Origin of the sequence: Streptomonospora alba (assembly GCF_000826685.1) — a bacterium.
GTDB lineage: Bacteria > Actinomycetota > Actinomycetes > Streptosporangiales > Streptosporangiaceae > Streptomonospora > Streptomonospora alba.
This window is the reverse complement of record NZ_JROO01000037.1, coordinates 1-56,172: the sequence shown is the minus strand read 5'-3', so window position 1 is coordinate 56,172 and position 56,172 is coordinate 1. Positions and strand designations below refer to the sequence as shown.

Genomic DNA, 56,172 nt, shown 5'->3' with positions numbered 1-56,172 from the left:
CGGCGGACGAGTTCGGCGGTGTGCTCGGCGTCGGAGTCCTCGCTGAGGTAGCCGATCGCCACGTCGGCGCCCTCCTTGGCGAACGCGGCGCACACCGCCCGTCCGATGCCGGAGTCGCCCCCGCTGACGAGGGCCTTCTTGTCCGCGAGCAGGTCGCGGCCGGTGTAGTCGGCCATCTCGTCGCGGGGCCGGGGCTGCATCTGCCCGGTCTCGCCGGGATGGGACTGCTGCTGTGCGGGTGGCTGCTGGCTCATACTCGGCTCCCTGCGAGTTCGGTCGGCTGCCTGCGCGGCCCTTCCGGCCGGCGCGGCGCGGGCGGTCGTGCGTGCGGGGCCGGATCCGCGGCGGGTGCGCCGCGTCCGGTCCCGCACGCACTCACCCTTCGGATTCCCCTGTGACGCCGGCGATGTCGCCGCTGACCTCGTCGGGCCCGCCGTACTGCCGGTGTGGCAGGCGCTGCAGCGCGTCGACGACGCCTTCGTCGGCGTTCTTGGCCTTGGCGTGCTGGACGAGTTCGTCGCGCGAGGACGGATAGTCCGCGCCGGACAGCGCCTTCTGCACCTCGATGAACGTCGGCTGTGCCACTGCCGCCTCCTTCCCGTTGCGGATAGGGGGCGCGCTACCCCTGTTCAGCGGGTCCATGCCAGGGCACCGTGCGCAGCTGCAGCGGTCGCGGGACCCTCGTTCCGGCGCCGCCGCCGGACGCGCGGCGCATCCGCGCGGTCGCTCAGCGCTGCTGTTGCGGGGCTCACACCGCGATCGGCGACGAGCCGGGAACACCGCGGCGGTCGGGGGTGCTGAAGCTCAGGCGTTCACCGGAAGACCGGCTCGGGTCGCCGAGGGAACGCGTGCTAGCCGACCCCTTCGGTTCCGCACGAACCGATGCGGCACGTTGATCGACCTACGGGAAGGCCGGAACGAGACAGTGGCGGTATCCAGCTCCTCCTCCACCCAGACCGACGAAGGCTCAGGCCGGGCGCCCGCGGCGCCGCCCTCGGAGCCCACCGGCTGGCAGCGGCTCCGCGTGATCCTCGTCTTGGGCGCGCTCGTCGCGCTCGCCCCCTTGACCATCGACATGTACCTCCCCGCACTGCCCGAAATCGGCCGCGACCTCGGCGCGTCGTCTTCGGCGGTGCAGCTGACCCTCACCGGCACGCTCCTGGGCCTGGGCCTGGGACAGCTGTTCATCGGCCCGCTCGCCGACACGGTGGGCCGGCGGACTCCGCTCATCGCGGGGACCGTGCTGCACATCTCCGCCTCGCTGCTGTGCCTGGTGGCGCCCAACATCGCGGTGCTGGGCGGGCTGCGCGTCGTGCAAGGCGTGGGCGCGGCCGCGACGATGGTCGTGGCCCTGGCCGTGGTGCGCGACCTGTTCAGCGGCCGTGCCGCGGCGACGACGCTGTCGCGGCTGATGCTGGTCATGGGCGCGGCGCCGGTGCTCGCGCCGAGCCTGGGCAGCGCCGTCCTGATCGCCGGCTCCTGGCGGTGGGTGTTCGGCGCCCTGGCCGTCCTCGGCGCGGTGCTGCTCGTCGTGGCCGTGCTGGCGCTGCGCGAGACCCTGCCGCCCGAGCGCCGGCGCACCGGCGAGGTGCTGCCGGTGCTGCGCACCTACGGTTCGCTGCTGGCCGACCGCGACTTCGTGGTGATGGTGCTGGTGGCGGCGCTGGCGATGTCGGCCCTGTTCTCCTACGTCTCGGGCGCGTCCTTCGTGCTTCAGGAGCAGTACGGGCTCGACCAGCAGGAGTTCGGGATCGTCTTCGGCGCCGGAGCGATCGCGGTCATCGGCGCCTCCCAGCTCAACGTGCTGGTGCTGGGCCGCCTCAGCGCCCGCCGGATCGTGCTGTACGCGCTGATCACCGCCGTGGTCGCCGGCGCGGTGCTGATGGCCGTGGCCTTCACCGGGGCCGGCGGCATCGTCGGTTTCATGATTCCGCTGTGGTGCATGCTGGGCGCGGTCGGGTTCGTGATGCCCAACGCCCCGGCGATGGCGCTCTCGCGGCACGGCGAGGCGGCGGGGACCGCGGCGGCGCTGCTGGGCGCCGGGCAGTTCGGGCTGGGTGCGCTCATCGCGCCGCTGGTGGGGGTGCTCGGCAACGACGCGCCGGCGATGGCCACGATCATGACCGGCGGCTCCGTCGTGGCCTTGGTGCTGCTGTCGGTGCTGATGGCGGGGGCGCGCCGCGCGGAGCGCGCGGCCGCCGCGAGCACCTGATCGGGCACGGACCGCCGGGGTATGAGGCGGTCCGCGGCTGGTGCCGGTGCGGTTGACAGGGGCGCGTACCGGCAGGGCGGCCGGGCGGCGGTGTCCGAAGGGCCACCGCCGCCCGGCCCTTTCGTGTGCGCCGTCGCGTGCGACTGTGGAACGGAATGCTTCGTTCCACTGATATGCTGCCCGTATGCCGAATCCCGCGAAGGCCTCCGGCAGCTCCGGGCGCCGCGCGCAGGCGGCCCGCAACGACTCCGCGATCGTCGACGCCGCCCGGGCGGTGTTCCTCGACGACCCCAAGGCCCCCGTGTCGGCGGTCGCCTCGCGCGCGGGCGTGGGGATCAGCGCCCTCTACCGCCGCTACGGCGGCAAGGAGGATCTGCTGCGTCAGGTCTGCCACGACGGGCTGCGCCGCTACCTCACCGAGGCCCAGGAGTCGCTGGCCGAGGAGGACGGCTGGCAGGCCTTCACCTCGTTCCTGCGCCGGCTCGTCGACGCCGACCTGCACTCGCTGACCGTGCACCTGGCGGGCTCGTTCGCCCCCACCCCCGAGATGGCCGCCGACGCCGCCCGCGCCTCGGAGCTGGCCGCGCTCGTGACTCGGCGCGCACACGAATCGGGGCGGCTGCGCGCCGACTTCGCCGCGGCCGACATCGTGCTGATCCTGGAAGGCTGCGCGGCCGTGCGGTTCCCCGACCCGGAGCGTGCCCGCCTGCTGCGCCGGCGCTACCTGGCGCTGCAGCTCGACGGTCTGGACACCGCGGGCCCCGCGGCGGACGGGCCCGAGCTGCCCGGCCGTCCCGCGAGCGAGGAGGAGCTGAGCCGGCGCTGGCGGAGCTGACCGCCCGCCGGCGGGTCCGGGGAACCGGGCACCGGGGGACGCCGCGGCGCGCCGCGCGCACGTGCGCGCGGCGAGGAGACTGGGGACACACTGCAGCAGAGCAGCGGCGCCGCGGCCGGCGGCCGGCACGAACAGAGAGGGCAGGACCCATGACCGACACCACCGAGATCCTCGTCGAACCTGGCCGGCAGGACATCGTCGTCTCCCGCGTCTTCGACGCCCCGCGCGAGAAGGTGTTCGCCGCGCTGACCGACCCCAAGCTGGTCGCCCAGTGGTGGGGCGCCGGCGGCCCCGGCGAACTGGAGATCGCGGAGTTCGAGGCCCGGCGCGGCGGCACCTACCGCCACATCAACCGCGACGAGACGGGTGCCGAGTACGTGTTCAGCGGTGTCTTCCACGATGTCGAGGCGCCCGAGCGGGTGGTGCAGACCTTCGAGTTCGAAGGCGTGCCGGGCCACGTCGCCCTGGAGAGCACCGCTCTTGAGGAGCTCGACGACGGCAGGACCGCCTACACGGCCCTTTCGGTGTACCAGTCGGTCGAGGACCGCGACGGCATCGTCGCCGCCGGAATGGAGCAGGGCGTCCGCGCGGGCCTGCAGAAGCTGGCAGAGCTGGTGGAGTCCTGAGCCGAACCGGTCGTCGGAGACACGGGCTCCTCAGGAGGTGAACAGGGACTCGGTGTCGGCGCCGATCGCCTCCAGGACCAGGCCGGTGAAGTACACGGTGCCCAGCACCAGGACGCGCCTGCCCAGGCCGGCCAGCAGCGGCGGAGTCACCTCCTCCGCGCGTATCCGCCCCCACTCCTCGGGCAGGGCGGAGGTGAACGACAGGTGGGCGTCGGGCAGCGCTGCGGCGGTGACCTGCCGCCCGCGCAGCTCGGCGACCGCACCCGCCACGTCCTTGTGGTCGGGCAGGCACACCAGCACATGGTCGACGCCGCCCCAGTACCGGCGCGCGTACTCCAGTGCGGCGGCCGCGCCGGTGCTGTCCACGGCGGAGTCGACGATGAGCTCGGTGCCGTTGCCGGCGAGCGCATGATGGGAGAGCCGACCGGGCAGCCGCACGCTCGCCAGTACCCTGCGCAGGCGACCGGGCTCGGGTTCGGCCCGTGCGGTGGCGGAGAGCAGGCGCCGGGCGGCCGTGCATCCGACCTCTGCCGCGGGGCGCCCGAGCCCTTCGGGCAGCAGGCGGTCGGGGATGCCGCCCGCGCCCGGTTCCGGGCGTTCGGGGCGCACCCGCCCGCTCGTGCGCGCGGCGAGCGTCGTGTTCGCGGCCTCCTGGGCCACGTCCTCCAGCGGGCCGTGCACGAAGACGCGCGTGTCCGGTCCGGCGACCCCGGCTTTCTCCGCCGCGATCTCCCCGATGGTGTCGCCGAGGACACCCAGGTGCTCGCCGAAGACCGTCGTGAGCGCGACCGCCGCCGGATCGAAGAGGCGCAGCTCGTCGCTGTCACCGCCCATGCCCGCCTCCAGGACGAGCAGGTCCGCGCCGCACCGGCGCCCGTAGAGCGCGCCCGCGGCCAGGAACAGCCCGCTGGGGGAGAGGTAGCCGGTCTCGGGAGGCGGCAGGCGCTCCACCGCGGCTTCCAGCTCGGCTGCGAGGCCGGCGAGGTCCGCGGCGCCGACGGCCGTCCCGTCGAGCCGGATGCGGTCGCGCGCGCCGCGGACTCCCGGGCTGGTCACCGTCACGACGCGGGCGCCGGCCGCCGCCAGCGTCGCCGAGGCGTAGGTGGCGCAGGTGCCTTTGCCTTTGGAGCCGACCACCGCGAGCACGGGCGTGTCCGGCGTCGGCAGGCCCAGCTCGGCCAGCAGACCCGAGGCGCGCTCGACGTCGCGGCGCGCGCCCGCCCTGCGCTCCCGCCACTCCGCGAAGAACACCTCGGGCGCGTGCCCCGCGGGTCGGGCCACACGTACCACTCCTTCTCGGCGCCGCAGTGCCCCGGCCACGACGGCGTCGACCGGGTACAGGCCATTATGGCCGCCCGCACCGGCGCCGCTGTAGGCGGCGGTCGCCTTCGGCCCTGCCGTGGCCCCTAAGCCGGTTTCACGGCGCTCACCCGTTCGACGGCGCCGGCCTTGGAGCGTTCGTCGGCCTCGACGGTGAAGCCCTGCTCGCGCACCTGCACCAGCGGGCGGCGCAGGAAGCGCTCGCCGCTGCCGGGCTGGGTGCGGGCGGTGATCCACTCCAGGCCGCGCAGCGCCCAGCGCAGCGGTGCCACGGTCGGACGCACGTGGTCGAGCAGCAGCAGGCGGCCGCCCGGCCGCAGGACCCGGCGCATCTCGGCCACCGACGCGCCGACGTCGGGCACCGAGCACAGCGAGAGTGTGGCCACGACCGTGTCGAAGTGGGCGTCGGCGAAGGGCAGGTGCTCGGCGTCGGCCTCGCGCAGCGCCGCCACGTGCTCCATGCCTCTGGCGCGCCGCCGGGCGATGTCCAGCATCCGCGGGCTCAGGTCGATACCCGTCAGTTCCACGTCCTCGCCGTAGAGCTCCAGGTTGCGCCCGGTGCCGATGGCCACTTCCAGGGTCCGTCCGCGGGCCTGCCCGCACACCCATGAGCGGCCGTCGCCGACGAACAGCCGCTCCACGCGGTCCATGGCCCGGTCGTAGGAGGGGGCCTGGCTGTCCCAGTGGGCGCGCATCGCGTCGAGGACGGGATCGGAATCGCCGGGTCGGCGGTCGGGTCGGGAGTTGGATTGTGACATGGCCGAATCCGTTCCGGTGGATTGCCGGCGGCTGCTGCCGGCGGCAGCAGCGATGAACCGCCCTTGCGGGGACAACGCCCGTCCAGGACGACGCGTTCCGGGGGAGCGGTCGGCCGGTGGCCGGAGCCGGACATGCGCCGGCCTCGCGAGATCGCGGCGGCGGGAGAACGCCCGGCGGGTGCGATCGACCGCTGCAGTGCCGATACCCGGTGTGCCGGACTGCCCGCCAGGAACCCGCGGGTACGGAAAACCCGCTCGGTCGAGGGCTGAACAAGCACGATCGCCGTTATCGACAGCCGTTTCACGAACCGAACCGCCCCGCCGCTGCGGACGTGTCCGCCCTACGCCGGTGCGCACGCCGCCTCCGGGCGGGGACGGCCTCCGCGGCCCCGCCCGGAGGCGGGACCGCGGTACCGGCGTGTCAGGACGGGGTGTGCGAGCCCGGTGGCATCCGGGTGGTCACGGCGATGCGGTTCCAGGCGTTGATGGTCGAGATGGCCACGACCAGCGCAGCGAGGGTCGGCTCGTCGTAGTGGCGCGCCGCCTCCTGCCACACGGCGTCGGGAACGGACTCGCCGGGATCGGCCAGGCGGGTGGCCTCCTCGGTCAGCGCCAGCGCCGCCCGCTCGGCGTCGGTGAACAGCGGCGACTCGCGCCACACAGCCACGGCGAACAGGCGGTCCGTGCTTTCACCGGACTTCTGGGCGCTCTTGGTGTGCATGTCGACGCAGAAGGCGCAGCCGTTGATCTGGCTGGCGCACAGCTTGACCAGTTCGAGGGTGGAGTGCGGCAGCGGGCTCTGCGCCAGGAACCGCTCCAGGCCCACCATGGCCTCGTAGGCGGCCGGTGCCTGCTCGAATACGTTCGTACGTGCTGTCATGGAAGCTCCTCTGCTTCTCGGGGGCTGTCGCCGTCCAGGGGGCGCGTGCTCGTGGACGTGTGATCGGGCGGGGACCGGACGGCTCCGAGCCCCGCCCCGCGGCCGCCACCGGCCTCTTCCGCCCATTTCAGCTTTCGCGGGTTCAGCACGACGTCGATTTCGCTGATCCGGCCGCCCGAGACGGCGAAGGCGAAGACCCCCTCGGTACGTCCCTCGTGCCGGTCGATCAGTCCCGGCCGCCCGTTGACCGGGGCCACGCGCAGCTCCCGCCCGGCGCCGAAGCGGGAGCGGACCCCCAGCACGAACCGCGCCACCTTCCCGGCCCCCAGGATCGGCCGCCGCGCACTGCGCACCACCCCGCCGCCGTCGGAGCGCAGCACCACGCCGGGGTCGAGCAGCGCTACCAGGGCGTCGAGGTCGCCGCCCTGCACGGCGGCCAGGAACGCGTCGACGACCCTGCGGTGCTCGGCGTCGTCGACGTCGAAGCGCGGCGCACGAGCGACGACGTGCTTGCGAGCGCGTGCGGCGAGCTGGCGGCAGGCCGCGGGAGTGCGTCCCACGGCCCGTCCCACCTCGTCGAAGGCCAGGCCGAACACGTCATGCAGCACGAAGGCGGTGCGTTCGGCGGGGGAGAGGGACTCGAGGACGACGAGCATCGCCATGCTCATGGACTCGTCCAGGGTGACGCGGTCGGCCGGGTCGCCGCCCCTCTCGCCGTGCGCCGCGGGCGGACCCGTCACCACGGGTTCGGGCAGCCATTCGCCGACGTACTCCTCCCTGCGCCGGCGCGCCGAGCGCAGGATGTCCAGGGCCAGCCGGGAGACGGCGGTCACCAGCCAGGCGGCGGTGTCACCGATCTCGGCGTGCTCTCCGCAATGCCGGGTCCGGTCCAGCCGCAGCCAGGCCTCCTGCACCACGTCCTCGGCCTCATCCACGCTGCCCAGCAGCGAGTAGGCGACCGAGAGCAGGCGCGGCCGCAGGGCGCGGAACTCGGCGGCGGTTTCCGTTTCGCTGTCCACGCCGTGAGGACGAGAGAGCGGGCGCTTGTGTGACATCGGCCTGGTGCCTCCTGCGGCGTGCCGAGCGGCGGTCGGTGCGGAGGGCTTCCGCGGGTTCCTCTCCCGGGGTCCGTTGACGCGGCGTCACCGAAGGGCGAAGCTGGTATAGACCGGACCGTACCGCCGACCCCAGCCGGGACCGCATCGGCGGCACGAGGCCTCCGGCTGCGCCGCCCGCCGCGGGCGTGCCAACAGACCCATGCGAAAGGATCCCATGACCCAGGAAGCGGACTTCGGTGAGCTTATGCGCGATCGGCTCGCGCTGGTCCAGGAGCGCAACACGGCAGCGCTGTCCGAGGTCGCCGACGTGCTGATGGAGCGGGTGGTCGAGGGCGGCGGGTTGGTCCTCGCCGCCGGGGCCGGCCACTCCTTCAACGCCGTGACCGAGGCCTTCCACCGCGCCGGCGGGCTGGCCACCGTCAAACCGCTGCACGAGCCTCAGCTGCTGCTGGTCAACGGCGCGTCCTCCAGCACCGCCGCCGAACGCCGGCAAGGGCTGGCCGCCGAGGTGCTGGACCGCGCCAAGCCCGATCCGGGAGACGTGCTGTTCGTCTTCTCCACCTCGGGCGTCAACTTCTACCCCGTTGAGATGGCGCGCGCGGCCGCCGACCGCAGGATCCCCGTCGTCGCCGTCACCTCGCGCGAGTGCAACGCCGCGGCGCCGGCGCGCGCCGGCACCACCCTCGGCGAGGAAGCCGACCACGTCCTCGACACCTGCGTGAGCCCCGGCGACGTCGCCTACCCGCCCCAGCACCCCGAGACGGGCGCGCTGTCCAGCCTGGCCAACACCTTCCTGTGGAACCTGCTGCTCGCCGAACTGCACGCGCGTGCCGCGGCGAGCGGCCGCCGACTGCCGCTGTGGCGCTCCTCCAACATGCACGGCGGCGACGAGGCCAACGCCGGGCTGCTGGAGCACTACGGCTCGCGCATCCCCGAACTGGGCTGATCGCCGCACCGCTCCGCCGCCCCTACGCGCTTCGCGCACGTCCGGAGCGGCGGGGCGGTCGCGCCGACGGGGTTCGCGAGGGCACCGCCCCCGCCCGCCCCTTGCTGCTAGAAATGGACGCGGCGGCGGTGCTCCCTCAGCACCGCGCACCGCCGCGTACGTGCAGCCCTCCACCCTCCCCAGGGGTTATGCGATGAACAGTCCAGGCGACGACGACACACGGCCCCGGCCCGACAGCGCTTCGTCCTCCGGCCCAGACGTGATACCCGACGTCGACACCACGGTCCCCCACACCGGTCGCGTGTGGAACTACTGGCTCGGCGGCACCGACAACTTCGCCGCCGACCGCGAACTGGGCGACAGGATCCGCGAGTTCCTGCCGACGGTCGTCGAACTCGCCCGCGCCGATCGCGCCTTCCTCGGCCGGGCCGTCACCCACCTTGTGCGCGATGCGGGCATCCGCCAGTTCCTCGACGTCGGCAGCGGCCTGCCCACCGCCGACAACACCCACGAGGTGGCGCAGGCGGCCGCGCCCGAGGCGCGGATCGTCTACGTCGACAACGACCCGCTGATCCACGCCCACGCCCGCGCGCTGCTGGCGAGCACCCCCGAGGGTGGCACCGACTACATCCACGGCGACCTGCTCGACGCCGACGCCGTCCTGCAGGCCGCAGCGCGCACGCTGGACCTGAACCGCCCGATCGCGCTGACCATGCTCGGGGTCGTCGAGCACATCCCCGACTCCGGCGACCCCTATGCGGTCGTCGGCCGCCTGGTCGACGCGCTGCCCTCCGGCAGCTACCTGGTGCTCGCCCACGACACCAACGTCGTGCACGGCGAGGTCTCCGACGAGGCCGTGCGCCGGTGGAACGAGAGCGCCACGCCGCCGATCACCCTGCGCAGCCCGGAACAGATCGCCCGGTTCTTCACCGGCTTGGAGGTGCTGGAGCCCGGCGTCGTCTCGACCTCGCGCTGGCGCCCGGAACCCGGGCCCGACGGCGCCGCTCCGCCGGAGGTCGACGCGTTCTGCGCCGTGGGGCGCAAGCCCTGACCGGTTCTCCGACGCCGCCGACCCCCTGTCCGAGTCGCGGGATCGGGGCGTGCCGAACAGGAGGAGGCACCACGGGCTGAGCAGGCTGTTACAACTTCCCCTGAACGATCAAGCAGGTCTGCCCGCGTTCCGCGCGGGCGGACCGTTTTCTCTTTACGCCGCGCATACAAACCTCAGACCAGGGGCAGAAGCGATTAGGGAAGCCGCGTCGCCCCGCACTGCGCCGGGTCGCAGACGGACTCTGACACTGGGTTCGCCCGAGGAACCGACGCACCAACCAGCCGCCGGGCGGCCGCGGTTGGCGCGTGGTCTGGAAACGTACGGGTGCGCGCCGAGACTTTACCAACGCGCGCGGGAGTCTTTCCCGGGCCCGTCCGCGCATCGCGCGGGCGGGCCCGCGCCGCGAGCCGCAGCCGCCGGTCGTCCGGCCGCCGCTGCGGCTCGCGCTGGGCGCGACTCCGTCGCGTGCTCGCACGGTGCCCTCCCCGCGCCTTTGCGGCCTCCCGCCCGCTACGGCCGGGCCGGGTGCGCCGCCCGCGCAGCCACCGGCCACGTGAAGGCACCGAACGGCACCCGCCGGCGCCGGGCCGCCCGGTAGCATCGGGCCATGGCCGACGAGGTTCGCCCGATCGACTCCGCGCCCAGCGTCCGCGCAGCCAAGCGCCGCCACGAGGCCCACGAACGCGCCCAAGCCCAAGAGCACGAGGAGCGCGCCCGGATCATCGCCGAGGAGCTGAAGGCCGCCGGAGCCGCCGTCATCGCCTGTTCCACCGACCAACAGCGCACCCTGGCCCGCAAAGCCGGGCGCCGCGCCGGACGCCTCCTGTCCTGTTCCGTGCGCACCAAGGTCATGCAAGACGGGCGCGTCGCCGTCTGGCAACCGAACCGCCACGCCAACCCCTTGCAAGCCGAGGTAGACGAGAAGCGCACCAACCGGCGCATCGCCGCCTACCTCGACCAGGCCGAGCGCCGCCGGTAGGGCCGGGAGTCCGGAACCGTCCACGTCCGCGCGTCACGGCGGGTCCCGAAGGCGCGGGGGAGCGATGCGGAGAAGACGCGGGCAGGCCAAGGGCCGGCCCAGCGCTCCCGCCACGCGAAACCACCGGCCCGCACCGGGATTCCCGCCGAGGTCAGGACCCCAGCGCGGCCCGCATGCCGTCGAGGGCGAGGTCCCCTCTGCGTCCCTACGGCGGCCGTGAATTCGGATTTCCATTCGATTTATTCGCGAACCTCCAGGCAGGCGCGCAGAAAAGGCCGGAAACCGAGGTTCCGCCCTCTGCTGTAGAGGTTTTGTTTTCGCAGGTCACAGCAAACATGAACACCACGTTCACGTTTGCCTCCACCGCGTCCTCGGATTGAGAATCGATTCGTTCCTCGACCCCCCCATACCGGGGTCTGCTCACTATGCCCGGATTCGCGGGCGCAGAAATCAACGGAGGGCCGATGATCAACGCCCGGGGGCTGACCCGGAGCTTCAAGATCAAACGCAAGACCGTCGAGGCCGTGCGCGGTTTGGACATCGACGTCGAACCGGGGCAGCTCGTCGCGTTCCTCGGCCCCAACGGCGCCGGGAAATCCACCAGCCTGCGGATGCTCACCACGCTGCTGCCTCCCACGTCCGGTACGGCGACGGTGGCCGGATGCGACATCGCGACCGATCCCGAGGGCGTGCGCGCTCGGATCGGCTATGTCGGCCAGCGCAGCGGCGCCGGCGAGAACCTCCGGGTGCGCGACGAGCTCGCCAACCAGGGCCGCTGCTACGGCATGGCCGGTGCACCGGCCCGCCGGCGCGCCGACGAGGTGCTGGAGTCGCTCGACCTGGCACCGCTGGCCCAGCGCAAGCCCGGAACCCTTTCCGGCGGCCAGCGGCGCCGCCTCGACATCGCGCTGGGACTGGTGCACCGTCCGCCGCTGCTGTTCCTCGACGAGCCCACCACCGGACTCGACCCGCACAGCCGGGCGAGCGTGTGGGAGCACATCCTGCGGCTGCGCGAGCGCCACGGCACCACCCTCTTTCTGACCACCCACTATCTGGAGGAGGCCGACACGATGGCCGAGCGCGTGGTCGTCATCGACGAAGGCCGCGTCATCGCCGACGGCACCGCCGACCGGCTCAAGAGCGATCTGGCCGGCGACCGGATCTCCCTCGTCCCGCGCGACGGTGCCGACATCACGGCGGTCGCCGACACCGCGGCACGCATGTTCGGCGCCCACGAGGTCACGGCGGGCTCCGGCGGCCGGATCGAGGCGCGGGTGCCGCGCGCCGAGACGGCCCTGCCCGAGCTGCTGCGCGTGCTGGAAGCGGACGGAGTCGAGACCGCCGCCGCGACGACCTCGCGGCCCACTCTCGACGACGTCTTCCTGGCCTTGACCGGCCGCAGCCTGGTCGAGGGCGAGCCGGCGGAGGGGGCCGCCCTGTGAACGGATCCCCGAACGGCGGGGCGGCTCCCGCCGAACCCCGGCCGACCACGGGCGGCTCCTTCCTGCACGACACCTGGACGGTGTTCCTGCGGGAGGTCACCCCGGTCGTGCGCGAGCCGCTGGGCCTCGCCTTCTCGATGGTGCAGCCGCTGCTGTTCCTGTTCCTGTTCGGTCCGCTGCTCGGCGGCGCGGGCGGATTCGCCGGCGGGCAGTCGCCCTGGCAGTGGTTCGTACCCGGCATCCTGGTGATGCTGTGCCTGTTCGGCCCGATGATGTCCGGCTACACCCTGCTGGTCGAACTGCTCGGCGGTTCCCTGGAGCGGATGCTGGTCAGCCCGCTCAACCGCACGGCCATGCTGATCGGGCGGACGTTGAAGGAGTCGGCGGTGCTGGCGGTGCAGGCCGTGCTGATCGTGGCGCTGGCGGTGCCGCTGGGCTTCGAACCGCACTGGCTGGGGGCGCTGGCGGGCACGGCGCTGCTGACCGTCTTCGGCGTGGGGCTGGGTGCGCTGTCGTTCGTGCTGGCGATGGCCTCCCAGCCCGACGGCGAGCTGTTCTACGGTGTCACCCAGATGCTGCTGTTCCCGCTGCTTCTGCTGTCAGGCGTGCTGCTGCCGCTGGACCACGGCCCGGTCTGGCTGCAGGCGGCCGCGGCGGTCAACCCCGTCTCCTACGTGGCCGAGGCCGCACGGGCGCTGTTCGCCGGCAGCTTCACCGAGGCCGCCGTCCTGCACGGCGCCTCGGCCGCCGCCGCGGTGGCGCTGGCGGGGCTGGTTCTGGGCACGCGGCGCATGCGGCGCGGGGCCCGGTAGGGACCGGAGCCGCCGGCCCCCGGCCCCGGCCCCGGTGCCGGCGGTCAGTCGGCGCGCTCCTCGCCGCGGTCGCCGCCCCAGCGGGTGTGGAAGACGCCTTCGCGGTCGACGCGGCGGTAGGTGTGGGCGCCGAAGAAGTCGCGCTGGGCCTGGGTGAGGGCGGCCGGGAGCCGGCCCGCGCGCAGCGTGTCGTAGTAGGACAGCGCCGCCGAGAAGCCCGGCACGGGAACCCCGTGGCGGGTGGCCGTGGCCACGACGGCACGCCAGTCGCCCTGGGCACGGCCCAGCTCCCGGGAGAAGCCCTCGTCGGCGAGCAGTGTGGTCAGGCCCGGGTCGGCGGCGTAGGCGGCGCGGACCCGGTCCAGGAAGGCCGCCCGGATGATGCACCCGCCGCGCCAGATCGCGGCGACCGCCCCCAGGTCGATGTCCCAGTCGTACTCCTGGGCGCCGGCCCGCATCATGTGCCAACCCTGGGCGTAGGAGACGAGTTTCGAGGCGTAGAGCGCCTGCTCGATCTGGTCGGCGAAGCGCCCCGCAGCGTCGCTCTCCATCGCCTCGGCCCGCGGCCCCGGCAGTCCCGAGGACGCGGCGCGCAGGACTCCGTGGCCGGACAGGGAGCGGGCGAACACGGCTTCGGCGATGCCCGAGACCGGTACTCCCAGCTCAAGGGCCGTCTGCACCGTCCAGCGGCCGGTGCCCTTCTGCTCGGCGCTGTCGGCGACCGCGTCGACGAAGGGTGCGCCGGTCTCGGCGTCGGTGTGGGTCAGCACCTGAGCGGAGATCTCCATCAGGTAGGAGTCCAGCCGCCCGCGGTTCCAGGTGCCGAACACGTCGGCGATCTGCTCGGGCGTGTAGCCGGCGACGTCGCGCAGCAGGTGGAAGGCCTCGCCGATGAGCTGCATGTCGGCGTACTCGATGCCGTTGTGCACCATCTTGACGAAGTGGCCGGCGCCGTCGGTGCCCACGTGGGTGGTGCAGGGCGCGCCGTCGGGGGCCTCGGCCGCGATGCTTTCCAGCATCGGCGCGAGCGAGGCGTAGGCCTCGGCCGAGCCTCCGGGCATGATGCTGGGGCCGCGCAGCGCCCCCTCCTCGCCGCCGGAGATTCCCGCGCCCACGAAGTGGATTCCGCGCTCGCGCAGTTCGCGCTCGCGGCGGCGGGTGTCGGCGAAGTGGGCGTTGCCGCCGTCGACGACGACGTCACCCTCCTCCAGCAGCGGGGCGAACTCGCCGATGACGGCGTCGGTGGCCTCACCGGCCTTGACCATGGTGATCAGGCGCCGCGGCCGTTTCAGTGAGGCGACCAACTCCTGCGGCGACTCGGCGGGCACGAAGGCGCCCTCGTCCCCGAAGTCCTCGACCAGGGACCGGGTCTTGGCGGGAGTGCGGTTGTGGACAGCCACGGTATTGCCGTTCCGGGCCAGATTGCGGGCGAGGTTGCTGCCCATCACGGCCAGGCCGGTGACACCGATGTCGGCTGATGTGCTCATGCTGCTGCTCCCCGGTGGAGGTCTGCGCCGGTCTCCGGCGCCCCCGGAGACCGAGCCGTCCGATGCGTGCACCGTAGGCGCTGCCCGCACGCGGGCGTGGGATGCGCGCGGTGCTCGCCCCGGATCGCCGGCGTGCCGCAGCGGGCGGGTGGGACGGCACTGTCGGCGCGCAGGAGCAGGAGCAGGAGCCATGCCGTGGATGGGTTTCACACCCGGCCCGGGATGCCGTGGGCGAGCGGATTAACCGGCAGTTTGCCGAAACTTGTGATTTGAGCTACTTTCGCCCGATTCCCCCGAAAACGTACTTAGCGAAGGAAGCGCGATGTCTTCAGGCATGGGAGGCCTTCCAAGCGACACCCGGTTCTTGCACATCGGTCCGCACAAGACCGGCACGACCGCGATCCAGGGCGCCTTCAACATGGCCCGCACCCGCTTGGCGGAGCATCGGCTGACCTACATCGGCAAGGGCCGCCAGCCTGGGAAGGCCGCTCAAGAGGCAGCGGGGCGCCCGCCCATGTTCGGCGCCGAGCACGGGAGCAGCTCCCACTGGAAGCGCATGCTCGGCGAGGTCGAGGCGACGGGCGACGAGCGGGCGATGATCAGCAGCGAGTTCTTCTGCGAGGCCGACGACGACGCGGCCCGCCGGATCGTCGCGGACCTCGGCGGTTCCCGAGTGCACCTCATCGTGACCCTGCGTCCGCTCACCAAGATCCTCTCCGCCCAGTGGCAGCAGTACGTGCAGAGCGGACTGCGGGTCGGCTACGAGGAGTGGCTGGACGCCGTATTCAACAAGCCGCCGGAGGAGCGGCCCAACCCCACCTTCTGGCGCCGCCACGACCAGGGAGAGCTCGTCGCCCGGTGGGCCGAGATCATCGGCCCGGAGAACATGACGGTGATCGCCGTCGACGACTCCGACCGGAACATGCTGCTGCGCAGCTTCGAGGAGATCACGGACCTGCCGGAAGGGTTCCTGGTCCACGACGACACCCAGGCCAACCGGTCGCTGTCCTACGGCGAGGCCGAGTTCCTGCGTAACTTCAACCTGGAGTTCCGCGACCAGGACTGGGACGAGCTGCTGTACGGGCGCTACATCCGCCGCGGTGCGGTGCGGCACATGAAGGTCGAGTACCGGCCTTCGCGCGACGAGGCCGTCATCCCCACACCGGAGTGGGCCATGGAGCGCGCCGCGAAGATCGGCGCGGAATCGGCGGGGACGATCTCCATGCTCGACACGCGGATCATGGGCGACCTCGGAGTGCTCAGCGAACTCCCCGAGAACCGGGTGGGCACGCCCGGCACCGCGGTCGTCCCTCCCGAGGCCGCGGGCCATGCCGTTTTCGGCGCCGTCGCAGCGGGACGGGACGCGGAGGCCGCCGTGAAGCAGGCCGGCGAGGCCGCGGCCGAGAAGGCCGCCCAAGCCGCCGCGAAGGAGGCGGCCGAGGCCGCCGAGAGGTTCCGGGCCCGCGACCCCGAGCGGTTGCCCAACGTGACGGCTCGGCGGTTGGCGCGCGAACTCGCCAACCGCGGTGTCCGCAAGCTCCGCCGGGTCCGCAGGCGTGTGCTGCCCCGCACCAAGGGCCGCAGCTCCGCCTGACCGGTCGGTCGGCGCCGCGTATGCGCCGACGCCGTGCCAACAGAGCGCAGCGCTTGCGCCCCGCCCCGCACCGCCCGATGACCGGCGGTGCGGGGCGTTCGCTGAGCGGTGCCCCGCACCCGGCACCGCGCGAAGAGCGGATCCCGACGGTGTGTAGTGTTCCGGCGCGGCCTTCGCATGCGCGCCGTGCAGGGCGCCGATCCCGCCCTGCACGGCGATCGCACCGCCGGGGCCGCCGCGCCGGTCATCGCAGCACGTCCAGAAGGGTCCGAATGTCCGACGAATCAGCCCGCACCCTCCCGCCACGGCTCCGCGAGCCGGAGCGGATCGCGCGGGAGCACGGCGAGTCGCGGCTCGCACTGCTGGCCGAGGGCCTGCACACCGGCGATCCGGTCGCCGACGCCGCCTTCGCCGACCTCGCCGGCGGTGGCGGGGCCGCGCGCCGCACCCTCGCGGCCGGCCTGAGCGACGGCCTCGCGTCGCTGGAGGACGTCCCGCCGGGGATCGCCCGGCTGCTGCGGGAGTCGGAGGAGGCGGTCGCCGCCGCCGACCCCGAGTTGCTGGAGCGCGGCGACGTCGCCAGCATCGCGGTCGACCCCTTCTGGAGCCGCATCGCCCTTGCGCTGGGATCGCTGGTGCACACCTACAGCGCCCCCGGTATCGCCCGGGTCCTCCTCGGCACCGGCAAGCTCACCGAGTCAGCCGGGCGGCGGCTCGCCGAGACCGCGCTGTGGCGCACCAACGCCATCCTGCCCGGCGGACTGCTGCGCGGCGCGCCGGGCTACGCCGACACGGTCCAGGTCCGCCTGCTGCACGCGCGCGTGCGCGCGGCCACGCAGCGGCGCGGCTGGGACGCCGAGCGCTGGGGCGTGCCCATCAACCAGGTCGACGCCGTCCGCACCTGGCTGGACTTCACCATCGTGCCCTTCCGGGCCCTGGAGAAGGTCGGCATCGTGCTGAGCGAGGAGGAGGAGCGCGACCTCCACCGCTACTGGCGCACCGTCGCCGCGCTGCTGGGCGTGGATCCGCGCTTCAGCGCCGACGTGGTCGACCACGCCTCGGCCGACCGGCTGCTCGCGCTGGTGGAGACCGCCAACGACAGCCCCGACGAGACGGCGAGCGCGCTGGTGCACGCCCTGCTGGATGCGCTGGCGGACGGCCCGCTGGGTCAGGTCCTGCCCCTGCAGGGCGCGTCGGTCCGGCGGCTGCTGGACGCGCTGACCCGGCTGATCCAGGGCGACGATCTCGCCGACGCGCTGGGTCTCGGCGCCGAGGACCCCGCGCCCTATGCTCCGCTGCTGGCCATGGCCAACGCCCAGGTGCGCCGCTGGGAGCGGGCCAACGAGGAGACCTGGCGGCAGGCGCTCCACGCGCACACCGAGTTCCGGCGCGGCGAGTTCGCCCACCTGCCGGGCACCGAGTACCGCGACGCGGTGGCCGAGGAGGCCTGAGACCCGTGCTGGCCGCCTCCGGCCAGCAGGGGACGGCGCTCGTCGCGGTCATCTAGCGTTGCGCTGCAAGGCCGTTCTGCCCGTTCGGGCGTAGCGGGCAGGACGCGGGGGCGCGCCGCCGGATTCCGTCCGTCCGGCGGCGCGCCCTCCACTGCCCGGCCCGTCCGCACGGGCGGCCGCGTGCAGCGGGTCCCGTCCGCTTCGGTGCCCTGAGCGCCCCTTCTCCGGAACCTCCCGCACCGCTCCGCCCCGGCGTGTGCCTCGCCGCAGGCGGAGTGTGCCTCGCGAAACGGCGGCCCCCGCGTTCCCGAAACCACTCGCAACCGCCGTCCCGCCCCGGCGCTTCCGGCGGGTGCCTGGCATTCGGGTCTTCCCGCCCCGATCGCGAGAAGGTGCCTCCCACCCGTTTTCCGTCATGGAAAGTCGTGCTACTTTCTAATATGGAAAGTGGAAGTGGTCGCGGTAAGGGGCACGTGATGGAACACGAGCAGGAGGCACGCGCCGCGCTGGACGGCGTCCGGCGCATGCAGACGTCGGTGGAGGGGGAGCTCAACCGCAACCGGCCGCGGTGGTGGATGGACATCCTCTACGCGGCGGGCTTCTACACCGTCCTGGCCAGTCTCGAACTCGGTACGTGGATATCGCCGGCGGTCGCCGGGCTGGGCTTTGCGATGCTCTTCCTCGCGGTCGGGCTGGGTATCCTGCGGGCCGCACGCGGCGGTGTGCGCGGCCCGCGCCGCGTCTGGACGCCGGCCCGCGCGGTGGGAGCGGCCGCCTGGCTGGCGGCCATGTTCGCGGTGTTCTGGGCCGTGAGAACGCTGGCCGAGGGATTCCTGCCGGAGTGGGCCGCTCCCGTGGTGGCCGCGGTTCCGGCAGCGGTGCTGTCGTGGTTCTTCGTGCACTGGTTGGGCCGGCTCGGCTTCGGTCCGGGCCGCCCTGCCGCGAGGGCCGAGTAGTGGCCGCACCGCGGTTCGACGAGCTCATCCACGCCTCCACCCGGCTGTCGATCATGGCGATGGCCTCGGCGGGGAAGGGGGTCGAGTTCCGGTTCATCCGCGACGAACTCGGCGTGAGCGACTCCGTCCTGTCCAAGCACCTGGGCGCGCTGGAAGCAGTCGGCTACATCACGGTGCACAAGGAGAGCATCGGCCGCGGCTGGCGGCGCACCCTGGTCGACATCACCGAGGAGGGCGAGGCGGCGTTCCAGGGGCACGTCGCCGCCCTGGACGCCATCATCGGCCGTACGGAGCGACACGGCCCCGAGACGGGCGGTCAGGCGCCGGGAGGCGTGCGCGGCGGCGGTTCCGAGCATGCCGGATCCGATCCCGGGACGGTGCCGCGGGAGTCGTGAGCCCGCCCGGTACCCGCCGCACGGGCCGCGGCCGCTCCGGCGGGCGGTCAGATGGACACGAGGAACACCACGCCGATGATGTAGGCGACGAAAATCGCGATGCCCTCGAACCCGATGCCGTGCTCTTGACGGCGGATCAGCCCGGCCGCCACCAGGAGGTTGAGCACGATGCCCAGCCCGATGAGCAGCACCACCTGCGGTGTCATCGCGCCGTAGATGGGGCCGCCGCGGTAGGCCACGTCGCTGGCGGAGAGGAAGAGGACGTCGAAGGCGTTGCCGCCGATGATGTCGCCCAGCGCCAGGTGCAGCGCGCGGATCCGCACCGCGTACAGCACGGTGACGAGCTCGGGCAGCGAGGTGACGACACCGGTGACCACGGCGCCGATCACACCGCCCGACATGCCGGTCTGCTCGATCAGCCCCAGCCCCGTCTCGCCGACGACGTAGCCGGTGGCCGCGACGAGCGCCGCCAGCGCCGCGAACTTCAGCCACATCGCCGCCATGGACTCGCCCGGGCGCTGGGAATCGGGGTCGGGTTCGTCGTGGCGGGTGTTGTGTGTGGGGGTCACGCGCCACATCGGCCGGGCGCCCACCCTGCGCGACATGGCCAGCCAGTACAGGTACAGGAAGACCAGCAGCGCCGACGCCGGGTGCACGTTCAGCACGCTGAATTGCGGTCCCACACCCGATACCAGGACCGTGCCGAGCATGATGGACAGGCCGATGGGCGCCAGGAGATTGGGCAGCGAGGCGGCGGCGTGCTCGAGGTTGGCCCGCCGGTAGAACAGGTCGGCCAGGGCGATGAAGGCGGTCTGCACCGCGATGCCGCCCATCGCGTTGTTCATCGCGAAGGCCGGGTCGCCGCGGGCGGCACCGAGGATGCTGGTGATCAGACCGGGCAGCGAGGTCACCGCGCCGACGAACACGATGCCGGCCACCGTCTCGCCTATACCGGTGCGATCGGCGAGCCGGTCCACCAGCCGGGTGAACGGCCCGCCCACGGCCAGCAGCACGATCGCGGCGACGGCCAGTACGAGTGCGCCGCCCCATACGGGCACGCCGCTCATGATTCCCCGCTTTCTGCCGACACCGCTTGCCGCGGCCCCCGCTACCCACCCCGGCCGTCCCGATCGCCACCCCCGTAGTGGCGGTGCTCACCCCCGGAAGCGGCCGGGGCAGACGTGGCAGGCGTCCGGCGGAGCCGGAGAGTCACCGGGTGTACGGCCGCGACGGCGGGATCCCGGCCCGCAACGGCGCGCCCCGACCAGGGGTGCTTCGAGGCGACTGCGGCAAGGCCCGCGCGGACGGCCGAGGCGCTCCGTCAAGCTCGGCCTTTCGGCCGGCCGCGCGGCCGCAAGGCTGAATTCATCGGCGGCCGACTCGAACGCGGACAGGTGTTCGGCATCGACCTCGTAGGGGAGCGGAAGGGGAGACCTCAACCGCCGAGCCGCAAGGGGACGGTCGGGCCCTTCCCGCGAAACGGCGGCCGGCCACCGCACGTGCACGGTGGCCGGCCGGTCTCAACGGGGAGCGTCGCGCGTCAGGCGCAGGTCTGGCCGTTGACGGTGAACTCCTCGGGGGCGGGGTTGCCGTCCTGGGCGGTGCCGTTGAACCCGGCGCTGACCGAGGACCCCGGCGCGAGGTCGGAGTTCCACGACAGTCCCGAGGCCGTCACGGCGCTGCCGTCCTGGGACCATTCGGCGTTCCACCCGTGGGTGATCTCCTGGCCCGCACCGAACTCGAAGCCCAGCTCCCAGTCGCGGATCGGGGTGTCGCCGGTGTTGACGACGGACACCGAGGCGGTGAACCCGCCGTTCCAGTCGTTGGTGCTGTAGTCGACCTCGCAGGCCGCCTCACCGCCGGTGCCGCCGGCCTCGGTCGTGAAGGCGGCGTTCGGGCCGGGTTCGGACCGGTTGCCCGCGCCGTCGCGTGCGACGACGTGGACGGTGTACTCGGTTTCGGACTCCAGGCCGGTCAGGGTGAAGGAGGGGCCGCTCGCGGAGCCGACCTTCTGGGCGCCGTCGCCGGTACCCGCATAGACGTCGTATCCCTCGACGCCGCTGCCGCCCTCGTCGGTGGAGGCCTCCCAGGTGAGCTCGGCCTGCGACGACGTGACTCCCGAGACCTGGGGCTTGCCCGGTGCCGTGGGAGCCGTCTCGTCCTCGGCCGGCGGGTCGCCCTCGCCGGTCTGGTCGGCGATGAACGAGGACACGATCGCCAGCGGCGCGTTCCAGTTGACGGTCAGTTCGTTGGTCGCCCAGGACTCGATGTCGTCGATGTAGCAGAACTGGGGAGCGCAGCCCTCCAGCTTGTCCTGTGCGACCGGGTCCCAGGTGCTGGTCTGGGAGTTGGGACCGCCCGAAACCGTGCCCTCGGGCGGGTTGGGCAGATCGGCGTCGAGCTGGTTGGCGTACCAGCGGCTGTGCTGGTTCTTGGAGAACTGCTCGCCGTAGCCGGTGACGTAGGACTGGCCCAGGGCGTTGCGGCCCAGGATGTAGTCCATGCCCTCCAGCACGCCGTCGCGGTAGGCGCCGTCGCCGGTGAGGTCGTAGGCCGCGGTCATGACCACCATGTTGTTCAGCACCTGGCTGTTGGAGCCCCAGACGAACACGTTGTCCGGGGGAGCGTAAGGCAGCCCGAAGGCGTGGTTCCGCAACGTGTCCAGGTACTCGTCGGCGCCGGCCACCACCGAGTCGACGACCCTGTCGCGGTCGTCGAGCTTGTTGGGGACCAGTGCCAGGTTCATGCGGCCCAGCGGGGCCACGGCGCCCCAGGCGAGCCCGCCGGCGGTGAAGACGTCCTCGGTGTGCAGCTCGTGGTCGAGCACGGCGTCTTCGTAGGACTGCTCGCCGGTGGTGATGAACAGTTCGGCCGCGGCCCAGTAGAACTCGTCGGAGACGTCGTCGTCGCTGTAGGCGCCGCCGCCCACGCCGTTCTCGGGATCGGCCAGGACGTCCGGGTTCTCCTGGGCGGCCTGCCACGCCTTCTCGGCCGTCTCAAGGCACCGGTCGGCGAATTCGGAGTCGTAGGACTCGAACACGCGGGCGCACTGTGCGCCGGTCGCGGCGAGGTTGAGCGTGGCCGCGGTGGAGGGCGGCTGCAGGTAGCGCGGCTGAGGGTCGTCGGCCGGCATCAGCGGAAGGCCGGTCCACTCCTCGTCGTGCATCTTGTGGTGCGCCATGCCCGCGAGCTCCTCGCCCTCGGGCACCTGCATCTTCATCAGGAAGTCCATCTCCCAGCGCGCCTCGTCCAGCACGTCGGGGACGTCGTTGCCCTGCTCGGGAACGGGCAGCGTGCCGTCGCCGAGCCGGTCGGGGCTGGCGCTGTCGGCGTAGGTGGTGCGCTCCCAGACACTCATGACCTGGGAGGCGGAGATGCCGCCGTTGACGACGTACTTGCCGTGGTCGCCGGCGTCGTACCAGCCGCCGGAGACGTCGAGCTCGTAGTCGCAGCCCGAGTCGGGTGCGCACGGCACGCTGAGGTCGCCCTGGTTGGGCTCCACGCCGACGTGGCCGGCCGCGCGGCCGTATCCGGGCATCAGGGAGTCGTCGATCTCGATGCCGCTGCGCTGGGGGTAGTACAGCGACAGCGAGTCGGTGCGCAGGTCCTTGTAGGCGCTGCCGGAGATGTCGAAGGGGTGGCTGACGTCGTCGCCGACGGCGAGCGTGTAGCCGCTGCCCTTCTCGGTGTAGTCGCTGAAGTCGATGCTGTGGACGTTCTGCCCCGAGCTCTGCTCGGTGCCCTGCGGCGACGTCTGCCCCTCCGCGACCGCCGCGCCGTCGGCGTCGCGCAGTGTCCAGGGCTGGGCCGAGGTGGCGTCGGTGACCAGCGTGGCGTTCTTGGGGCCGTCGGGCAGGTAGCCGACCTGGTTCACCTTGACCGGAGGACCGGTGTCGGGCTCGTAGACGGGCGGCTCGGCGCCGTCCTGCAGCGACACGTCGTCCAGGCAGAACGTCCAGGCTTCGGCCTCCCCGCCGAGCTGGAAGACCAGCTGGGCGTCGTCCAGCGTGGCGTCTGCGGTGAACGTGTGGCTGAAGGTCTGGGTCTCGGAGGTCAGGGCGGGATTCGCCGTCAGGAACGCGGTGTAGGGCTCCGTGGGCTCCTGGATCAGCGCACGGACCGTCGTGCCTTCGCTTGCGCTCGCGGTGAAGGTGAACTCGTAGGACTCGCCCGAGGTGAGGGCGATGCCGTCCTGGCCGACGATCGCGTCCCAGGCGTTGGCGGTGCCGCCTTCGACGTCGGCGCACAGCCGGCCGTCGGCGACCTCGGCGGGGGCGTTCTCGGTGTTCCACCAGCCGGTGGTGCCGTTGTCGAAGCCGCCGTTGGTCACCAGCTCGGCGGCGTGGGCGCCGGGCGCGCCGGCCAGCATCGACAGTGCGATCGCGGAGGCGGCTGTGACCGCCCCCGCAGCGAACCTGCTGCGTGATGAGGATGGGCTCATGGGAGTCCTCACGTTGGGGGATGGGCTCGGGGAGAGGACGGGGACGGGGATGGGGGATGGTGTCCGGATGCGGGTAATCGATATCTGGGAGCGCTCCCAGTCTGTAGCGGAATCGTGGCAGTGCGGATTCCCCTGTGTCAATGGACACATTTCGTCGGGAGCCGCTCCTGTGGCGGGTGTCCAGGGGCGGCACCGACATGAGCGATCGACACGGGCGCTGCGCCGGAAACCGCCTGGATCGCAGGTGTGGCTCGGCGTCGAGACGGCCGCCGCCGGCGCACCGCGGCGCGCACCCGCCTGACGCGGGTCCGGGAGCGCGGGCGGGAAACGGCGCCGTGCACGGAAGCGTCCGCCGTCCCGACGAATCGGGGCGGCGGCCCTGCCGTGTCCGGGGCGCCGGGAGGCTCAGCAGACCGGGCGCTCTTACGGCGTGTGGGCACCGATCAGGGCGGCGGTGGCGCCCTCGGCGAGGTGGTCGAGGTAGTCGTCGGACACCGGGCTGCGGGTCACGGCGACGCGCCAATACAGCGGACCGAAAACCATGTCCAGGGCAAGCTCGACGTCGGTGTCGGGCGGCAGGTCGCCGCGCTCCACCGCGTTTTTGATCATCACCGCGCTGAGTCCCTGCTGGGTCTCGCGCAGGGCGTTCTCCAGAGTTTCGGCTATGTCGGGGTTGCGAGCCGCTTCGGCCAGAAGGTCGGGTACGATCTGCGAAGCCAGAGGGTGGCGCATCGCCTGTGCACCCGCGTCGAGCAGCTCGCGTATATCGCCGCTCAGCGTGCCGGTGTCGGGCACCGGCATCACCTTCACTGCGGCCGCCGAGACCACCTCGACGACCATTTGCAGCTTCGAAGTCCAGCGGCGGTAGATCGCCGTTTTGCCGACGCCCGCCCGTCTGGCCACGGCCTCGATGGACAGGCGCCCGTAGCCGTGCTTGGCCAGTTCCGTGAACACGGCCGCCTGGATCGCCAGCGTGACATCCTTCTGCAGAACTGCGGCTCCCGCGGGCGCTCGGCGCTCTCGCCGGGGTTTCTCTGCATCGGACACACGGCCATCCTAACGCAGGACGAAACGGTTGCGTTCTGTCCTGGTTCGATTTACGCTATCGGGGCGACGAAACGGTTTCGTTCCGACGTGATTTCGCAGGTGAGCGCCGGGGCGAGGGCGCGCAGCCATCCTTCAGTCCTACAGAGCAACCCGAAGTGAGCAGACGCGTGGCACTAGACGGAGTCACCAGGGATCGGCCGGATCCCCACGCCGCGGAACTGGCGTCCAAATACGGACTGTCGGTCACCGGCGCGCGGCCGGGCATGATCGAGTACATCCGCCGGCTGTGGCAGCACCGGTACTTCATCGGCGAGTTCTCCAGGGCGCGCTCGTCCACCAAGTACACGCGCGCCCGGCTCGGCGGATTCTGGTTCGTCCTCACCCCCTTGATGAACGCGGCCGTCTACTACGTGATCTTCGGCCTGCTGCTCGGTACGAGCCGCGGCGTGGAGGACTTCATCTCCTTCCTGGTGACCGGGGTCTTCGTCTTCACCTTCACCCGCGACACGGTGACCAGCGGCGTGAAGTCCATCTCGGGCGAGCGCGGGCTGATCCGCGCACTGCACTTCCCCCGCGCGGTGCTTCCCCTCACCCAGGTCAGCATGAAGTCGCGCCAGGTCGTGATCTCCATGGTGGTGCTGATGGTGATCGTCATCGCGCGGCAGAACTATCCCGACTGGAGTTGGCTGCTGATCGTGCCCATCCTGGCGCTTCAGCTGATGTTCAACACCGGGCTTGCGTTCTGGGCCGCCCGACTGGGCAGTAAGTCAACCGACGCCGCGCAGTGGCTGCCGTTCGTACTGCGCGCCTGGATGTACGGTTCGGGCGTGCTGTACATGGTGGAGCAGCGCGCCGCCAACGCGCCCACATGGGCGCTGACAGTGCTCGACGTGCAGCCCGCCGCCGTCTACATCGACCTCATGCGATACGCGCTGATGAGTCCCGAGAACTTCGGTACCCAGTACCTGCCCGCGCACGTCTGGCTGATCGCCCTGGGTTGGGCGCTGCTCGCGCTGGTCGCGGGGTTCGTCTACTTCTACCGGGCGGAAGAGGAGTACGGCCGTGACTGACGTGTCCGAACAGGCCGAACAGACCGACCAGGCTGCACGGGCCGAGCAGGGCGGCCGGAACGGGCAGGCCGAGGCGAAACAGGACCAGCCGCCCACCGTCATCGTGGACAATCTGCACATCGTCTACCGGCTGCGCGGCGGCGGCCCCGGCAAGGCCAAGGGCGCCAAAGGCAAGGCCGCGCTGCGCGAACAGGCCCTCGCGGCCAAGGAGCAGCAGGACCAGGAGCCGCAGCAGGACCGCGGAGGGCGCGCCTCCCGGGCGGTGCGGCGCCTGACCGGCAGGTCGGAGCAGGCGAAGAAGGGCGGCCGCAAGGTGCACGCCATCAGGGGCGTGAGCTTCACCGCCTACCGGGGCGAGGCCATCGGCGTGATCGGCTCCAACGGCTCCGGGAAGTCCACGATCCTGCGCGCCATCGCCGGGCTCATGCCGCCTGAGGCCGGCCGCGTCTACACCGAGGGCCAGCCCTCGCTGCTGGGCGTCAACGCGGCGCTGATGAACGACCTCAGCGGCGAGCGCAACGTCATCCTCGGCTGCCTGGCGATGGGCATGACGCCGCAGGAGGCCTACGCCAAGCGCGAGGAGATCATCCGGTTCTCGGGCATCAACGAGAAGGGCGACTTCAGCTCGCTGCCGATGCGCGCCTACTCCTCGGGCATGGCCGCCCGGCTGCGCTTCGCGATCGCTTCGGCCAAGAACCACGACGTGCTGATGATCGACGAGGCGCTGGCCACCGGCGACCGCAAGTTCCGCAGGCGCTCCGAGGAGCGCATCCGCGAACTGCGGGGCGAGGCGGGCACCGTCTTCCTGGTCAGCCACAGCAACAAGTCCATTCGCGACACCTGCGACCGGGTGCTGTGGCTGGAGACCGGCAGCCTGGTCATGGACGGGCCCACCGAAGAGGTGCTGGAGGCCTACGAGGAGTTCATGAACGGCTGATGCGGCCCCCTGGGCCGCGGGTCGCGTACGCGCCGGAAGCGGCCCCACGGCGTGGGCGGTGTGTTCCTGATCGCCGTATCCGGCGCGGTCACGGCGGGTAGGGACGGCGTATGCGTGTCATTGGAGTATCAGATTTCGGCGGTCCCGAGGCGCTGCGGGAGTTCGACGTCGACGAGCGCCATGCGGGCCCCGGCGAGGTGCGCATCCGCGTGCGCGCGGCAGCGGTGAACCCGACCGACACCGTCGCCCGCACCGGTGTCTACGCCTCGCGCCGCGGCGACACCGGATCGCCGCAGGTGCCGGGGATGGACGCCGCCGGCGACATCGACGAGATCGGGCCGGGCGGGAGCACGGTCGGCGACTTCGCGGTCGGGGACGCGGTCATGGCGAGCGTCGTGCCCACCGGGGCGCACGGCGCCTACAGCGAGCACCTGGTGGTCCCGGCGGAATCGGTCGCCCGAATCCCGGCGGGGGCCGGCTACGCGGCCGCCTCGACGCTGCCGATGAACGGGCTCACCGCCCGCCTGGCCCTGGACCGGACGGCGCTGGAACCCGGCGCGGCGCTGGCCGTGACCGGTGCCGCGGGCGCGTTCGGCGGCTACGTCGTCGAACTGGCCAAGGCCGAAGGGCTGCGGGTGATCGCCGACGCCGCCGAGAAGGACGAGCAGCTGGTCCGCGACCTGGGCGCGGACGTGGTGGTGCGGCGCGGGGACGACGTCGCCGCGCGCATCCTGGAGGCGGAGCCGGGCGGCGTTGACGCCGTCGCCGACGGGGCGGTGCACGACGATCTGGTCAGCCCGGCCGTTCGCGACGGCGGCCGGATGGCCACCGTGCGCGGCTTCAAGGGCGACGAGCAGGCGCTGCAGCGCGGCGTGGTGTTCCATCCGGTCCTCGTCGTGGACTACCACCGCGAGCAGGCCAAGCTCGACGGGCTGCGAAAGCAGGCCGAGGACGGCGTACTGAGCCTGCGCGTCGCGCGGACCTTCCCCGCCGACCAGGCAGCCGAGGCCCACCGCCTCCTGGAGGCCGGCGGAGTCCGGGGACGGCTCGTCCTGGAGTTCTGAGCGAACGCACGCGAAAGCGGCGTCCGGGCCCTCCCACGCGGCGGGGCCCGGACGCGTCACCGCTCGAAGGGCCGGAGCGCCCGGCCTCGCTCGCCCGAGGTCCTTGCAGCCGTGTTCCCGCTGGCTGCGGCGGTGTGGGATTCTAGGCCCATGCCACGCCCTTCGCCGACCAGCGAGGCGCCGCGCCGCGGGCGGCCCGGGTACGACCAGGAGACGGTGCTGCGGTGCGCCATCGACCTCTTCAACCGCCGCGGCTACGACGGCACCAGCGTCGGCGACCTCGCCCGTGAGCTGGGGTTGACCAAGTCGGCCATCTACCACCACTTCCCGAGCAAGTCCTGCCTGCTGCAAGCCGCGCTGAGCGAGGCCCTGGACGCGCTGACCGAGGTCATCGACACGGCGGTGGCCAGCGAGAACGGAGCACGGGAGAGCGCCTACGAACGCCTGGAGTCGGCGGTGCGCCAGTCGGTGGAGGTCCTGGTCGGCCACCTCTCGGCGGTGACGCTGCTGCTGCGCGTGCACGGCAACAGCGATGTCGAACTGGACGCCCTGCGCCGCCGCCGCGCCATCGACGCCAAACTCGCCGATCTCGTCCGCGCCGCGGCCGATGAGGGCTCGCTGCGCGCCGACATCCCGCCGGAGCTGACCAGCCGCCTGCTGTTCGGGATGGTCAACTCCCTGGTCGAGTGGTATCGCCCGGAAGGCAGGTACGACGCCGTCGCGATCGCCGACGCGGTCACCCGCCTGGCCTTCGAGGGCCTGGCCCTGCGCGGACGGTAGGCGGGGCGCGAGGCTCGGCCACCGTCCGGCTCGGTCGCCGCGGGCGAGCAGTTCCGCAGCAGCGCGTATGAACGCCACGGCGCCTCTGCTCACGCCTGGCCTCGATCGTCGCTGTTCCACGCGATCCGCTTCTGCGCGGAAGCGCCGTCCCGCTGTCCGGGACTGCACCGTTCTGTGGATTTCGCGCGCATGTGTCGATAGGATGCAAATTCATGAGCATATGCACGTGCATATGCGCGTGCGGAACCAGTGGAGGGCAGCGTATGCAGCCGGTCCGGTCCGGTCCGGTTCGCGTCGGGCCGGCGCGGCGAACCCTCCCGCGCCTCCGCGCGGATCCGAGCCCGAAAGGAAACCGAGTATGTCCGACACGCGGTCGCAGGCTCCTGCGCACTCGCCGTTCGACCAGCCCGTCCCGCCCGCGCGCATCGCACCCGTGCTGCTGGCGGGCGGTGCGGCCGCCGCCCTCCTCGTGCTCGCGCTGGTCCTGCGCTGCAACGGGCGCCGCGCACCTCGGGGCCGCCACCGCCGTTCGTAGCCCACCGCCCGCTGCCCGCCGCCGTCTCCGTGTCCGGCATGCGCGGGCGCCGAACGGGCGGGTGGGCCGGTACGGGGTCGGATCCCTTCCGGCCGGTACCGGCCATTCGACTACTCAGGCATCGCGAATATGTGCCCTCCACCCCGTATATTGCGGTCCACACCACTCTTCCGCGGTGTCCGGGATCCGGATGGTGATCGTGATCGGTGGACGCCGCGGGTGGCGGTCAGGAGGGCCGAGCCATGCCGGAGCGTCCCCAGCAGGGCGGGCAGAGCCTGCTGGACGCACTGGCGGCACTCCTGCGGCTGGTCTTCCTGGCGATCCACGAAGTCGTCGCCTTCGTTCTGCTGCTCCTGGGCGGCGGACTGCTGGACCTGGTGGCCGATGATCCGGTCGCGGGGCTCGGCGGCTACGGGGAGCTCCTGGTGCACGTGTGCTCCGGGATCCTCCTGGTGTGGATGCTGGCGGGGCTGTGGGCCTGGGCCCTGAGCGGCGATCCGGAGCAGCGCCCGGCCGCCGCACCGGCCGAGGGCCCCGCCCGGCGTCTGCGCGACCGGTTCCCGTTCACCCGCGCGACGAGCCGGTCGTCGCCCCGGCGGCGGGTGCTTCGCTACGTCCTCGCCCCCACGCTCGCCGTCGTCCTGCTCCTCGCGGTCGCGGCCTGGCCGCTCGGCGGCTCCTGCGACCCGCCCGCCGAACTCGTCGTCGCCACCACCCCCGACGGCGAGCCCGCGGTGGAGGGCGCCGCCGCCGCCTTCGCCCAACGGCGCGCCGAAGGCGGCGAGGACGGCGAGCGCTGCCGCAGCGTCCGCATAACCGTCTACGCCGTCGCCGACGGCCAGCGGATGCGCGACGCGCTGCTGGGCGCGTGGGACCCGGGCCTGGGGCCGCTCCCGCACGTGTGGATCCCCGGCTCCACGGCCGAGGCGATGCTGGTCGAGCGCGCCCTCGACCGGCAGGGCGAGGAACCCGCACCCGGGTTCTCTGCCGGGGCCGACACGGACGGCGCAACCGGTACGCCAGGCCAGGAGGCCGGCGGGCAGGAGGCCGCCGGCCCCTCCCGGCGCCCGATCGCACAGGTCGCCGACATCGAGATAGGGGAGTGGACCCGCCTCACCCCGCTCGTGCTCGCGCTGCCGACCGGCGTTGCCCAGCGCCTTACCGGGGGCGACGCCGACGACGTGGAGATGGACCGTCCCTACGCCCGACTGCGCGCGGAGTTCGGGCGCGGCGGCATCCGGGTGATCCGTACCGATCCGCGCGACTCCATCGCCTCGATGCTGCACACCGCGTTCCTCTACCACAGCCGCGGCGCCATCACCCGCAACGGCGACATCGCCGACGAGCAGCGCGCGGCCGAGGTCGAGGCGGAGTTGGAGTTGGGCACCGCGGCCGACAGCGAGCACGACCTCGTCTGCCAGGTCGCGCGCGACGCCGACGGCGACGTCCCCTCCGCGGCGCTGACCACCGAAGCCGCCGTCTACGAGACGTTCGTGGCCGGACGCTGGCGCACCGCCTGCCCCGGCGAGGACGAGGCCCGCGAGGAGGTCGCCGCGATCTATTCACCGGACCTGCCGGTGCTCGACCACCCGTTCGTGCGGGTTTCGGGCGTGAGCGTCACCGAGGAGGGCGGCCCGCCCGCGCCGGTCACCGAGTCCGCCGCGGTCGTCCGCGAAGTCGAGCGCTTCGAGCGCTTCCTGTCCTCGCTGCGCGAATCCCCGCCGACCGCCTTCTCCGCCTCCTTCAGCAACGACGACACCGGCGCGACCTCCACCGGCGTCTATGAGGGCTACCGCGACGAGCAGGGCAACGGCCGCGTCGCCGCACGGGTGGAGGGCGCGCCCCAGACCATCCCCAACGAGCGGGGCGAGCCGCACACCTGGAGCGACCGGGCCGCGGCCGTGGAGTCCCTCTACACCGAGACGCAGGGCGGTACCCTCCTGCTCGCCCTCGACACCTCCTCCTCGATGGACATCCCGCACCGCAAATTCGCCACCGCGGTGGAGGAGGCCGCCGAGCTGGCCGAAGCCGCGGGCGCCAAGGACGCACTGGGGCTGTGGGCGTTCCCGCGCAATTCGGGCCCCTCGGCCACGGACTCCACCGCCGTCGTGCCGCTGGAGACGCGGGGCGCGGACGGCGACCGGTTCGCCGACGCGCTGGCCGGTCTCGCGCCGACCAGGGAGTCCACTCCCCTGCGGGACGTCGTCGCCGACGGGGCCGACGCCCTTGAACGGTGGTCCCAGGACGTCTCAGCGGCGCCGGGCGGAGGGAAGCGCCCGGCCCCCGTGCTCGTCGTGGTCACCGACGGGGTGGGCGAGCCGGAGCAGGGCGGGCTGGGCGTACAGGCGCTGCAGCGCCGCCTCGACGACACCGACGTGCGGGTGCGCGTGCTGGCCGTCGGCGACGAGACGCGGCGCTGGGGCCGTTCAAACCCGTGCGAGGTTGGCGGCATCCCCGAGCTGACCGGGCACGAGCACGTCGAATGCGTGCCCGCCGAGCCGGACAGGCCCGGCGAGGCGGCGGTGGGCCTGCTGGACGAAGCGCGGAGGGTGTGATGGCGGCGCGATCGCACGCGGCAGGCGGCGGGCCGGGCGGCCGAACCGACGGCCGCCGTGCGGAGCGCGCCGCCTGGCCGCTGCGCTGGCTCTTCCTGCGCCGCCGCCGGGAGCGCGCGGCGGTGGCGGCCGGGATCACCACCGCGCTCGCACTGGCCGCGGCGCTCCTGGCCGCCGACGGCCCGGGCGCCGGCGGCGAGCCGGGCGCCATAACCCTGGTCACCGGGGAGGACGTCACGGGCGCAGGGCTGTATCAGCAGCTCGTCGACGAGTGGAACGCCGACCGCGCGGACGGCGAGGTGCGCGCCGAGCTCATCGAGATCTCCGGCGGCGCCGACCTGGTCCGCGCGGAGCTGCTGCGCTGGACCCAGGCCGAGGGGTTCTCCTACGACATCCTCAACATCGACAACCAGTGGACGGCCGAGTTCGCCCGCAACGGCTGGATCGAACCGCTGCCCGAGGACGTAGGCGCATCCGGCGTGCTGGAGCCCTCCGTGGAGGCGGTCACCTACCGGGACACGGTCTGGGCCAGGCCCTTCATCGCCGATGTCGGACTGCTGTACTACCGCGCCGACCTGATGGGGGAAGACGACCTGGTCGGCGGCTGGGCCGACGCGCTGGAAATGCTGCGCGAGACCGCCGAGGCCGAGGGCGTCGACTACGGCTACAGCGGCCAGTTCGCGCCCTACGAAGGGCTCACCGTCAACACGCTGGAGTTCACCTACGGCATGCGCGGAAGCGGAGGAGACAGCGAACCGCCGGTCGCGTTCGCCGCCGATTCCGGCCGCGCCGCCGTGGACGTGATGGCCCGGGCGCTGGCCGACGGCACTGTGCACCCGGGTGTGCTGGCCGACGACGCCACCGAGTACGACAGCTTCCGGCAGTTCGTCGACGGCGAGGTCGTGGCCATGCGCAACTGGCCGGGCTGGTACGACCAGCTGGCGCGGGACCCCGCCGTCGAACCGGCGGCCGGCGGCGGGGAGCAGCCCCCGCAAGAGGCGGGCGAGTCGGACGGCGGCGGCGACGCCATCGAGTTCGGCGTCGCGCCGCTGCCCAGCGAGAGCGTGCTGGGCGGCCAGAGCCTGGCGGTCAGCAGCGCCTCCCGGCACCCGGACGCCGCCTGGGACCTGATCTCCTACCTCACGGACCCCGCCCAGCAGCGCCGCCTCCTCTACTGCGGCGGCTACCCGCCGGTGCTGGCCGACGCCTACACCGGCCCGATCGAGGGGGAGTGCCCCGAGCCTCTGGCACCCGAGGAGGCCCCCGCCGAAGCCACGGTGGAGAGCCGCCGCGGCGAGGAGTACTCCCGGCTCCTCCTCGCCGAGGTCGGCAACGCTCACCACCGCCCCACCAGCCCCTACTACGCCCGCTACAGCCACGTCCTGCACAGCGAGCTGAACAGGTTGTTCCGCCAGTCGCAGGAAGAACTCGCCGACGAGGACCTGAAGACCCTCGACAACAACCTCAAAGAGGCCCTCCAGGGCCACTGACCCGGTCTCACAGCAGCGCCTCCAGCGCGCCCAGGGCCGCGTCCCGCCGCAGCTTGCCGTGGAAGTACTGGTTGCGATAGGTGCGCAGGCAGCTGTAGCCGACTCCTGGAGGCATCGGATGAACAGGGCATTTCCATCCAGGTAGTGCCGTACCAAACCGAGCTTCATCCTGGGTTGTCGAACGCCTTCACCCTGTATGAGGTTCCCGACAGAGACAGCATCCTGTACGTGGATACCCGAGGCTCAGGAACCGCGACTGACGAGCCCGAGAATGTGGCAGACCATATGCGTCTCTTCGGGGATCTGCAGGGAATCGCCCTGCCTCCGGAAGCATCTCGAAGGCTGATCGAACAGATTCAAGGAGAGCTTTCATGACCGCCCGCGGCCTTACCTGGCGTAAGTCCAGCTACAGCAACGACACCGGCGGGAACTGCGTCGAGATGGCTGTGACCTGGCGCAAATCCACCTACAGCAACTCCCAGAACGGCAACTGCGTCGAGGTGGCGGACACCGCATACGGAGCAGCCGTCCGCGACACCCAGCACCGCGACCACGGCCACCTCGCCTTCCCCGCCTGCGAGTGGTCGTCCTTCCTGAAGGACCTCAAGGACCGTCGACTCTGACCCCCGACTCACACAGTGATCCCCTGTCCCCACGGCCTCCTCACCTCCCGAGAGGGCCGTGTCTCTTTGCGCATCCCGGCGACTCCCGCAACCCCTCCAGCGAGTTCTCCACAGGCGTTAAGTCAAGCTTCCACGCGCGCGCACGCTCCCCCGTAGGAGTGCCGCATCGTCCAGCCCAATACGACCGAATAGACCCGAAGATCCCGCGATAGCAAGCACGCCACCGGCGGGCCCTTGTCCCGCCGTGAACGGTCCGCCGCGCGGGGAGCGGCTGACCGGCCCGGCCACGCGGCGGCGACCTCCGCCGCCGGAGTCCCCGGATCGCAGACCAGGTAGGAAGGGACCGCAGGTGTCCACCCCCCACGGAACCACCCCGCAGCGCACCCGCTGGCTGATCACCGTCTTAGTCGTTCTGGTTATGGTCTTGGCCTTGGCTCTGGCCATGGCGGTGGGCTACGCCCTGGGCTCGGGCGGAACCGACGAGGCGGCGAGCCGACCTTCATCCTCCCCCTCGCCGTCCGGTAGCGGGGGGCCGATCCGATTGTCCGGAGGTAGCGCCCAGGTCGACGGGCGCTACCCGGTCAAGTTCGCTCGCACGCCCGAGGGGGCGGTCTCCGCCCTCGCCGCCTTCAACAGCAGCTACACAACCCTCGATCCGGCGGTTAAGGCGCGCGCCGGTCAGCTCTACATGAACGAGATGCGGAACATGGATATGCGAGAGCTGACCGAAGGCATGCGCGCCAACATCGACCTCGAACTGGAGTCATACGGCTTCGGCATGACGTTCGAGGAGCTTCCGACGCAGGCATCGATGTCGGCCCTCCCGTTGGGCGCGGTCTACGAGCGGGTCGACGCGCGCAGGATCGACGTCGCGTTGCTGGTGCGGATCTCCGCCTACGACGGGATATCCCGGCGCACCGAATTCCTCGTCACTCCAAAAGCCCGGTGCATCTGGATGGAGGACGTACGTGACGGCGACTGGATGATGGCCGACGATTTCCCCAAGATCGAGGCGCCCGAGAAAGCCGAACCCCACACGGCCGCGTTCGAGAACTCCGAATGGACCGAGTTGCAGGGCGGCGTTCCATGACGCCCCTGTCCCTGCCCCTGCGTACCCCCGCCCAGCCCATGCCCGGCCGCTGAAAGCGAATACCCCCATGCCCCAGCTCGCGTTCGCGCCGACCGGTTGCTCGTCATGGCGCGGCGGGGGCGAGGGGTGGTGCGAACGGGCATACCCTGGTGTGATGGCGTGTCCGCAGGTCCCCCTCTCGTCCGCCGTAGATTCGGCCGGGATGCAGGTCGGGAATTCTCTGCCCCGACGGCCGGTTGATCGCTGTGGCGAGGAGGGGGCTACTCGATGAGCGATGCTGAGTCGCGGCCGGGAAGCGCTGGCGAGGATGAAGAACGATCCCTGTCGGGACTGCGGCTGCTGGCCGAGGCGGGTGCGGTGCTCGGCAGCAGCTTGGACCCCGACGACCTGCTGCACCGCCTTGCCCGGTTGACGGTGCCCGAACTGGCCGACTGGTGCGTGGCCGACTACGTGGGCGAGCATGTGCGCCGGGTCGCCGTGGTGCACCGGGACCCCGGCGTCGAGCTGCCGGACGACCTGCTGGGGACGCTGCCCGACCCGGAACCCGTCGATCCCGCCTCCTCCAGTCCTCTCGAACGGATGCTGGCGGGCGAGGGACCGTTCGTGTTCACCGACCGGTCCCAGGCGACCAGCGCGCTGGGCCAGGCGCACCGGGAGCTGACCGAGACCCTGGGCACCGGTACCGAGATCCTCGTCCCGCTGCGTGCGCGGCGGCGCGTGCTGGGCGGGCTGGTCCTGGTGCGCACCACCCACGACCGCCCCGTGACCGAGAGCGAACTGGTCCTGCTGCAGGACCTGGCCCACCGCGCCGGGCTGGCCCTGGACAACGCCCGGCTCTACTCCGCCCAGCGCGACGCGGCGCAGAACTTCCAGCGCGCGCTGCTGCCCGCGCTGCCGGACCTCAAGCAGGTGGAGCTGGCGGCCAGGTACGCGCCCGCTCAGGAGAACGTCGAGGTGGGCGGCGACTGGTACGACGTGGTCGTGCTGCCCGACGGGGCTCCGGCCGTGACCGTGGGCGACGTCAGCGGGCACGACCTCACCGCGGCGGTGGAGATGGCCCGGCTGCAGAACATGCTGCGCACCCTGGCCTGGGAGCACCAGGAGCCGCCGAGCGCGATCATGCGCCGCCTCGACGGGCTGCTGGAGTACTTCTCGGCGCACACGGCCACCGCCGTCTACGCGCGTTTGAACGGCGGCGGCGGCGAGCCGCTGACCTTCCACTGGACCAACGCCGGGCACTACCCGCCGCTGCTGGTCCTGGAAGACGGTACGAGCCGCTTCCTGGAGGAGGGCTACGACGTGCTGCTGGGCGTCGGCGGCGACTGGGACCGCGCCGACGCCCGGGTGGAGCTGCCCCGCGGCGCGACCCTCCTGCTCTACACCGACGGCCTGGTGGAGCGCCGCGGCGAGGAGATCGACCGCGGCCTGATACGCCTGCGCCAGCATGCCGCGCAGTTCGCCGGGGAGTCCCCCGACGCGCTCTGCGACGGCCTGCTGAGCCACATGTCGGAGTCCTCCGAGGACGACATCGTCCTCCTCGCACTGCGCGCTCCCTGAACCGTTGCCCGCGGCGCTGGGGCCTGCCGGGGGCCGCGGGCCTCCGTCCGCAGCGCCGTGGTCGGCGAGGCCCGGAGTCGGGTGTTTTAACGTGCTAACCTCAGAGGTTCCTACCCTGAAAGACTGTTGGGTACCGTGGCGGCCACGCGGCCGGGCCGGGTCGGGCGTATCACCGTTGATCTTGTACCTACCGTCACGGGAAATCGTTATCCGTGACGGTAGGTACAAGATCAACGGGGCTCGGCGGAGTCGGAATCGGCGTGGAGGAGGCAGGTGCCGGATACCGAGAGCGCAGCCGGGGCCGTCGAGCCGAAGCGGCGCCCCACGATGGGCGACGTCGCCGAACGCGTGGGCGTGTCCCGGCAACTGGTGTCGCTGGTCATGCGCGACCAGGCCGGGCCCAGCGACGAGACCCGCCGCCGTGTGCGCGAGGCTGCCGACGAGCTCGGCTACCGCCCGCATACCGCCGCGCAGCTGCTGCGCCGCACCCGCAGCCGGCAGATCGGCGTCCTGTTCAACATGGACCAGCCGCACAACGTCGAACTGGTCGAGGGCATCTACGCCTGCGCCCAGGACCTCGGCTACGGCATCGCGCTCAGCGCCAACGTCCCCTCGCGCGACGAGCGCCAGGCGATCGAGGAGCTGCTGGGGCTGCGCAGCGAGGCCCTCATCCTCACCGGCCCCTCACCCGCCCCCTCGCCCGATCTGAGCAGGGTGGCCGAGCAGGTGCCCGTGGTCCAGGTGAGCCGCAGTGCCACGGTGCCGGGCGCCGACCTGGTACGCAGCTCCGAGGCCCCGGGCATGAGCAGGGCGATCGGCTACCTCGCCGACCTGGGCCACCGCGACATCGTCCACGTCGACGGCGGCGCCGCGCTCGAAGCCGAGGAGCGCCGGCGCGGCTACCGCGACGCGATGCGCCGGCACGGGCTCGCCGACCGCGCCCGGGAACTGCCCGGCGCCTTCACCGAGGAGTCGGGCGCCCGCGCCGCCCGCGAACTGCTCGCCCAGGACGTGCTGCCCACAGCGGTGGTCACCGCCAACGACCGCTGCGCCCGCGGCCTGCTGGAGGTCTTCGTACGCGCCGGCGTACGCGTTCCCGAGGACGTGTCGGTGATCGGCTATGACGACAGCCGGCTGGCCCATCTGTCGTTCCTCGACCTCACCTCGGTGCGCCAGGATTCGGCCCAGCTCGCCGAGCTTGCCGTGCAGGCGGTGACCGAACGCCTCGACGAGGGGCGCACCACCGCCAAGGAGTTCGCGATCACCCCCACCCTGACGGTGCGGGGGACCTCGGGCCCGGTACGCACCGCACAGTAGGGCTCCGCCGGGAGCGGGGGAGCGGGGAGCGGGACAGCGGGGAAGCAGGGGCGCGGAGCCGGGCCGCGGCCGTCAGCCGATCCGGTCGCCGACGACGCGTTCGACCGCCATCCGCATGAGCACCCTGCGGTCGGCGACCATCACCGAGCGGTACTCCTCCCAGTCCGGGTGCTCCCCGGCGGCCTTGCGGTAGTACTCCACCAGCGCGTCGACCTCGGGGCCGAGGGGATCGGCACCCGGGCCGGTGAGTGAGACCGTGCCCTCGGCGGTGGCCCACGACCGGCCGTCGGCGGCGGTGACCTCCAGCGCGGCGCGCGGATCGCGGCGGAGGTTCGCGGTCTTGGCGCGCCCTTCGGTCATGGAGACGTAGAGGAGCTCGTCCGACCGGTCGTAGAAGGGCGTCACGGGGGAGAGCTGGGGGCGGCCGTCCGACTTGATCGTCGCCAGGACGCCGAGGCGGCTTTCGGCGAGCAGAGCGTGCGGGCTGAATGCGGTGTCGGTCGTCATATCAGGTCCAATCGCGGGCCGGGGCGGGCTATTCCCTGCCGTGTGAAGCGGAGCGCGGTGGGCCGCCTCGCCTCCCTCCGCCGCCGGGGGACGGATCACTCCGCGCTCCGTGCTCCCTGCTCCGGCCGCCCTGCGCGAAGCACGTCTCACGCCCTCGTGACCGACATCATCGCCGCCCGCGGCAATCTCCCCGCCGATCCTGTTGGCACGTGCTAGGTGACCGTGGTTGTCTGGAAGAGACCCCTTCGGAAGGCCTCGTCGGAATCCGGGGCCGCAGCGGTGAGCGGACCGCCGGCTGCCCGGGGGCCACCGTTTCCTCCTGCACCCGACGCTCCTCGCCCCGCACATCGCACTGCTGCGGGCGGCGGCGTCCGTACCGCGCGAATCCACCGCCAGCGAAAGGCTGAGCCACCATGCGCCTTGCCCTGCTCGCCATGGCCCTCGGAGCCTTCGGTATCGGAACCACCGAGTTCGTCATCATGGGGCTGCTGCCCGAGGTCTCCGCGGATCTGGACGTGTCGGTCTCCTCGGCCGGCAACCTCATCGCCGGCTACGCCATCGGCGTCGTCATCGGCGCGCCGCTGCTGACGGTTCTCAGCACCCGCCTTCCGCGCCGCACCGCCCTGGTGCTCTTCATGGGCGTCTTCGCCGCCGGCAACCTGCTCTCGGCCCTGGCCCCGGAGTTCGGGGCCGTACTCGGGTTCCGCGTGCTCACCGGGCTGCCGCACGGCGCCTACTTCGGCGCCGCGGCCGTGGCCGCCGCGCAGCTGGCCGAGCCGGGGCGGCGGGCGCGCAACGTCGCCCGCGTGTTCCTCGGCCTGACCATCGCCAACGTGGTCGGGGTGCCCGCCGGCACCTGGCTCGGCCAGGAGCTGGGCTGGCGCGCCACGTTCGGCGTCGTCGCCGTCATCGGGCTCGTCGCCATGGCGGGGATCGCGCTGTGCGTACCCCGACTGCCCAAGCCGCAGGGCGTGCGCCTGCGCCACGAGCTGGCCGGTCTGGCCAACCGGCAGGTCGTCCTGGGCCTGATGACGATCGTGCTGGGCTGCTCGGGCGTGTTCGCGGTCTACACCTACATCGCGCCGACGATGAAGGAGCTGGCCGGATTCTCCGAAGCGGGCGTAACCGGCGTGCTCGCGCTCTTCGGCGTCGGTATGACGCTGGGAGGACTCATCGGCGGCAGGATCGCCGACCGCGCACTGCGCCCGTCGGTCTACGGCTCGCTCACCTCGCTGGCCGTGGTGCTGCTGCTGTTCTCCTTCGCCGCACACAACCCCTGGACCGCGGCGATCGGCGTGGTCGCCCTCGGCGTGGCGACCTTCGCGACCTGCACCGTCATCCAGGTCTTCCTGATGGCCAAGGCCGAGCGCGCGCCCACTCTCACCTCGGCCTCCAACCACGCGGCGTTCAACATGGCCAACGCGCTCGGCGCGTGGATCGGCGGTGCGGTCATCGGCGCGGGCTTCGGCTACACCGCGCCCGCCCTGGCCGGTGCCGCGATGGCGGCGGTCGGCGTGTGCCTGGCCGTCGTCGCCGGCTACCTGGACCGCCCGCGGCCGCCGCACGCGGCGGAGGCGGGGGAGCAGGGCCGCCAGGACCGCCCGGAAGTGGAGCCCGGCGTCCCCGCCGGAAGCGGGGCCGGCTCCGCCCGCTGAGCGAGCGGTCGCGCGGCACGAGCCGTCCCGGAACCGGCGGGGGCCGGTTCCGGGACGGCTGCCGGAGCTCATCCGAGGAGGGCCTCGGCCGCGGCGCGCGCTTCCTCGGCCGGCGCGGGGTCCCCGGTGATGCCGGCGGTGACGACGGCCCCTTCGGCGAGCAGGAACACCGGCTCGACCGCCGGACTTCCGGTCTCCCGCACCCATGCTGCGATCTGGTCGTGGAAGGCCCGCTTGTGCGAGCGGACCTCGTCGAGGACCGCCGGAGAGGAGGACCCCAGTTCCCCGTGCGCGTTGATCCAGGCGCAACCGCGGAACCCCGGCTCGGCGAACCACCGGCCGAGCCAGTCGAAGACCGCCAGGACTCGGGCGCGCGGGTCGTCGAACCGTTCGACGTAGTCGGCCAGGCTCCCTCGCCACCGCCGGTCGCGCCGCCGGAGCATCGCGACGACGAGTTCCTCCTTGGTGGCGAACAAGGAGTAGATCCGCTTCAGCGGCAGACCGGCGGCCGAACGGATCTCGTCCATCCCGACCGCCCGGACGCCCCGCTCATAGAAGAGCGACTCCGCGGCGTCCAGCAGGACATCGCGGTCCTGACGGCGCTGCTCCGCGCTGATCGGGGTCGGCATCGGGGGCTCCTTGACATCGAGAACGATCGTTCTCTAGCGTAGCCCCACTTGTCGAGAACGACCGTTCTCCACCGTGGAGGCTGCGATGCCCGAGTCCCGACCGCCCTATCCGCCGTTCGACGAGCAGAGCGCGCTGCGAAAGGTCCAGGCCGCCGAGGACGCGTGGAACACCCGTGACCCCGAGCGCGTCGCCCTGGCTTACACGCCGGACTCGGTGTGGCGGAACCGCGACCGGTTCCTCGCCGGGCGCGAGGAGATCGTCGCGTTCCTGACCGCCAAATGGGAGCGGGAGTTGGACTACGCGCTCCGCAAGAGCCTGTGGAGCTTCCACGGCGAGCGCATCGCGGTCCGCTTCCAGTACGAGTGCCACGACACCGCTGGCCAGTGGTGGCGCAGCTACGGCAACGAACTCTGGGAGTTCGACGGCAACGGGCTGATGCGGCGCCGGGAGGCGAGCATCAACGACGTCGCGATCGCCGAAGCCGACCGGAGGATCTTCGGGCCGCGGCCCGAGAGCGAGCACGGGGTCGACATGCCTCTTCAGTGAGCGGCCCGTGCGCACCCCGCGTCAGCCGGTGGGCGTAGCGTTGCCGCCTGCGCCCGCCGGCCGGTGTGTGCCGCGAGGTCACGCAGGGATCGGAGACTCGCGCTGCTGTCGGCACTGCGGGCCGCCGGGCCGCACCTCCGACCGCATCCGGTCGGGTCAGGAGCCCGGCGCCATGGGCACCTGCGGCTGCGGCTCGGGAACCTGCAAGTAGGCTCCGGCCGCCACGAGGACCAAGAGCGCGCCCACCGCGATGGTCGCGGACGCGATCCACCGCGCCCACGGCCGTGTGGAGGCGTCGGCGAGCGCGAGGCTGAGCCCCCCGGAGACGACGGCCAGGAGTGCGACCGCGCCCTCGGCGATCATCATGCCGCCGATGACGCCCTCCTGGCTCTGGGCCAGCAGGCTCGGTACCACCTCGGTGGCCCGCCATCCCGCCAGCAGGCCGCCGACGAGCATCAGGCCGATGATGGCGAAGGTTTCGGCGGAGAGGATCCCGCCCGGGGCCGGTGCGAAGCTGTGCGTTCGCGCGCCGGATTCGGTGTCGAGCCCCTCGGCGTCGTCGAAACCGCCGTCGGTTTCGGAGTCGCCGACGGTTTCGGGACTGTGCTCGGGTTCGGACATTTCAGGGGTCGACGCATCGGAGGGCTCGGGAGCCGCTGTCGTGCCCTGGCCGGTCTCGGAATTGGTAGTCATTGTCCTCACCGTATCCACCGCGGTGTTATGCGTGTGTAAGCGAGCCGCTACGCGGCTGTGTCTGCACCCCATCTACCAGGCGATACGCGGGCAGGATCCGTTCGGCCGGTGTCCGCTTGGCACGAGCGAAACGAGGAACCTGCAGGGTCGGCCCCGCGACGGGCCTGGGCATCGCGAGTCGCGGCGCTGCGGCGCCGTTCCGGCTGAGCGGCGCGGTCGCCGCGATTCCACCGCTGCGCGGGCCGCCTTCTTGCGGAACTCCAGGGCCTCGTGCGCAGTGGTAGCTTTGCCCGACTATGCGGGTGAAGGGAGTCGTGAGCGCAGCCCTCGTCATCATCCTGGCCGCCGGCTGCTTCGCGGCGGTGAAGGTGCTGACGCCCGCCGACCGGACGCACCGCTTCGCCAACGGGGTATCCGTCCAGCTGATCTCCTTCGACCGGGGCAGGCACGACGGCACGCCCTACGCCGCGTGGTCGCTGAACATTCTGAACGGGTCCGGATCGTCGATCCGCCTGGCCCCGAGGACGCGGTGCTGGACGGGTCTTCCCCCGCGCCGGGCCGACACCGTTCCTGCAGTCGACAAGGCGGGCAGGGTGGCCGTGAACGTTCCGCCCGGTACGGCCACCACCTTGCGCGGGGCCTGTGCGATGGCTGCCGAGGAGGACCGGTTCCTCTACTCCGTCCGGCTCTCCGAGGACTACGACTCCGGGCTGGGTGCGCCGTTCGCCTTCCACGGCAAGATGCCCGTCTGAGGACCCGCCCCCGTTCCGCTCCTCCACCTCCTCCCGCGCCTCAAGCCCGTTGATCTTGTACCTGCGGAGACGGCAATCGATTTCCGGTGTCCGTAGGTACAAGATCAACGCGGGAAGGGGCGCGGGAAGGGGGCGGGAGAGCGGCGGGGAATGTCCGACCCGCGTGCGAGAGTCGGTGCCGTCCGGTCGGCGCGTGGCCGACAGCGGTGGCCGGGCTCGGGGTCCAGGGCCCGCCGGCGGGGGACGGAACCGCCGGCGGGCCGCCCCTCACGCAGTTGTGCACCGCGCGCGGCCACCCGCCCGGCGCGCGGCCACCCGCCCGCAGCTACTTGGCGGACTCCTTGGCGTCGCGGCGTACCGGGGCCTTGCGGCCCTTGATGGTGGTGTTCTTCAGCGCCGAGATGACCTCGTCTGCGGACGCGGCGGGCACCTCGACCAGGGAGAACCGCTCGGCGATCTCGATGTGGCCGATGTCGCGGCCGCGCAGTTCCGACTCGCCGGTGATCGCGCCCACCAGGTCCTGCGGACGGACCTTGGCCCCGCGTCCGGCGCCGATGAACAGGCGCGTCATCCCTCCGGTGGACTCCCGCCCGCCGCGCTGCTCGCCGCCCTCGGACCGCTGGCCGCGCTTGCCGTTGTCGCGCTGCTTGCGGCCCTTGTCCTTCTGCTCGGGCTTGATGCTGACCTCGGGGATCTCCTCCTCCTCGTCGACCGAGCCGCCGGAGGCCTCGTGGGCGAGCTTGACCGCCGCCAGCGCCACCTCCATCACGTCGAACTCGTCGGCCAGCGTCTCGACGACCACGCGGAAGTGCTCGCGGTCGTCCTCGGCCTCGTCGTCGAGCAGGCTCTCGCGCAGCGCCGCGGTGGTCAGTTCCAGGCGGCGGGCGCGGATGTCGGCGATCGTGGGGAGCTTCTGCACCGTGATCGTGTAGTCGGTGGCGCGGCGGATGGCCTTGAGCATGCGGTGCTCGCGCGGCTCCACCAGCGTGATGGCCACCCCCTCGCGGCCCGCGCGGCCCACCCGGCCGATGCGGTGCACGTAGGAGTCCGGCGCCGAGGGCACGTTGTAGTTGACCACGTGCGACAGGTGCTCGATGTCGAGTCCGCGCGCGGCGACGTCGGTGGCCACGACCAGGTCGATGGTGCCGGCGCGCAGCCGACCCAGGGTGCGGTCGCGCTGCTCCTGGCTCATTCCGCCGTGCAGCGCCTCGGAGCGGTGGCCGCGCCCGTTGAGCACCTCGGAGAGCTGGTCGACCTCCTCGCGGGTGCGGCAGAAGACGATGGTGGCCGTGGGCGACTCCACGTCCAGCAGGCGCCCGATCGCGGCGGGCTTGTGCGCACGCGGCACCACGTAGGCGCTCTGGCGCACCAGCGGCGCCTCGCCGGCGGCGCTGGTCTCCCGGGCGATCTGGATGCGCACCGGGTCGGTGAGGTTCCCGCTGGCCATCCGCTCGATGCGTGGGGGCATCGTCGCCGAGAACAGCACGGTCTGGCAGCCCTCGGGGATCTCCTCCATGATGGTTTCGATGTCTTCGGCGAAGCCCATGTCGAACATCTCGTCGGCCTCGTCGAGCACCGTCATCGCCAACTCGTCCAGCGCGAGCGTGCCCCGGTTCATGTGGTCCAGCGCCCGGCCCGGGGTGGCCACGACCACGTCGACGCCGCGCTCCAGGCTGCGGATCTGGCGGCCGATCGGCTGGCCGCCGTAGACCGGCAGGACCCGCACGCCGACGTCGCGGCCGTAGCGGTGTACCGCCTCGCAGACCTGAACGGCCAGCTCGCGGGTGGGCACCAGCACCAGGGCCATCGGCGCCGAGCCCTCGCGCTGCTCTCCCTGCTCGACCATGCGCTGCAGGATCGGCAGCGCGAACGCGGCGGTCTTGCCGGTGCCGGTGGCCGCCTGGCCCAGCAGGTCCCGCCTTTCGATCACGTGCGGAATGGCTTCGCGCTGGATGGGGGTAGGCTCCTCGTAGCCCAGCCGGGCGAGTGCGTCGAGAAGCTCCTCCCGCAGCGGCAGTTCGGCGAAGCCGGGGACGGCATCGGCGGCGGCGGGTGTGGCCATGACGGGACTCCTCGTGCGGGCGTACGGCGTGAACGGGTGTCGGCGGCAGGCGCCGCCAGGGAATGATCCCACTTCCCACGGCGCGGTGCGGACCGAACACGGCCCTGCGCGGCCGTGCGATCGCCCTCACCGCTCCGCAGCCCGCGGCGGCCCCGGCTACGCCTGAGAGGCCTCCGGCCGGGCTCCGGTCGGCAGAGCGGCGTCGCGGCAGTACCGCAGGAACTCTTCGGCGCGGCGGTTCAGCCGCACCGCACGCGGCCACGCCAGCAGCACCGCCTCGGCGCGCACCGGTTCGGCGATTTCCTTGATGACCACGCGCGACCCCTCGTACGTTCGGTCGTTGGAGGGGCGCTGTACGAGGATACTCCAGCCCATGCCGCGTCCGACCAGAGCGCGGGCTACCTCGTAGCTGGTGGGCCTGTAGCGCACCCGCGGCACCACTCCGAAACCGTGGCACAGCCCCAGCGCGTGGTGGGAGCTGGGAGCGGCGTCCAGCAGCACCATGGGCTCGGGGGCCAGCTCGTGCAGCGACACCGCGGGACGATCGGCCAGCGGGTGGTCGGCCGGCAGCAGGATGTGCGGACGCATCGTGAACAGCTCGGCCCGCTCCATCTCCGGCACCACGTCCATGTCGTAGATGACCGCCAGATCCAACTCGCCGCTGAGCAGGCGCCGCTGGAGCACGTCCTGGGTGGCTTCGGCGAAGTCCACGGTCAACCCCGGATGCAGCGCGGAGAAGCCCTGCAGCAGCGGCGGCAGCACCGTGGGCGCCAGCGTCACGAAGCACCCCAGCGACAGCACCCCGGTCAGCGATCCCTCTCCCGCGCTTGCCTCGCCCTCCAGGTCCTCGGCCTGGCGCAGCAGCTGGCGGGCGCGGCGCAGCACCTGGGTGCCCGTGGGGGTCAGCGTGATGCCGTGGGACTTGCGGCGCACACACAACTGCACTTTGAGCGCGCGCTCCAGGTCGCTGAGCGCGAGCGAGACCGCGGGCTGGGAGATGTGCAGGCGCTGGGCGGCCTCGCTGATGGTGCCGGCCTCGGCGATGGCGACGAAATAGGCGAGCTGGCGCAGGGAGAACCGCGGCGCAGGATTCATAAGTTCCGCCAATCCCACTCCCAAGTTTCCTATGCTTTACCAATGCAGTGATCGGGATCACCCTAGAGGGAAGCGGTGGCCCACCCCACACCGGGCTCCTGCGCACCCGGTCCGTCCCGCCGGTGAGCACCGCGGCGACGACCGACCACCAGCCCGAGGACCAGCCGCGCCGGCCCGCCCGGCGCCGCCGACATCTGCGAGGTGCCGCCATGCCCCCCACGCCCCGGGCCGCGTCCACCGCACCGGCCCCCGTCAGCCCGTTCAAGGTCGCCTCAGCAAGCTTCATCGGCACCGCCGTGGAGTGGTACGACTACTTCATCTACGGCAGCGCCGCCGCGATCGTGTTCGGCCCGCTGTTCTTCCCCGAGTTCTCCTCGGTGGCCGGCACCCTGGCCGCCTTCGCCACGTTCTCCGTGGGCTTCTTCGCCCGCCCTGTGGGCGGTGTCGTCATGGGCCACTTCGGCGACCGCATCGGCCGCAAATCCATGCTGGTGACCTCGCTGATCATGATGGGCGCGGCCACGTTCGCCATCGGGCTGCTGCCCACCTACCAGACCATCGGCGTGTGGGCGCCGGTGCTGCTGGTCGTCCTCCGCTTCATCCAGGGCCTGGGCGTGGGCGGCGAATGGGGCGGCGCCGTGCTGATGGCCGTCGAGCACGCCCCGCGCCACCGCCGCGGCTTCTACGGCAGCTTCCCGCAGATGGGCGTGCCCGGCGGGCTGATCCTGGCCAACATCGTCTTCCTGTCGATGTCCTCGGCGGTGAGCGACGAGGCGTTCATGGCCTGGGGATGGCGAGTGCCGTTCCTGCTCAGCGCGGTACTGGTGGCGGTGGGCCTGTTCATCCGCTTCCGCATCAGCGAGAGCCCCGACTTCGTGGCGGTCGACCGCAGCGGCGCCAAGGCCCGCATGCCCATCGCCGCGGTGCTGCGCCACAACCCCAAGCAGGTGCTGCTCGCCGCCGGCGCCTTCATCGGCAACAACACCGTCGGCTACATCTTCATGGCCTACGCGCTGTCCTACACCACCACCGTGCTGGGCCTGGACCGCAGCCTGATGCTGGGGATCACCCTCCTGGGCGCGCTCGTGTGGCTGGTCTCCATCCCGTGGGCCTCGGCCCTGAGCGACAGGCTGGGCCGGCGCCGGGTGCTGCTGGGCGGATCGGTCGGGCTGGCCGCCTGGGTGCTGGTGTTCTTCCCGCTCATCGACACCGCGAACACCGGACTGATCGTGATCGCGATGGCGGGCGCCGCGTTCTTCCTCGGCGCCACCTACGGCCCGCTGGCCGCGCTGTTCTCCGAGCTCTTCAGCGCCAGGGTGCGCTACAGCGGCGCCTCCCTGGGCTACCAGGTCGGCTCGATCCTGGGCGGCGGCCTGGCGCCCACCGCCGCCACCGCCCTCTACGCCGCCTGGCAGTCCTCCTGGCCCATCACCGGCTACCTGTTCGCCGTCTGCCTGCTCAGCCTCGCCTGCCTGGCGGTGCTGATGCCCCGGCGCGCCGCTGAGCCCGCCCGGGACTGATCGGCTCCAATCGAGGAACCGGCAGCACACCGCCGGCCCGCCGCCCGCTTCGCCGACCCGATCCCGACCCCAGCAAGAGGAGACATCCCGATGGCAGCCAAACCCTTCGCCTCTTCGGCCGACCTCGCCGAGAAGGAGCAGACGCTCGAGGTCGTCGCCGACGGCGTCTACGCGCTTACCGCCCAGGGCGACCCCAACATCGGCGCGATCGAAGGCGAGGACTTCCTGGTCTGCTTCGAGGCCATGGCCACCCCCACGGCCGCCCGCGAGTGGCTGGCGCGGCTGCGCGAGTACACCGACAAGCCCATCCGCTACCTCGTGCTCTCGCACTACCACGCGGTTCGCGTGCTGGGAGCCAGCGCCTTCGGCGCCGACGTCGTCGTCGCCCACGAGAAGACCCGCGACCTGATCGCCGAACGCGGCGAGGCCGACTGGGCCAGCGAGTTCGGCCGCATGCCGCGCCTGGCCAAGGATCCCGACTCGGTGCCCGGGCTGACCTGGCCCACACTGACCTTCTCCGACCGCACCACCATCGACCTGGGCGGCGACCGCGGGCAGCTCGTCCTGCAATACCTCGGCCGCGGCCACACCGAGGGCGACATCGTCGCCTGGCTGCCCAAGCAGCGCATCCTCTTCGCCGGCGACCTGGTCGAGGCCGAGGCCGCGCTCTACACCGGCGACGCCTTCCACTACGACTGGGCCGGCCCCACCCTCGACGGCCTCGCCGCGCTGCGCGCCGAGGCGCTCATCGGCGGGCGCGGCCCCGTCACCCACGGGCGCGCGGCGGTGGACGCCGCCATCGCTCAGACCCGCGACTTCCTGGGCACCATGATCGCCGAGGTCGGCGCGGTGCACGGGCGCGGCGGCACTCTCAAGGAGGCCTTCACCGCCGCCCACGCCGCGCTGGTGGGCACCTACGGCCACTGGCCCATCTTCGAGCACTGCCTGCCCTTCGACGTGTCGCGGCTGTGGGACGAGCTGTCGGGGATCGAGCGCCCCGTCATCTGGACCGCCGAACGCGATCGCGAGGTCTGGGACCGGCTGCAGAGCTGAGTGCCCTGCCGCGAGTGAACGGAGGCGACATGCCCGAGGAGTCAGTACCGCCCCCCGCCCCGTCGGCCGAGCTCGGCGGGGCGGCCGCACCCGTGCTGGTGCTGGGCGCCGGTCCGGTGGGCCAGACCGCGGCGCTGCTGCTGGCGCGCTGGGGCCTGCCCGTGACCGTCGTCGACGCCCGCCCCGAGCGCGAGGCCGTCGGATCCAAGGCCATCGTCCAGCAGCGCGACGTGCTCGACGTCTGGGAGGACCTGGGCGCCCACGCCGTCGCCGAGGAAGGGCTGACCTGGGACACCGCCCGCACCTTCTACCGCGACCACGAGCTGTTCAGCGTCGGGCTGCGCGACCGCGGCGCCTCGCCGCTGCCGCCGTTCGTCAACCTCTCCCAATCCCGCACCGAGCGCATCCTCGACGAGCGCATGGCCGCGGCCGGGCTGCGCGTGCACTGGAACCACGAGGTCACCGCCATCGACCAGGACGACGCCGGGGTGCGCGTGCGGTGCGCGACCCCCTCGGGCCCGGTCGAGCTGCGCGGCTCCTACGCGGTGGCGTGCCTGGGCCCGCACGGGCGGGTGGCGCGCGAGGCGGTCGGCGCCGACTTCGGCGGCGCCAGCTTCGACGACCGGTTCCTCATCTGCGACATCCGCGCCGATCTGGCCGGATGGGAGCGCGAGCGGCGCTTCTACTTCGACCCCGCGTGGAACCCGGGCCGCCAGATCCTCATCCATCCCTGCCCCGACTCGGTCTACCGCATCGACTGGCAGGTGCCGCCCGACTTCGACCTGGAGCGCGAGGAGGCGCAGGGCGGTCTGGACCGGCGCATCCGCCAGATCATCGGCGAGCGCCCCTACGAGATCGTGTGGCACTCGGTCTACCGCTTCCACACCCGCGTGGCCGACCCCATGGGCGCCGGGCGGGTGCTGCTGGCCGGCGACTGCGCCCACCTGGTCGCCCCCTTCGGGGCGCGCGGCCTCAACTCCGGGGTGCACGACGCCGAGAACGCCGCCTGGAAACTGGCGTTCGCCCTCAACGGCTGGGGCGGCCCGCACCTGGTCGAGAGCTACTCCGCCGAGAGACTGGCCGCGGCCCGCGACAACGCCGAGGTCACCGGCGCCACCATGCGGTTCCTGGTGCCCCGCACCGAGGAGGAGCACGCCCACCGCCTGCGTGTGCTGGAAAGCGCCCGCTCCGATCCGGCCGCGGCCGCACGAGTCGACTCCGGGCGGCTGTTCGAGGCGTTCTGGTACACCGACTCGGCGCTGACCACCCCGTGTGCGCAGCGGCCCTTCCCCGGCCGTCCGCCGCGCGGCGAGGCGCCCGAGCCCTGCCCCGGCGTGCTCGTGCCCGACGTCCCCCTGCACGTGGAGGACAGACCCGGCGTCACGCGGCTGCGCGCGCTGGCGCGCGAGGGGGTCACGGTCATCGCCGCGAGCGCGCACGGCGCCGAAGCCGCCCGAGCCGCAGCGCAGCGCGCCACCGCCGCCCCCGTCACCGCGCTCGCGCTGGAGGAGGCCGACCCCGACGGGGCGCTGGCCGCGGCTCTGGACGCCCGCCCCGGCGAGGTCTGGCTGCTGCGTCCCGACGCCCACATCGCCGCGGTCCTCGACGAGGACGACACGGCGGCCGTCACCGCGGCCGCCGACACCTGCCTGGGCGGCGCACCCGCCGCCGGGCGGATCCCGCGACCAGGAAAGGAGCAGGACGGTGGCGTACTACCGGCACGTGGGTGAGGTCCCGCGCACGCGGCACACCCAGCACCGCACGCCCGAGGGCGGGCTGTACTACGAGGAACTGATGGGCGAGGAGGGGTTCTCCGCCGACTCCTCGCTGCTGTACCACCGCAACATCCCCTCGGCCATCGCCGACGCCCGCCCGTGGCAGGTGCCCGACCAGACCCGCACGCCCAACGCGCCGCTCGTGCCGCGCCACCTGAAGCTGCACGGGCTCTTCGGCGAGGAGTGGAAGGCGGCCGACGCCGTCACCGGGCGCCGCCTGATCCTCGCCAACGACGACGTGCGCATCGGCTACGTCGCCGCCGGGCAGCCCTCCGAGCTCTACCGCAACGCCATCGGCGACGAGTGCGTGTACGTGGAATCGGGCCGCGCCATGGTGGAGACCGTGTTCGGGGCGCTGGAGGTCGGCGGGGGCGACTACGTGATCCTGCCGCGCGCCACCACCCACCGGTGGATCCCCGAGGGCGAGGAGCCCCTGCGCGCTTACGCCGTCGAGGCCAACAGCCACATCACGCCGCCCAAGCGCTACCTTTCGCGCTTCGGCCAGTTCCTGGAACACGCGCCCTACTGCGAGCGCGACCTGCGCGGGCCGAGCGAGCCGCTGCTGGCCGAGGGCAGCGACGTCGACGTGCTGATCAAACACCGCGGCAGCGGCCCGGGCGGCGTGGACGGCACCCGCTACACCTACCCGGCCCATCCCTTCGACGTGGTGGGCTGGGACGGCTGCCTCTACCCCTACGTGTTCAACGTGGCCGACTTCCAGCCGATCACCGGGCGGGTGCACCAGCCGCCGCCGGTCCACCAGGTCTTCGAGGCGCACAACTTCGTGATCTGCAACTTCGTGCCCCGCAAGGTCGACTACCACCCGCTGTCGATCCCCGTGCCCTACTACCACTCCAACGTCGACTCCGACGAGGTCATGTTCTACTGCGGGGGCGACTACGAAGCCCGCAAGGGCTCGGGCATCGGACCGGGCTCGATCTCGCTGCACCCGGGCGGGCACTCCCACGGGCCCCAGCCCGGCGCATACGAGGCCAGCGTGGGTGTGCAGGCCTTCGAGGAGCTGGCGGTCATGGTCGACACCTTCCGTCCGCTGGAGCTGGGTGAGGGTGGTCGGGCCGCCGAAGACCCCGGCTACGCCTGGACGTGGGCCGGCGGCCGGAGGCCGCAGTGAGCCCGCATCCGGGCGGCCGCGCAGCGGGGGAGGCCGGCCCGGACGCGGGTGCGGCGCCGGGGCCGAGCGCCACACCCGCGCTGTATGCCGCGCTGCTGGACGACGCCGCCCTGTTCCCGCCCGGCGAAGCCCCGATGGGCGAAGCGGTCGACGCCCACCTGCGCTACCGGACCGGCCCCCAGAACCCGCTGACCGGGCCCTTCGTGGTGCCGGCCCGCCGCCTGCCCGAACTCGGGGAGGCGCTGCGCACCCGGCCCGGCGCCGTGCTGCGGGTCAGCGTGACGGTGCCCGAGGGGCCCGAGGGCGTGGGCCCGGCGCTGGAGGCGGCCGCGGCCCAGCCCGCGATCGAGGCGGTCGCCGTGGAGGTCGCCGCCCACGGCTCCGATGACGACGCGCAGGCCGCGACCGAGGTGTCGCGTGCCGCCGCCGCGCTGGAGGCGCACCTGCCCGCGTACGCCGCCGGGTTCGTCGAGCTGCCGCGCGGCGCCGACCCGCGCCGGGTCCTGGACGCGCTCTCCGGTACCGCCCAGCTGGCCAAACTGCGCACCGGCGGCACGCGCGCCGACGCCTTCCCCGGCGCGTCCGAGCTGGCCGCCGTCCTGCGCGCCGCCGCCGAGCGCGGCCGGGCCCTCAAATGCACGGCAGGATTGCACCACGCCGTGCGCCACACCGACGCCGCCACCGGCTTCGAGCACCACGGCTTCCTCAACGTGCTGCTGGCCGTGCACGCCGCACTGCAGGGCGCTGGCAACGACGAGGTCGCCCGTGTGCTGTCGGTCGGCGACGGTGCGCGGGTAGCGGCCGAGACGGCGGCGCTCGGCGGCGAGGCGGCCCGCTCCGTCCGCGCCCTGTTCGCCTCGTTCGGTACCTGCAGCGTGCTGGAGCCGCTGGGGGACCTGGTCGCGCTCGGCCGGCTCTCGCCCGCGGTTCTGGAGTGACCGCCCGCCCATCCCCCCGACCCGAGAGGACCCGATTCACGTGCGTATTCCTCACACATGGCTGGGCATCGCCGACGACGACCCGTTCGGCCCGGCCACCCTGCCCTACGGTGTTTTCAGTACCGGCGACGGCGGGCGGCCCCGTGTCGGCGTGGCCGCGGGGGAGTGGGTGCTGGACCTGGCCGCGGCCGCCCACGCCCAGGACGCGCCCTTCGCCGAGATCGTCGACGCGCCCGTTCTCAACCCGCTGATGGCAGCGGGCCCGCAGACCTGGCGCCAGGTGCGCGAGTCGCTGACCGCGTGGCTGACCGACCCCGCTTATGAGGACACGCTCAACCGGTACCTGTTCGAGCGTGCGCGCGTGCGGATGCATCTGCCCTTCGAGGTGGGCGACTACGTCGACTTCTACTCTTCGGAGCACCACGCCACCAACCTCGGCCGGATCCTGCGGCCCGGCCAGCCGCCGCTGAGCCCCAACTGGAAGCACCTGCCCCTGGGCTACCACGGCCGTTCGGGCACCGTGGTGGTCTCGGGTACTGAGATCGTCCGGCCCATGGGCCAGCGCAAGCCGCCCTCCGCCGGGGAACCGGAGTTCGGGCCGTCGACGCGGCTGGACATCGAGGCCGAGGTCGGATTCGTCGTGGGCGTGCCAGCGCCCGGCGGCAGGGTGCCGGTCTCCGATTTCACCGAGCACGTGTTCGGCGCGTTCCTTGTCAACGACTGGTCCGCCCGCGACCTGCAGGCCTGGGAGAACATGCCGCTGGGGCCGTTTCTGGGCAAGTCCTTCGCCACGTCGGTGTCGCCGTGGGTGGTGCCGCTGGAGGCTCTGCAGGAAGCCCGCGTCGACCCGCCCGAGCGCGACCCGGAACCGCTGGAGTACCTGCGCGACGCCCCGGGCGAGCCGTGGGGGCTGGACCTGCGACTGGAGGTGCGGATCAACGGCCACCTCGTCGCCCGGCCGCCGTTCTCGCGGATGTACTGGACCCCGGCCCAGCAGCTGGCGCATCTGACGGTCAACGGCGCATCGCTGCGCACCGGCGACATCTACGCCTCGGGCACGGTCAGCGGGTCCGAGAAGGAGGAGCGGGGGTCGCTGATCGAGCTGTCCTGGAACGGAGAGGAGCCCATCGAGCTGCCCGACGGCAGCACACGCACGTTCCTGGAGGACGGCGACACCGTCACCATCACGGCCACGACCTCGGGCCCGGGGGCCGAGGTGATCGGCCTGGGAGAGGTGGCGGGCCGCGTGCTGCCCGCGCAGGGCTGAACACGCCCGGAGCCGGGGCGCCCGCCTGCGGCGGGGCGGCCCCGGCTCCGGGTGACGTCTGGACCGGGCCTCAGCCCAGGTCGTAGACGCGCACGTAGTCGACCTTCATCTGCTGCGGGAACTGCGTGCTCGCGTCGGGCGCCCCGGGCCACGTGCCGCCGACCGCCACGTTCAGGATCATGAAGAACGGGTGGTCGTAGACCCACGGGTTGCCGCGGGTGTCGGCGGGGGTGAACGTCTGATAGGCGTTTCCGTCGACGAACCAGGTGATGGACTCCGGGCTCCACTCCACCGAGAAGGTGTGGAAGGTGTCGGCGAACGCCCAGCCCTGCGGGTGGTAGTAGGAGCCGGTGATGGGGTTTCCGCCGGAGTAGCCGGGCCCGTGCAGCGAGCCGTGCACATCGGCGGGTTCGCTGCCGATGTTCTCCATGATGTCGATCTCGCCGCTGTCGGGCCAGCCGACCTGGTCGAAGTCTCCGCCCAGCATCCAGAACGCCGGCCAGATGCCCTGGCCGGTGGGGATCTGGATACGGGCCTCGAACCGGCCGTAGGCGTGCTCGAACTTGCCGGCGGTGTTCATCCGGCCCGAGGTGTACTGGCATTGGCCGTAGTGGCACTGGTGCCCGGCCGGGTTGCCCTCGCGGGCGGTGATGACCATGTTGCCGTCGCCGTCGTGGGCGAGGTTGTCGCGGCTGTCGGTGTAGTACTGCAGTTCGTCGTTGCCGCCGCCGTCACCGTTGACCTCGACGTTCCACTTCCCGGGGTCGGGGGCGGTGCCGGCATCGGCGTTGAACTCGTCACGCCAGACCAGCGCGCCGGCGTCGGAGGCCGAGGCGGCTTCGGCAGCGGCGACGGGCTCGGCCGCGGCCGAGCCCGTCGCGTCGCCGGTGTTCACGGCGATCAGTCCGGCCGCGGCCGCTGCAGCGGCGCAGACCGCTGCCGCGGTGCTCAGCACAGGGCCGCGGCGGCGGTTCGTGCGGGGGGTTGCGGTATTCACACTCAACCGATCCGGACGCCGACCGGCCCGCGCGCGGCCCGAAGACCGCAGCGGGGTGACACGGACCGGTTGCGCCCTTGTCGACAGGGGGTTGGCTGGCGGCCCGCTCCGATAGGGGAGACGCCCCGTCGAAAAGCCGACGAACCGGCGCGGAGCGGGCCTGACGTGCACATCACTGAAATGCACGGATCTGTCACCCTACGTATTTGGAAAGAGACGTTACTAAATCCACGCAAAGCACCGCAAGGGGTGGGGCGAGGTAGTCCCTAGGTTTCGTCCCGGCCGGTCGCCCCTCGGCGCTCGCCGGTCCGCTCGGTGCGCGGGGCGAGCTCAGGCGCTGGGGCGCATACCGGCGCAGGCGACCGTGACGAGGCGGCGTGTGGCGGCGGAGGCGTCGTCGCCGGGGCCAGCGCTGCGCGACAGGCAGCCCAGGAGCAGTGCCATGACGTCGGCGGCCTGCAGGTCGGCGCGCACCGCTCCGGCCCGCTGGGCGTGCACCAGCAGCCGGCTCAGTGCGCCGACGATGTCGTAATCGGGGTCGGAGGCTATCGTCGCCTTGTCGAACTCCGTGCCGCTGATCGCGTCGGCCAGCCCGCGGTCCATCGCCCCCTCATCGACGAGGAGGGCGAAGCAGGAGAAGAAGGCCCCGCCGGGATCATCGCTGTCGCCCAGCGCCCGGGCACGCCGCACGTACCTGTGCATGCGCTGGAGGAGAACGGCCTGGAACAGCGCCTGCTTGGTGGGGAAGTGGCGGCTGACGGTCCCGGTGCCCACGCCCGCCCGGCGCGCGATCTCGTGCACGGGCACCGACAGCCCCTCGGCGGCGAACACCTCCTGAGCCACCCGCAGCACGCGCTCGCGGTTGCGCCGCGCGTCGGCCCGCAGCGGGCGTGCCTCATGCGGCTTCGGGCGGGTGCTGTCGTGCTCGATGCCCATGCGCTGATCCGCTCTGTGCTGGGCCCGTGTCGCGGCCGGAAGCGTCGGCGAGTGGTCAGAATAGCGTGCCCGAGTACCGCCTTCGAAGCGCTCGTGCGAAACCACGCGGAGCGGACGTGACAGACATCCCGTCGCGGTAGGGGAACGGCGGGGCGCAAGGCGTCCGTTCCCCGTTCGGCATGCGCGGCACGACGGCCCCTGCCCCCGTCCGCCGTGCCGTGCACCCGCACGCACGTACAGCCCAGGGAGACGCCGATGCCATCCGTAGTGGCCCCCGACCGGAACTGGACCGCTGACCGGATGCCCGACCAGAGCGGGCGGTGCGCCGTCATCACCGGAGCCAACAACGGCCTGGGACGCGAGGCCGCACGCGCGCTGGCCGCGCGCGGGGCCGAGGTCGTGATCGCCTGCCGCGACACGGCCAAGGGCGAGGAAGCGGCCGGGGCCATCCGCGCGGAGGTGCCCGGCGCGCGCCTGGAGACACTGGAACTGGACCTGGCCTCACTCGACTCGGTGCGTACCGCCGCCCGGCGGCTGCGGGACGACCGGTCCCGCATCGACCTGCTGATCAACAACGCGGGAGTGATGACACCGCCGCTGGGCCGCACCGCAGAGGGCTTCGAGCAGCAGTTCGGTGTCAACCATCTGGCCCACTTCGCCTTCACCGGCCTGCTGCTGGACCGCATCCTCGCGGCCGGCGACCCCCGGATCGTGACGGTGAGCAGTGTCGCGCACCGCAGGGGCGGCCTCGACTTCGACGACCTGCACTGGCGCACCCGCCGCTACGACCGCGTCGCGGCCTACGGCCAGTCCAAGCTCGCCAACCTCATGTTCGCCTACGAGCTCCAGCGCCGCCTGCAGGCCGCCGGGGAGACGGCCGTGTCCGTGGCCGCGCACCCGGGCGTCTCGCGCACCGGGCTGTTCCGGCACCACTCTCCCGTGGTGCGGGCGGCGATGGGATCCGCGCTCCGGCCCGTCAACTTCTGGATCGCCCAGACCGCCGAGCGCGGCGTGCTCCCGCTGCTGTACGCGGCAACCGAGACCGACGTCCGCGGCGGCCGCTACTACGGTCCGGCCGGATTCGGAGAGTTCACCGGCCCGCCGAAGCTCACCGACTCCAACGGCCGCTCCCACGACTCCACTGCGCAGCGGCGCCTGTGGCAGGTCTCCGAAGAGCTGACCGGCGTCACCTACCCGCTCGCCGAGCCGGCCTCCTCCTGACCGGCGACGGGCGGAGTCGGCGAGCCACGGCAGGGCCCAGGCCACCCCTTGCCGCGCAAGCCGCCCGCGCCCGCGCCCGCGGCCC

General features: G+C 72.4%; 51 protein-coding genes (1 of these 51 only partly in view). 34 read left to right on the top strand and 17 right to left on the bottom strand.

Going from position 1 to position 56,172, the window contains the following annotated elements; translation table 11 throughout:
* Together LP52_RS18930 and LP52_RS18925 are read right to left on the bottom strand one after the other, a co-directional pair.
* Positions 1-254, bottom strand: the start of a protein-coding gene (locus tag LP52_RS18930) for an SDR family oxidoreductase (RefSeq protein WP_040275479.1). 598 nt of this gene lie to the left of the window's left edge; the window shows 254 of its 852 coding nt (coding positions 1-254); it begins with the start codon at positions 252-254; its stop codon lies off the left edge, out of view.
* A 121-nt stretch (positions 255-375) separates the two neighbouring features.
* Positions 376-585, bottom strand: a complete 210-nt coding sequence (locus LP52_RS18925; RefSeq protein WP_040275477.1) for a DUF2795 domain-containing protein — start codon at positions 583-585, stop codon at positions 376-378.
* 340 nt (positions 586-925) lie between these two features.
* Here LP52_RS18925 and LP52_RS18920 point away from each other — a divergent pair, with 340 nt between their 5' ends.
* The 3 genes from LP52_RS18920 to LP52_RS18910 all read left to right on the top strand — a co-directional run bounded on the left by LP52_RS18920 (position 926) and on the right by LP52_RS18910 (position 3,673).
* The gene (locus LP52_RS18920; protein ID WP_040275475.1) at positions 926-2,212 is read left to right on the top strand and encodes a multidrug effflux MFS transporter; all 1,287 of its coding nucleotides are present in this window, start codon (positions 926-928) and stop codon (positions 2,210-2,212) included.
* A gap of 184 nt (positions 2,213-2,396) precedes the next feature.
* The gene (locus tag LP52_RS18915) at positions 2,397-3,047 is read left to right on the top strand and encodes a TetR/AcrR family transcriptional regulator (protein WP_040275473.1); all 651 of its coding nucleotides are present in this window, start codon (positions 2,397-2,399) and stop codon (positions 3,045-3,047) included.
* Between the two features lie 149 nt (positions 3,048-3,196).
* On the top strand, positions 3,197-3,673 hold the full coding sequence (locus LP52_RS18910) for an SRPBCC family protein (RefSeq protein ID WP_040275471.1): 477 nt from the start codon (positions 3,197-3,199) through the stop codon (positions 3,671-3,673).
* Between the two features lie 30 nt (positions 3,674-3,703).
* Here the strand turns inward: LP52_RS18910 and LP52_RS18905 are convergent, their stop codons facing one another.
* From LP52_RS18905 to sigJ, 4 genes are all read right to left on the bottom strand, one after another.
* Positions 3,704-4,954 carry a hypothetical protein gene (locus tag LP52_RS18905; RefSeq protein WP_193790011.1) on the bottom strand — a complete coding sequence of 417 codons (1,251 nt, stop codon included), beginning with the start codon at positions 4,952-4,954 and terminating at the stop codon, positions 3,704-3,706.
* A 125-nt stretch (positions 4,955-5,079) separates the two neighbouring features.
* Complete coding sequence (locus tag LP52_RS18900; RefSeq protein ID WP_084723332.1) at positions 5,080-5,751, bottom strand: class I SAM-dependent methyltransferase; 672 nt, start codon at positions 5,749-5,751, stop codon at positions 5,080-5,082.
* A 421-nt stretch (positions 5,752-6,172) separates the two neighbouring features.
* The gene (locus LP52_RS18895; protein WP_040275470.1) at positions 6,173-6,631 is read right to left on the bottom strand and encodes a carboxymuconolactone decarboxylase family protein; all 459 of its coding nucleotides are present in this window, start codon (positions 6,629-6,631) and stop codon (positions 6,173-6,175) included.
* Positions 6,628-7,650 carry an RNA polymerase sigma factor SigJ gene (gene sigJ / locus LP52_RS18890; RefSeq protein WP_238580989.1) on the bottom strand — a complete coding sequence of 341 codons (1,023 nt, stop codon included), beginning with the start codon at positions 7,648-7,650 and terminating at the stop codon, positions 6,628-6,630. Before sigJ ends, LP52_RS18895 begins: the two co-directional genes overlap by 4 nt.
* Positions 7,651-7,903: 253 nt before the next feature.
* Between sigJ and LP52_RS18885 the strand changes: the two genes are divergently transcribed.
* From LP52_RS18885 to LP52_RS18865, 5 genes are all read left to right on the top strand, one after another.
* Positions 7,904-8,635, top strand: coding sequence for a sugar isomerase domain-containing protein (locus LP52_RS18885; protein ID WP_052810027.1), 732 nt, complete (start codon positions 7,904-7,906; stop codon positions 8,633-8,635).
* 193 nt (positions 8,636-8,828) lie between these two features.
* Entirely contained in the window at positions 8,829-9,686 is an 858-nt protein-coding gene (locus LP52_RS18880) for an SAM-dependent methyltransferase (RefSeq protein WP_040275468.1), read from the top strand.
* A gap of 607 nt (positions 9,687-10,293) precedes the next feature.
* A complete protein-coding gene (locus tag LP52_RS18875; protein ID WP_052810026.1) occupies positions 10,294-10,665 on the top strand; it encodes a hypothetical protein in 372 nt (123 codons plus the stop codon).
* A 464-nt stretch (positions 10,666-11,129) separates the two neighbouring features.
* Positions 11,130-12,107, top strand: coding sequence for an ATP-binding cassette domain-containing protein (locus LP52_RS18870; RefSeq protein ID WP_040275466.1), 978 nt, complete (start codon positions 11,130-11,132; stop codon positions 12,105-12,107).
* Positions 12,104-12,919: an ABC transporter permease gene (locus tag LP52_RS18865; RefSeq protein ID WP_052810025.1), complete on the top strand. Its 816-nt coding sequence runs from the start codon at positions 12,104-12,106 to the stop codon at positions 12,917-12,919. The genes LP52_RS18870 and LP52_RS18865 overlap by 4 nt, the downstream gene beginning before the upstream one ends.
* 44 nt (positions 12,920-12,963) lie before the next feature.
* Here LP52_RS18865 and gndA read toward each other — a convergent pair whose 3' ends face one another.
* Positions 12,964-14,406, bottom strand: a complete 1,443-nt coding sequence (gene gndA, locus LP52_RS18860; RefSeq protein ID WP_040275464.1) for an NADP-dependent phosphogluconate dehydrogenase — start codon at positions 14,404-14,406, stop codon at positions 12,964-12,966.
* Positions 14,407-14,728: 322 nt separating this feature from the next.
* Between gndA and LP52_RS18855 the strand changes: the two genes are divergently transcribed.
* The 4 genes from LP52_RS18855 to LP52_RS18840 all read left to right on the top strand — a co-directional run bounded on the left by LP52_RS18855 (position 14,729) and on the right by LP52_RS18840 (position 18,802).
* The gene (locus LP52_RS18855; RefSeq protein WP_157036398.1) at positions 14,729-16,000 is read left to right on the top strand and encodes a hypothetical protein; all 1,272 of its coding nucleotides are present in this window, start codon (positions 14,729-14,731) and stop codon (positions 15,998-16,000) included.
* A gap of 272 nt (positions 16,001-16,272) precedes the next feature.
* Complete coding sequence (locus tag LP52_RS18850; protein ID WP_052810023.1) at positions 16,273-17,451, top strand: oxygenase MpaB family protein; 1,179 nt, start codon at positions 16,273-16,275, stop codon at positions 17,449-17,451.
* A gap of 476 nt (positions 17,452-17,927) precedes the next feature.
* Entirely contained in the window at positions 17,928-18,407 is a 480-nt protein-coding gene (locus tag LP52_RS18845; protein ID WP_040275463.1) for a hypothetical protein, read from the top strand.
* Positions 18,407-18,802 (top strand): winged helix-turn-helix domain-containing protein, encoded by a 396-nt coding sequence (locus LP52_RS18840; RefSeq protein WP_238580988.1) that lies wholly within the window; start codon positions 18,407-18,409, stop codon positions 18,800-18,802. The genes LP52_RS18845 and LP52_RS18840 overlap by 1 nt, the downstream gene beginning before the upstream one ends.
* 47 nt (positions 18,803-18,849) lie before the next feature.
* Here LP52_RS18840 and LP52_RS18835 read toward each other — a convergent pair whose 3' ends face one another.
* From LP52_RS18835 to LP52_RS18825, 3 genes are all read right to left on the bottom strand, one after another.
* Entirely contained in the window at positions 18,850-19,869 is a 1,020-nt protein-coding gene (locus LP52_RS18835; protein WP_040275462.1) for a sodium:calcium antiporter, read from the bottom strand.
* Between the two features lie 473 nt (positions 19,870-20,342).
* Positions 20,343-23,243, bottom strand: a complete 2,901-nt coding sequence (locus LP52_RS18830; protein ID WP_040275461.1) for a glycoside hydrolase family 9 protein — start codon at positions 23,241-23,243, stop codon at positions 20,343-20,345.
* 423 nt (positions 23,244-23,666) lie between these two features.
* Positions 23,667-24,290, bottom strand: a complete 624-nt coding sequence (locus tag LP52_RS18825; protein ID WP_040275460.1) for a TetR/AcrR family transcriptional regulator — start codon at positions 24,288-24,290, stop codon at positions 23,667-23,669.
* 167 nt (positions 24,291-24,457) lie between these two features.
* Here LP52_RS18825 and LP52_RS18820 point away from each other — a divergent pair, with 167 nt between their 5' ends.
* The 12 genes from LP52_RS18820 (at position 24,458) to LP52_RS18775 (ending at position 37,308) form a co-directional block, all read left to right on the top strand.
* Positions 24,458-25,360 (top strand): ABC transporter permease, encoded by a 903-nt coding sequence (locus tag LP52_RS18820; protein WP_040275458.1) that lies wholly within the window; start codon positions 24,458-24,460, stop codon positions 25,358-25,360.
* A complete protein-coding gene (locus tag LP52_RS18815) occupies positions 25,353-26,297 on the top strand; it encodes an ABC transporter ATP-binding protein (protein ID WP_394298215.1) in 945 nt (314 codons plus the stop codon). Before LP52_RS18820 ends, LP52_RS18815 begins: the two co-directional genes overlap by 8 nt.
* A 110-nt stretch (positions 26,298-26,407) precedes the next feature.
* Positions 26,408-27,361: a quinone oxidoreductase family protein gene (locus LP52_RS18810; RefSeq protein ID WP_040275456.1), complete on the top strand. Its 954-nt coding sequence runs from the start codon at positions 26,408-26,410 to the stop codon at positions 27,359-27,361.
* A gap of 150 nt (positions 27,362-27,511) precedes the next feature.
* Positions 27,512-28,141 (top strand): TetR/AcrR family transcriptional regulator, encoded by a 630-nt coding sequence (locus LP52_RS18805; protein WP_040275454.1) that lies wholly within the window; start codon positions 27,512-27,514, stop codon positions 28,139-28,141.
* 358 nt (positions 28,142-28,499) lie between these two features.
* Positions 28,500-28,676, top strand: a complete 177-nt coding sequence (locus LP52_RS27430) for a hypothetical protein (RefSeq protein WP_157036397.1) — start codon at positions 28,500-28,502, stop codon at positions 28,674-28,676.
* Between the two features lie 242 nt (positions 28,677-28,918).
* Positions 28,919-31,231 carry a vWA domain-containing protein gene (locus tag LP52_RS18800; protein WP_040275452.1) on the top strand — a complete coding sequence of 771 codons (2,313 nt, stop codon included), beginning with the start codon at positions 28,919-28,921 and terminating at the stop codon, positions 31,229-31,231.
* Positions 31,231-32,721, top strand: a complete 1,491-nt coding sequence (locus LP52_RS18795) for an extracellular solute-binding protein (protein WP_040275450.1) — start codon at positions 31,231-31,233, stop codon at positions 32,719-32,721. Before LP52_RS18800 ends, LP52_RS18795 begins: the two co-directional genes overlap by 1 nt.
* Before the next feature lie 144 nt (positions 32,722-32,865).
* The gene (locus tag LP52_RS28485; protein ID WP_238580987.1) at positions 32,866-33,096 is read left to right on the top strand and encodes a Scr1 family TA system antitoxin-like transcriptional regulator; all 231 of its coding nucleotides are present in this window, start codon (positions 32,866-32,868) and stop codon (positions 33,094-33,096) included.
* Positions 33,093-33,344 carry a DUF397 domain-containing protein gene (locus LP52_RS18790; RefSeq protein WP_040275449.1) on the top strand — a complete coding sequence of 84 codons (252 nt, stop codon included), beginning with the start codon at positions 33,093-33,095 and terminating at the stop codon, positions 33,342-33,344. The genes LP52_RS28485 and LP52_RS18790 overlap by 4 nt, the downstream gene beginning before the upstream one ends.
* A gap of 349 nt (positions 33,345-33,693) precedes the next feature.
* Positions 33,694-34,434 carry a hypothetical protein gene (locus LP52_RS18785; RefSeq protein ID WP_040275447.1) on the top strand — a complete coding sequence of 247 codons (741 nt, stop codon included), beginning with the start codon at positions 33,694-33,696 and terminating at the stop codon, positions 34,432-34,434.
* Positions 34,435-34,701: 267 nt separating this feature from the next.
* Entirely contained in the window at positions 34,702-35,991 is a 1,290-nt protein-coding gene (locus LP52_RS18780; protein WP_052810022.1) for a PP2C family protein-serine/threonine phosphatase, read from the top strand.
* Positions 35,992-36,264: 273 nt separating this feature from the next.
* Positions 36,265-37,308: a LacI family DNA-binding transcriptional regulator gene (locus LP52_RS18775; protein ID WP_040275445.1), complete on the top strand. Its 1,044-nt coding sequence runs from the start codon at positions 36,265-36,267 to the stop codon at positions 37,306-37,308.
* Between the two features lie 72 nt (positions 37,309-37,380).
* Here the strand turns inward: LP52_RS18775 and LP52_RS18770 are convergent, their stop codons facing one another.
* A complete protein-coding gene (locus LP52_RS18770) occupies positions 37,381-37,815 on the bottom strand; it encodes a PPOX class F420-dependent oxidoreductase (RefSeq protein WP_040275443.1) in 435 nt (144 codons plus the stop codon).
* A gap of 413 nt (positions 37,816-38,228) precedes the next feature.
* Here LP52_RS18770 and LP52_RS18765 point away from each other — a divergent pair, with 413 nt between their 5' ends.
* Positions 38,229-39,470, top strand: a complete 1,242-nt coding sequence (locus LP52_RS18765; protein ID WP_084723325.1) for an MFS transporter — start codon at positions 38,229-38,231, stop codon at positions 39,468-39,470.
* 68 nt (positions 39,471-39,538) lie between these two features.
* Here the strand turns inward: LP52_RS18765 and LP52_RS18760 are convergent, their stop codons facing one another.
* Entirely contained in the window at positions 39,539-40,099 is a 561-nt protein-coding gene (locus tag LP52_RS18760) for a TetR/AcrR family transcriptional regulator (RefSeq protein ID WP_040275439.1), read from the bottom strand.
* A gap of 85 nt (positions 40,100-40,184) precedes the next feature.
* Between LP52_RS18760 and LP52_RS18755 the strand changes: the two genes are divergently transcribed.
* Positions 40,185-40,646, top strand: coding sequence for a nuclear transport factor 2 family protein (locus tag LP52_RS18755; protein WP_040275437.1), 462 nt, complete (start codon positions 40,185-40,187; stop codon positions 40,644-40,646).
* Between the two features lie 156 nt (positions 40,647-40,802).
* Here LP52_RS18755 and LP52_RS18750 read toward each other — a convergent pair whose 3' ends face one another.
* The gene (locus LP52_RS18750; RefSeq protein WP_157036396.1) at positions 40,803-41,339 is read right to left on the bottom strand and encodes a hypothetical protein; all 537 of its coding nucleotides are present in this window, start codon (positions 41,337-41,339) and stop codon (positions 40,803-40,805) included.
* 314 nt (positions 41,340-41,653) lie between these two features.
* Between LP52_RS18750 and LP52_RS18745 the strand changes: the two genes are divergently transcribed.
* Positions 41,654-42,091 carry a hypothetical protein gene (locus LP52_RS18745; protein WP_040275436.1) on the top strand — a complete coding sequence of 146 codons (438 nt, stop codon included), beginning with the start codon at positions 41,654-41,656 and terminating at the stop codon, positions 42,089-42,091.
* A gap of 325 nt (positions 42,092-42,416) precedes the next feature.
* Here LP52_RS18745 and LP52_RS18740 read toward each other — a convergent pair whose 3' ends face one another.
* Together LP52_RS18740 and LP52_RS18735 are read right to left on the bottom strand one after the other, a co-directional pair.
* Positions 42,417-44,153: a DEAD/DEAH box helicase gene (locus LP52_RS18740; protein ID WP_040275431.1), complete on the bottom strand. Its 1,737-nt coding sequence runs from the start codon at positions 44,151-44,153 to the stop codon at positions 42,417-42,419.
* A 156-nt stretch (positions 44,154-44,309) separates the two neighbouring features.
* Positions 44,310-45,248, bottom strand: a complete 939-nt coding sequence (locus LP52_RS18735) for a LysR substrate-binding domain-containing protein (protein WP_238580986.1) — start codon at positions 45,246-45,248, stop codon at positions 44,310-44,312.
* 209 nt (positions 45,249-45,457) lie between these two features.
* Here LP52_RS18735 and LP52_RS18730 point away from each other — a divergent pair, with 209 nt between their 5' ends.
* The 6 genes from LP52_RS18730 to fahA all read left to right on the top strand — a co-directional run bounded on the left by LP52_RS18730 (position 45,458) and on the right by fahA (position 52,933).
* A complete protein-coding gene (locus tag LP52_RS18730) occupies positions 45,458-46,768 on the top strand; it encodes an MFS transporter (protein WP_040275430.1) in 1,311 nt (436 codons plus the stop codon).
* Positions 46,769-46,858: 90 nt separating this feature from the next.
* Complete coding sequence (locus tag LP52_RS18725) at positions 46,859-47,821, top strand: MBL fold metallo-hydrolase (protein WP_040275428.1); 963 nt, start codon at positions 46,859-46,861, stop codon at positions 47,819-47,821.
* 29 nt (positions 47,822-47,850) lie between these two features.
* On the top strand, positions 47,851-49,551 hold the full coding sequence (locus LP52_RS18720; protein WP_052810020.1) for an FAD-dependent monooxygenase: 1,701 nt from the start codon (positions 47,851-47,853) through the stop codon (positions 49,549-49,551).
* Positions 49,526-50,728, top strand: a complete 1,203-nt coding sequence (locus LP52_RS18715) for a homogentisate 1,2-dioxygenase (protein ID WP_040275426.1) — start codon at positions 49,526-49,528, stop codon at positions 50,726-50,728. The genes LP52_RS18720 and LP52_RS18715 overlap by 26 nt, the downstream gene beginning before the upstream one ends.
* On the top strand, positions 50,725-51,666 hold the full coding sequence (locus tag LP52_RS18710; RefSeq protein ID WP_338011649.1) for a hypothetical protein: 942 nt from the start codon (positions 50,725-50,727) through the stop codon (positions 51,664-51,666). The genes LP52_RS18715 and LP52_RS18710 overlap by 4 nt, the downstream gene beginning before the upstream one ends.
* 46 nt (positions 51,667-51,712) lie before the next feature.
* A complete protein-coding gene (gene fahA / locus LP52_RS18705) occupies positions 51,713-52,933 on the top strand; it encodes a fumarylacetoacetase (RefSeq protein ID WP_040275492.1) in 1,221 nt (406 codons plus the stop codon).
* A 70-nt stretch (positions 52,934-53,003) separates the two neighbouring features.
* Here fahA and LP52_RS18700 read toward each other — a convergent pair whose 3' ends face one another.
* Together LP52_RS18700 and LP52_RS18695 are read right to left on the bottom strand one after the other, a co-directional pair.
* On the bottom strand, positions 53,004-53,930 hold the full coding sequence (locus LP52_RS18700; RefSeq protein WP_084723324.1) for a glycoside hydrolase family 16 protein: 927 nt from the start codon (positions 53,928-53,930) through the stop codon (positions 53,004-53,006).
* 330 nt (positions 53,931-54,260) lie between these two features.
* Positions 54,261-54,866, bottom strand: coding sequence for a TetR/AcrR family transcriptional regulator (locus LP52_RS18695; protein ID WP_052810019.1), 606 nt, complete (start codon positions 54,864-54,866; stop codon positions 54,261-54,263).
* Positions 54,867-55,121: 255 nt separating this feature from the next.
* Here LP52_RS18695 and LP52_RS18690 point away from each other — a divergent pair, with 255 nt between their 5' ends.
* Positions 55,122-56,087 carry an oxidoreductase gene (locus LP52_RS18690; RefSeq protein WP_040275424.1) on the top strand — a complete coding sequence of 322 codons (966 nt, stop codon included), beginning with the start codon at positions 55,122-55,124 and terminating at the stop codon, positions 56,085-56,087.
* The last annotated feature ends 85 nt before the right edge of the window (positions 56,088-56,172 follow it).

What these genes read in the sequence shown, in the direction of transcription:
- LP52_RS27430 (WP_157036397.1), top strand. Translation starts at nt 28,500, where the DNA reads ATGTCCGACACGCGGTCGCAGGCTCCTGCGCACTCGCCGTTCGACCAG.
- LP52_RS18800 (WP_040275452.1), top strand. Translation starts at nt 28,919, where the DNA reads ATGCCGGAGCGTCCCCAGCAGGGCGGGCAGAGCCTGCTGGACGCACTG.
- LP52_RS18790 (WP_040275449.1), top strand. Translation starts at nt 33,093, where the DNA reads ATGACCGCCCGCGGCCTTACCTGGCGTAAGTCCAGCTACAGCAACGAC.
- LP52_RS18855 (WP_157036398.1), top strand. Translation starts at nt 14,729, where the DNA reads ATGTCTTCAGGCATGGGAGGCCTTCCAAGCGACACCCGGTTCTTGCAC.
- LP52_RS18910 (WP_040275471.1), top strand. Translation starts at nt 3,197, where the DNA reads ATGACCGACACCACCGAGATCCTCGTCGAACCTGGCCGGCAGGACATC.
- LP52_RS18850 (WP_052810023.1), top strand. Translation starts at nt 16,273, where the DNA reads ATGTCCGACGAATCAGCCCGCACCCTCCCGCCACGGCTCCGCGAGCCG.
- LP52_RS18695 (WP_052810019.1), bottom strand. Translation starts at nt 54,866, where the DNA reads ATGGGCATCGAGCACGACAGCACCCGCCCGAAGCCGCATGAGGCACGC.
- LP52_RS18795 (WP_040275450.1), top strand. Translation starts at nt 31,231, where the DNA reads ATGGCGGCGCGATCGCACGCGGCAGGCGGCGGGCCGGGCGGCCGAACC.
- LP52_RS18915 (WP_040275473.1), top strand. Translation starts at nt 2,397, where the DNA reads ATGCCGAATCCCGCGAAGGCCTCCGGCAGCTCCGGGCGCCGCGCGCAG.
- LP52_RS18880 (WP_040275468.1), top strand. Translation starts at nt 8,829, where the DNA reads ATGAACAGTCCAGGCGACGACGACACACGGCCCCGGCCCGACAGCGCT.
- LP52_RS18755 (WP_040275437.1), top strand. Translation starts at nt 40,185, where the DNA reads ATGCCCGAGTCCCGACCGCCCTATCCGCCGTTCGACGAGCAGAGCGCG.
- LP52_RS18740 (WP_040275431.1), bottom strand. Translation starts at nt 44,153, where the DNA reads ATGGCCACACCCGCCGCCGCCGATGCCGTCCCCGGCTTCGCCGAACTG.
- LP52_RS18760 (WP_040275439.1), bottom strand. Translation starts at nt 40,099, where the DNA reads ATGCCGACCCCGATCAGCGCGGAGCAGCGCCGTCAGGACCGCGATGTC.
- LP52_RS18690 (WP_040275424.1), top strand. Translation starts at nt 55,122, where the DNA reads ATGCCATCCGTAGTGGCCCCCGACCGGAACTGGACCGCTGACCGGATG.
- LP52_RS18900 (WP_084723332.1), bottom strand. Translation starts at nt 5,751, where the DNA reads ATGTCACAATCCAACTCCCGACCCGACCGCCGACCCGGCGATTCCGAT.
- LP52_RS18845 (WP_040275463.1), top strand. Translation starts at nt 17,928, where the DNA reads ATGGAACACGAGCAGGAGGCACGCGCCGCGCTGGACGGCGTCCGGCGC.
- LP52_RS18895 (WP_040275470.1), bottom strand. Translation starts at nt 6,631, where the DNA reads ATGACAGCACGTACGAACGTATTCGAGCAGGCACCGGCCGCCTACGAG.
- LP52_RS18780 (WP_052810022.1), top strand. Translation starts at nt 34,702, where the DNA reads ATGAGCGATGCTGAGTCGCGGCCGGGAAGCGCTGGCGAGGATGAAGAA.
- LP52_RS18735 (WP_238580986.1), bottom strand. Translation starts at nt 45,248, where the DNA reads ATGAATCCTGCGCCGCGGTTCTCCCTGCGCCAGCTCGCCTATTTCGTC.
- LP52_RS18765 (WP_084723325.1), top strand. Translation starts at nt 38,229, where the DNA reads ATGCGCCTTGCCCTGCTCGCCATGGCCCTCGGAGCCTTCGGTATCGGA.
- LP52_RS18750 (WP_157036396.1), bottom strand. Translation starts at nt 41,339, where the DNA reads ATGACTACCAATTCCGAGACCGGCCAGGGCACGACAGCGGCTCCCGAG.
- LP52_RS18770 (WP_040275443.1), bottom strand. Translation starts at nt 37,815, where the DNA reads ATGACGACCGACACCGCATTCAGCCCGCACGCTCTGCTCGCCGAAAGC.
- LP52_RS18725 (WP_040275428.1), top strand. Translation starts at nt 46,859, where the DNA reads ATGGCAGCCAAACCCTTCGCCTCTTCGGCCGACCTCGCCGAGAAGGAG.
- gndA (WP_040275464.1), bottom strand. Translation starts at nt 14,406, where the DNA reads ATGAGCACATCAGCCGACATCGGTGTCACCGGCCTGGCCGTGATGGGC.
- LP52_RS18870 (WP_040275466.1), top strand. Translation starts at nt 11,130, where the DNA reads ATGATCAACGCCCGGGGGCTGACCCGGAGCTTCAAGATCAAACGCAAG.
- LP52_RS18810 (WP_040275456.1), top strand. Translation starts at nt 26,408, where the DNA reads ATGCGTGTCATTGGAGTATCAGATTTCGGCGGTCCCGAGGCGCTGCGG.
- LP52_RS18730 (WP_040275430.1), top strand. Translation starts at nt 45,458, where the DNA reads ATGCCCCCCACGCCCCGGGCCGCGTCCACCGCACCGGCCCCCGTCAGC.
- LP52_RS18805 (WP_040275454.1), top strand. Translation starts at nt 27,512, where the DNA reads ATGCCACGCCCTTCGCCGACCAGCGAGGCGCCGCGCCGCGGGCGGCCC.
- LP52_RS18830 (WP_040275461.1), bottom strand. Translation starts at nt 23,243, where the DNA reads ATGAGCCCATCCTCATCACGCAGCAGGTTCGCTGCGGGGGCGGTCACA.
- LP52_RS18875 (WP_052810026.1), top strand. Translation starts at nt 10,294, where the DNA reads ATGGCCGACGAGGTTCGCCCGATCGACTCCGCGCCCAGCGTCCGCGCA.
- LP52_RS18835 (WP_040275462.1), bottom strand. Translation starts at nt 19,869, where the DNA reads ATGAGCGGCGTGCCCGTATGGGGCGGCGCACTCGTACTGGCCGTCGCC.
- LP52_RS18720 (WP_052810020.1), top strand. Translation starts at nt 47,851, where the DNA reads ATGCCCGAGGAGTCAGTACCGCCCCCCGCCCCGTCGGCCGAGCTCGGC.
- LP52_RS18885 (WP_052810027.1), top strand. Translation starts at nt 7,904, where the DNA reads ATGACCCAGGAAGCGGACTTCGGTGAGCTTATGCGCGATCGGCTCGCG.